The organism is Tepidimonas sp. (assembly GCF_046292505.1).
Classification (GTDB): domain Bacteria; phylum Pseudomonadota; class Gammaproteobacteria; order Burkholderiales; family Burkholderiaceae_C; genus Tepidimonas.
Genome location: NZ_JBKBQX010000004.1, coordinates 103,658 through 148,138 on the forward strand (window position 1 = coordinate 103,658; position 44,481 = coordinate 148,138).

General features: G+C 68.0%; 38 protein-coding genes and 1 pseudogene (1 of these 39 running past the window's edge). 10 read left to right on the forward strand and 29 right to left on the reverse strand.

Annotated features, from left to right (window positions below; genetic code table 11):
* The 3 genes from leuS to ACK4TH_RS03615 all read right to left on the reverse strand — a co-directional run.
* On the reverse strand, positions 1-994 hold the start of the coding sequence (gene leuS, locus ACK4TH_RS03605; RefSeq protein ID WP_409622788.1) for a leucine--tRNA ligase. Its footprint begins 1,709 nt before the window's first position; 994 of the gene's 2,703 nt are visible here — the first part of the coding sequence; it begins with the start codon at positions 992-994; its stop codon lies beyond the left edge, outside the window.
* 98 nt (positions 995-1,092) lie between these two features.
* The gene (dapB, locus tag ACK4TH_RS03610) at positions 1,093-1,908 is read right to left on the reverse strand and encodes a 4-hydroxy-tetrahydrodipicolinate reductase (protein ID WP_409622791.1); all 816 of its coding nucleotides are present in this window, start codon (positions 1,906-1,908) and stop codon (positions 1,093-1,095) included.
* Between the two features lie 23 nt (positions 1,909-1,931).
* Positions 1,932-2,513, reverse strand: a complete 582-nt coding sequence (locus ACK4TH_RS03615; RefSeq protein ID WP_409622912.1) for an outer membrane protein assembly factor BamE — start codon at positions 2,511-2,513, stop codon at positions 1,932-1,934.
* A gap of 131 nt (positions 2,514-2,644) precedes the next feature.
* Here ACK4TH_RS03615 and fur point away from each other — a divergent pair, with 131 nt between their 5' ends.
* Positions 2,645-3,085, forward strand: coding sequence for a ferric iron uptake transcriptional regulator (fur, locus tag ACK4TH_RS03620; RefSeq protein ID WP_068607825.1), 441 nt, complete (start codon positions 2,645-2,647; stop codon positions 3,083-3,085).
* 28 nt (positions 3,086-3,113) lie between these two features.
* Here the strand turns inward: fur and hprK are convergent, their stop codons facing one another.
* The 3 genes from hprK to hpf all read right to left on the reverse strand — a co-directional run bounded on the left by hprK (position 3,114) and on the right by hpf (position 5,037).
* Positions 3,114-4,064 (reverse strand): HPr(Ser) kinase/phosphatase, encoded by a 951-nt coding sequence (gene hprK, locus ACK4TH_RS03625; protein WP_068607827.1) that lies wholly within the window; start codon positions 4,062-4,064, stop codon positions 3,114-3,116.
* Positions 4,065-4,101: 37 nt separating this feature from the next.
* The gene (gene ptsN, locus ACK4TH_RS03630) at positions 4,102-4,572 is read right to left on the reverse strand and encodes a PTS IIA-like nitrogen regulatory protein PtsN (RefSeq protein WP_068607829.1); all 471 of its coding nucleotides are present in this window, start codon (positions 4,570-4,572) and stop codon (positions 4,102-4,104) included.
* A 132-nt stretch (positions 4,573-4,704) separates the two neighbouring features.
* Positions 4,705-5,037, reverse strand: coding sequence for a ribosome hibernation-promoting factor, HPF/YfiA family (gene hpf / locus ACK4TH_RS03635; protein WP_409622797.1), 333 nt, complete (start codon positions 5,035-5,037; stop codon positions 4,705-4,707).
* 366 nt (positions 5,038-5,403) lie between these two features.
* On the opposite strand from hpf, the gene corA reads away from it, so the two are divergent.
* Both corA and ACK4TH_RS03645 read left to right on the forward strand, forming a co-directional pair.
* Positions 5,404-6,390, forward strand: a complete 987-nt coding sequence (corA, locus tag ACK4TH_RS03640) for a magnesium/cobalt transporter CorA (protein ID WP_409622800.1) — start codon at positions 5,404-5,406, stop codon at positions 6,388-6,390.
* A 134-nt stretch (positions 6,391-6,524) separates the two neighbouring features.
* The gene (locus tag ACK4TH_RS03645; protein ID WP_409622803.1) at positions 6,525-8,942 is read left to right on the forward strand and encodes an adenosylcobalamin-dependent ribonucleoside-diphosphate reductase; all 2,418 of its coding nucleotides are present in this window, start codon (positions 6,525-6,527) and stop codon (positions 8,940-8,942) included.
* Between the two features lie 73 nt (positions 8,943-9,015).
* On the opposite strand, the gene ACK4TH_RS03650 is transcribed toward ACK4TH_RS03645, so the two are convergent.
* The 11 genes from ACK4TH_RS03650 to ACK4TH_RS03700 form a co-directional block, all read right to left on the reverse strand.
* Positions 9,016-9,618 (reverse strand): hemerythrin domain-containing protein, encoded by a 603-nt coding sequence (locus tag ACK4TH_RS03650; RefSeq protein ID WP_409622807.1) that lies wholly within the window; start codon positions 9,616-9,618, stop codon positions 9,016-9,018.
* Positions 9,615-10,244, reverse strand: coding sequence for a nitroreductase (locus ACK4TH_RS03655; RefSeq protein ID WP_409622810.1), 630 nt, complete (start codon positions 10,242-10,244; stop codon positions 9,615-9,617). The genes ACK4TH_RS03650 and ACK4TH_RS03655 overlap by 4 nt, the downstream gene beginning before the upstream one ends.
* Positions 10,245-10,280: 36 nt before the next feature.
* Entirely contained in the window at positions 10,281-12,260 is a 1,980-nt protein-coding gene (locus ACK4TH_RS03660; protein ID WP_409622813.1) for a methyl-accepting chemotaxis protein, read from the reverse strand.
* A gap of 30 nt (positions 12,261-12,290) precedes the next feature.
* Positions 12,291-13,541, reverse strand: a complete 1,251-nt coding sequence (locus ACK4TH_RS03665; RefSeq protein WP_409622815.1) for an NnrS family protein — start codon at positions 13,539-13,541, stop codon at positions 12,291-12,293.
* 42 nt (positions 13,542-13,583) lie between these two features.
* Entirely contained in the window at positions 13,584-14,786 is a 1,203-nt protein-coding gene (locus ACK4TH_RS03670) for an NAD(P)H-dependent flavin oxidoreductase (protein ID WP_409622915.1), read from the reverse strand.
* Between the two features lie 76 nt (positions 14,787-14,862).
* On the reverse strand, positions 14,863-15,678 hold the full coding sequence (locus ACK4TH_RS03675; protein ID WP_409622818.1) for a peptidylprolyl isomerase: 816 nt from the start codon (positions 15,676-15,678) through the stop codon (positions 14,863-14,865).
* 1 nt (position 15,679) lies between these two features.
* On the reverse strand, positions 15,680-16,384 hold the full coding sequence (narI, locus tag ACK4TH_RS03680) for a respiratory nitrate reductase subunit gamma (protein WP_409622821.1): 705 nt from the start codon (positions 16,382-16,384) through the stop codon (positions 15,680-15,682).
* Positions 16,385-16,405: 21 nt separating this feature from the next.
* Positions 16,406-17,083 carry a nitrate reductase molybdenum cofactor assembly chaperone gene (narJ, locus tag ACK4TH_RS03685; RefSeq protein ID WP_409622824.1) on the reverse strand — a complete coding sequence of 226 codons (678 nt, stop codon included), beginning with the start codon at positions 17,081-17,083 and terminating at the stop codon, positions 16,406-16,408.
* Positions 17,084-17,109: 26 nt separating this feature from the next.
* Positions 17,110-18,642: a nitrate reductase subunit beta gene (narH, locus tag ACK4TH_RS03690; protein WP_409622827.1), complete on the reverse strand. Its 1,533-nt coding sequence runs from the start codon at positions 18,640-18,642 to the stop codon at positions 17,110-17,112.
* A 39-nt stretch (positions 18,643-18,681) separates the two neighbouring features.
* A complete protein-coding gene (locus tag ACK4TH_RS03695) occupies positions 18,682-22,467 on the reverse strand; it encodes a nitrate reductase subunit alpha (protein WP_409622830.1) in 3,786 nt (1,261 codons plus the stop codon).
* 25 nt (positions 22,468-22,492) lie between these two features.
* Positions 22,493-23,851, reverse strand: a complete 1,359-nt coding sequence (locus tag ACK4TH_RS03700; protein WP_409622832.1) for an MFS transporter — start codon at positions 23,849-23,851, stop codon at positions 22,493-22,495.
* A gap of 256 nt (positions 23,852-24,107) precedes the next feature.
* Between ACK4TH_RS03700 and ACK4TH_RS03705 the strand changes: the two genes are divergently transcribed.
* From ACK4TH_RS03705 to ACK4TH_RS03715, 3 genes are read left to right on the forward strand one after another with little or no spacing between them, the layout of a single operon-like run.
* Positions 24,108-25,373 (forward strand): MFS transporter, encoded by a 1,266-nt coding sequence (locus ACK4TH_RS03705; protein ID WP_409622835.1) that lies wholly within the window; start codon positions 24,108-24,110, stop codon positions 25,371-25,373.
* Between the two features lie 3 nt (positions 25,374-25,376).
* The gene (locus tag ACK4TH_RS03710; protein WP_409622838.1) at positions 25,377-26,324 is read left to right on the forward strand and encodes a sodium-dependent bicarbonate transport family permease; all 948 of its coding nucleotides are present in this window, start codon (positions 25,377-25,379) and stop codon (positions 26,322-26,324) included.
* Positions 26,321-26,680 (forward strand): P-II family nitrogen regulator, encoded by a 360-nt coding sequence (locus ACK4TH_RS03715; protein WP_409622842.1) that lies wholly within the window; start codon positions 26,321-26,323, stop codon positions 26,678-26,680. The genes ACK4TH_RS03710 and ACK4TH_RS03715 overlap by 4 nt, the downstream gene beginning before the upstream one ends.
* On the opposite strand, the gene ACK4TH_RS03720 is transcribed toward ACK4TH_RS03715, so the two are convergent.
* From ACK4TH_RS03720 to ACK4TH_RS03750, 7 genes are all read right to left on the reverse strand, one after another.
* Positions 26,661-27,401: a response regulator gene (locus ACK4TH_RS03720; RefSeq protein ID WP_409622845.1), complete on the reverse strand. Its 741-nt coding sequence runs from the start codon at positions 27,399-27,401 to the stop codon at positions 26,661-26,663. The genes ACK4TH_RS03715 and ACK4TH_RS03720 overlap by 20 nt on opposite strands.
* A complete protein-coding gene (locus tag ACK4TH_RS03725) occupies positions 27,398-29,344 on the reverse strand; it encodes a type IV pili methyl-accepting chemotaxis transducer N-terminal domain-containing protein (protein WP_409622848.1) in 1,947 nt (648 codons plus the stop codon). The genes ACK4TH_RS03720 and ACK4TH_RS03725 overlap by 4 nt, the downstream gene beginning before the upstream one ends.
* A gap of 43 nt (positions 29,345-29,387) precedes the next feature.
* A complete protein-coding gene (locus ACK4TH_RS03730; protein WP_068607883.1) occupies positions 29,388-30,140 on the reverse strand; it encodes a 5'-methylthioadenosine/adenosylhomocysteine nucleosidase in 753 nt (250 codons plus the stop codon).
* A gap of 20 nt (positions 30,141-30,160) precedes the next feature.
* Positions 30,161-31,849, reverse strand: coding sequence for a long-chain-fatty-acid--CoA ligase (locus ACK4TH_RS03735; protein ID WP_409622851.1), 1,689 nt, complete (start codon positions 31,847-31,849; stop codon positions 30,161-30,163).
* A gap of 283 nt (positions 31,850-32,132) precedes the next feature.
* Positions 32,133-33,569 carry an NAD(P)(+) transhydrogenase (Re/Si-specific) subunit beta gene (locus ACK4TH_RS03740; RefSeq protein ID WP_409622854.1) on the reverse strand — a complete coding sequence of 479 codons (1,437 nt, stop codon included), beginning with the start codon at positions 33,567-33,569 and terminating at the stop codon, positions 32,133-32,135.
* Positions 33,566-33,904, reverse strand: coding sequence for an NAD(P) transhydrogenase subunit alpha (locus ACK4TH_RS03745; RefSeq protein WP_409622856.1), 339 nt, complete (start codon positions 33,902-33,904; stop codon positions 33,566-33,568). Before ACK4TH_RS03745 ends, ACK4TH_RS03740 begins: the two co-directional genes overlap by 4 nt.
* 35 nt (positions 33,905-33,939) lie before the next feature.
* Positions 33,940-35,088, reverse strand: coding sequence for a Re/Si-specific NAD(P)(+) transhydrogenase subunit alpha (locus tag ACK4TH_RS03750; protein ID WP_409622859.1), 1,149 nt, complete (start codon positions 35,086-35,088; stop codon positions 33,940-33,942).
* A gap of 254 nt (positions 35,089-35,342) precedes the next feature.
* Here ACK4TH_RS03750 and ACK4TH_RS03755 point away from each other — a divergent pair, with 254 nt between their 5' ends.
* Complete coding sequence (locus tag ACK4TH_RS03755) at positions 35,343-35,828, forward strand: NUDIX hydrolase (RefSeq protein ID WP_409622862.1); 486 nt, start codon at positions 35,343-35,345, stop codon at positions 35,826-35,828.
* Here ACK4TH_RS03755 and ACK4TH_RS03760 read toward each other — a convergent pair.
* Together ACK4TH_RS03760 and ACK4TH_RS03765 are read right to left on the reverse strand one after the other, a co-directional pair.
* Positions 35,792-36,565, reverse strand: coding sequence for a 16S rRNA (uracil(1498)-N(3))-methyltransferase (locus tag ACK4TH_RS03760; RefSeq protein ID WP_409622866.1), 774 nt, complete (start codon positions 36,563-36,565; stop codon positions 35,792-35,794). The two genes, ACK4TH_RS03755 and ACK4TH_RS03760, sit on opposite strands and share 37 nt — an antisense overlap.
* 8 nt (positions 36,566-36,573) lie before the next feature.
* A complete protein-coding gene (locus tag ACK4TH_RS03765) occupies positions 36,574-37,701 on the reverse strand; it encodes an aminoglycoside phosphotransferase family protein (protein ID WP_409622869.1) in 1,128 nt (375 codons plus the stop codon).
* Between the two features lie 51 nt (positions 37,702-37,752).
* Between ACK4TH_RS03765 and ACK4TH_RS03770 the strand changes: the two genes are divergently transcribed.
* From ACK4TH_RS03770 to rsmA, 3 genes are read left to right on the forward strand one after another with little or no spacing between them, the layout of a single operon-like run.
* Positions 37,753-40,206 (forward strand): LPS-assembly protein LptD, encoded by a 2,454-nt coding sequence (locus ACK4TH_RS03770; RefSeq protein ID WP_409622872.1) that lies wholly within the window; start codon positions 37,753-37,755, stop codon positions 40,204-40,206.
* The gene (locus tag ACK4TH_RS03775) at positions 40,199-41,524 is read left to right on the forward strand and encodes a peptidylprolyl isomerase (RefSeq protein WP_409622874.1); all 1,326 of its coding nucleotides are present in this window, start codon (positions 40,199-40,201) and stop codon (positions 41,522-41,524) included. Before ACK4TH_RS03770 ends, ACK4TH_RS03775 begins: the two co-directional genes overlap by 8 nt.
* On the forward strand, positions 41,521-42,342 hold the full coding sequence (gene rsmA / locus ACK4TH_RS03780) for a 16S rRNA (adenine(1518)-N(6)/adenine(1519)-N(6))-dimethyltransferase RsmA (RefSeq protein WP_409622877.1): 822 nt from the start codon (positions 41,521-41,523) through the stop codon (positions 42,340-42,342). The genes ACK4TH_RS03775 and rsmA overlap by 4 nt, the downstream gene beginning before the upstream one ends.
* A gap of 183 nt (positions 42,343-42,525) precedes the next feature.
* Here the strand turns inward: rsmA and ACK4TH_RS03785 are convergent.
* From ACK4TH_RS03785 to ACK4TH_RS03795, 3 genes and pseudogenes are all read right to left on the reverse strand, one after another.
* Positions 42,526-42,927 (reverse strand): annotated as a pseudogene (locus ACK4TH_RS03785) (barstar family protein); the annotation flags it as partial.
* 36 nt (positions 42,928-42,963) lie between these two features.
* Positions 42,964-43,272 carry a ribonuclease domain-containing protein gene (locus ACK4TH_RS03790; protein WP_409622918.1) on the reverse strand — a complete coding sequence of 103 codons (309 nt, stop codon included), beginning with the start codon at positions 43,270-43,272 and terminating at the stop codon, positions 42,964-42,966.
* Positions 43,273-43,488: 216 nt separating this feature from the next.
* A partial coding sequence (locus ACK4TH_RS03795) for a phosphate acyltransferase (protein ID WP_409622879.1) occupies positions 43,489-44,481 on the reverse strand: 993 nt, incomplete at its 5' end.

Sequence of the window (44,481 nt, forward strand, 5' to 3'; positions counted from 1 at the left end):
CCGCCTCGCCGGTGAGCGGATGGGTCACCGACAGGCCCGTCGGCATGCCTTCCTTTTCTTTCAGCGCGAGCTCCGCCTCGGTGGTGCCGCCGAGCTTGCAGCGCTCGATGAAGGCCGCCAGCGCCGGGTTGCCGCGCGCCGCGTGCGCGGCCAGCGGGTGCTCCGGCGCCACCGCGCAGAAGGTTACGCCCATGATGGTGTCGGCGCGGGTGGTGAACACCCACAGCCGCCCGTCCTGGATCGGCTCGCCGCGCTCGTCACGGATGTCGTGCGGGAAGGCAAAGCGCACGCCCTCGCTCCTGCCGATCCAGTTTTCCTGCATCAGCCGCACGCGCTCGGGCCAGCCCGCCAGGAAGTTCGGGTCGTCCGGATCGGCCACCGCCGACAGCAGCTCCTCGGCGTACTTCGTGATCGCCAGGTAGTAGCCGGGGATCTCGCGCTTTTCCACCAGTGCGCCGGTGCGCCAGCCGCGCCCGTCGATCACCTGCTCGTTGGCCAGCACGGTCTGATCGACCGGGTCCCAGTTGACCACCTGCGTCTTGCGGTAGGCGATGCCCTTTTCCAGCATCTTCAGGAACAGCCACTGGTTCCACTTGTAGTACTCAGGGCTGCAGGTGGCGATCTCGCGGCTCCAGTCGATGGCCAGCCCCATCGCCTGCATCTGCCGCTTCATGTAGGCGATGTTGTCGTAGGTCCACTGCGCCGGCGGCACGCCGTTCTTGATGGCGGCGTTCTCGGCCGGCAGGCCGAAGGCGTCCCAGCCCATCGGCATGAGGACGTTGTAGCCCCGCATGCGCAGCTGGCGCGCCATCATGTCGTTGATGGTGTAGTTGCGCACGTGCCCCATGTGCAGCTTGCCGCTGGGGTAGGGCAGCATGGAGCAGGCGTAGAACTTGGGCTTGGACGCGTCTTCGGCAACGCGGTAGGCGTCGCGCGCAGCCCAGTGGGCCTGGGCGGCAGCCTCGACATCGCGGGGGGAGTAGGTGTCTTGCATGGCGCAAAGTCGACAACGAGCGGGCGAGCCGCGCCCGATGCGCGGCCCAACGTTGCGCGACATTGTAGGTGGAGCGCCCCCGTCGGCGCCCGCGCCGCTCAGCGCAAGCCCAGCACGTCCGCCATGTCGAACAGCCCCTGACGCCGCCCGGCCAGGAAGCGCACCGCGCGCAGGCTGCCCTGGGCATAGGTGGCGCGGCTGCTGGACTTGTGGGTGATTTCGATGCGCTCGCCCGTGCCCAGGAACATCACCGTGTGGTCGCCCACGACATCGCCGCCGCGCACCGTGGCAAAGCCGATGGTGGACGGGTCACGCTCACCGGTGTGGCCATGGCGCTCGTAGACGGCGCAGTCCTTCAGATCGCGGCCCAGCGCCGCGGCAATCACTTCGCCCATCTGGAGCGCGGTGCCGCTGGGGGCATCCACCTTGTGGCGGTGGTGGGCCTCGACGATTTCGATGTCGTAGCCGGTGGCCAGAGCGCGCGCCGCCATCTCCAACAGCTTGAGCGTAACGTTGACGCCCACACTCATGTTGGGCGCCAGCACGATGGGAATGCGCTGCGCGGCCTCGGCGATGACGGCCTTTTGTGCCGCGGTAAACCCGGTGGTGCCGATGACCATGGCCGTGCCGTGGTGCACGCATGCGGCCAGGTGGGCCAGGGTGCCCTCGGGACGGGTGAAGTCGATCAACACATCGCTGGCGGCCACGGCGGCGTCCACGTCGGCCCCGATGGCCACGCCCGCGGGCTGCCCCAAAAAAGCGGCGGCGTCTTGCCCCAGGGCCGGGCTGTCGGGACGGTCGAGCGCGGCGGACAGCACGCAGTCGTCGGCGGCTTGCACGGCCTCGATCAGCATGCGGCCCATGCGGCCGCTGGCGCCGGCGATGGCAACGCGGTGGGGGGTGGAAGCGGTCATGGCAACGGGCGGGAGCGAGGCGGTCAGCGCGGCTCGAGCGGCGGATAGCTAGGCGCCGCGGCGGAAGCGGGGCCAGGGGCGGGTTGGGAGGCTGCAGGCCCAGGGCTGGCGGCGCGGGGGGCGGGCGTCTTGGCCTCGAAGGCTTTGAGCTGCTCCTCGGTCGCCTCGAGCACCGGAGGTTGTGCCGCCTTGCGGCGCACGTCCAGGGAAGAGACGAATTCCTCCTCGGTGGGCAGGTCGTCGGCCTGCACCCGTTCCAACCGATCACCCTGGAAGAACACGCTGACCACGCGCCGCTGCGGAGCCTGGCCCTGGCGCTGGAAGGTAAAGACGTAATCCCAGCGGTTGGCGTGGAAGACGCTGGCCACCAGCGGCGTACCGAGGATGGCCTGCACCTGCTCGCGCGTCATGCCGGGCTGCAGGGCTTGCACCTGCTCGCGCACGACCACGTTGCCCTGCAGGATGTCCATGCGATAGGGGGTGACCAAGCCGCCGACGGTGGACAGCCGCGACGCGGCCTCGTCCAGGGCGCTGCAGCCGGTCAGGGCCAGCAGCGGGGCGAGCCAGACGGCCCGGCGAACCAGGCGCCGCGGGGTCGAGCGCATCGGGGGGGCGGCAGGTTTCATGGCGTGGGACGAATGGGCACACGGGCGCGCAGGACTCGGCGCGAGGTTATATCATCGGGCCCATTGTAGTGGCGCGCGCCCCGGGCCGCCCGCAACCACCCCCTGCACGCATGACCGGCATCGAAGAACTCAAAAACACGGGGCTCAAAGCCACGTTGCCGCGACTGAAGATCCTGGAGATCTTCCAGTCGGGGCGCCAGCGCCACATGACGGCCGAGGACGTCTTCAAGGTGCTGCTGGACGAGCAGTCCGACATCGGCTTGGCCACGGTGTACCGGGTGTTGATGCAGTTCGAGCAGGCTGGGATCCTGGTGCGCAGCAACTTCGAGTCCGGCAAGGCCGTCTACGAGCTCAACGAAGGCCAGCACCACGACCACTTGGTGTGCCTGGATTGCGGCCGGGTGGAAGAGTTCTACGACGCCGAGATCGAGCGGCGCCAGCAGGCGATCGCGCAAGAGCGCGGTTTTGCCCTGCAAGAGCACGCGCTGTCGCTGTACGCGCACTGCCAGCGGACCGATTGCCCCCACCGCAGCCGGCCGCGGCGGGGCTGACGGGGCAGCCGGGCAGGCCTGCCGTGGATCAATCGTCGCGCAGCATGGCGGCGCGCTGGCGCTGCACGAATTCCTGATAGGTGTCGATGCCGCGCAACTGCAAAATGGCGTTGCGCACGGCGGCCTCGACCAGCACGGCGATGTTGCGCCCCGCCACCACCGGAATGACGGCCTTGCGAATGGCCACGCCCAGCACGTCTTGGTAGATGGGCTCGCTGGGCAGGCGCTCGTAGTCGCGCTCCAGCGTCGCCTGGCGCACCAGGTGAACGATGAGGCGCAGCCGCATCTTGCGGCGCACCGCGGTTTCGCCAAAGATGGCCTTGATGTCCAGCAGCCCGATGCCGCGCACTTCCAGCAGGTTTTGCAGCAGGTCGGGGCAGCGGCCTTCGACGATGGTCTGGTTGACGCGGTAAACATCGACCGCGTCGTCGGCCACCAGGCCGTGGCCGCGCGAGATCAGCTCCAGGCCCAGCTCGCTCTTGCCCAGACCGGATTCGCCGGTGATCAGCACGCCCAGCCCCAGAATGTCCATGAAGACGCCGTGCATCGTCGCCCGCTCGGCAAAGTGGCGCGACAGGTAGGCGCGCAGCACGTCGATCACGAACGCCGCCGAAGCCGCGGTGGCAAACAACGGGATGTGCGCGCGCTCGCACATCGCCACCAGCTCGGCGGGCGGGGTCTGGTCGTCGGCGACGACGAGCAGCGGCGGCTCCAGCGTGACGATGCGCGCGACACGGCGGCGGCAGTCCTCCGCCGTGGAATTGAGCAGGTAGGCGACCTCGCGCACGCCCAGCACCTGGGCGCGGTAGGGGTGGATGTAGTTGAGGTGGCCGACCAGATCGGCACCCGACCGGGCCTCGGACACCGCCTTGTCGTGAAAGCGCCGCTCGGAAGCCGTTTGCCCCGCGACCCACTGCCATTTGAGGGTTTCGCGGTGGTCCTCGAACAGAACGTCGGCGCTGACGGCGCTGGGTTTCATGATGGGCAAACCGGCGGCACGCGGCCGCCGCGCGCGATCAGGCCGCCGCGTGCGCGGACTGCCAGCCCGCGATCAGGCCGTGCAGGGTGGCGGCATTGTCGGCGCTGCGCAGCTTCTCGCGCAAGGCCGCGTCGCTCAACAGCTCGGCGATTTCCGACAGGATTTCCAGATGCTTCTGGGTGGCTGCCTCGGGCACAAGCAAAAAAATCAACAGGTTGACGGGCTGCTCGTCCGGCGCGTCGAAGCCGATTGGCTGGGCCAGTTGGAACACCGCCGCCATGGGCTGCTTCAACCCCTTGATGCGCCCGTGCGGGATGGCCACGCCATGCCCCAGCCCGGTGGAGCCTAGCCGCTCGCGTGCAAACAGGCTGTCGGTGACGAGCGCACGGTTGAGGCCGTGCAGGGATTCGAACAGCAGACCGGCCTCCTCGAACGCGCGCTTCTTGCTCGTGGCCTCGACGGCCACGAGCACGTGTTCGGGCGGCAGGATCGCAGAGAGTCGGTTCATCGGGGTATGCCTCGAAACGAGGGGGCCATTATGCCCCCATCGCCGCCATGCTGCCGTGGCCGGAAAACGACAAACCGCTTGGCGGTGGCCAAGCGGTTTGCGGCGCGGCAGCCGCGGCTGCCCAGAACACACTCAGACGACTTCGCGCTTCAGCGGCAGATGGTGATGCTCCTGCGCCTTGTCCTTGTAGCGCAGCACCTGGCGATCGAGCTTGTCGGCCAGCTCATCGACCGCCGCGTACAGGTCGGCGTGCGTGCTTTCGGCGTAGATCTCCTTGCCCTTGACGTGAATGTTGCATTCGGCCTTCTGGCGGTGATCCTTGTCCTTGATCTTGTCGACGGTGAGCAGGACGCGGATGTCCACCACCTGGTCGAAATGGCGCGAGATGCGCTCCAGTTTACTCGCCACGTAGCTGCGCAGTGCAGGAGTGACGTCGAGGTGGTGTCCGCTGATGGTCAGGTTCATGAAGAGCCTCCTTTCGCTCCGGGGGATGGTTCGGCTGCCGAGGGCCGAACGGCGGGGCCGGACGGGCCGACCCCTCGCCTCTACTATGCCTGTTTGAAGCGGGCGTGACAAGCGAGGTTCCCGGCCTGCGAGCGCGCCGCCAGCGCCCCCACCGCGCGCGCACGGTGCGATAATGCACGTCGTATCTTTTTCGTTGGAGTCCCCGCCGTGGAAAGCAGCCCTAGTCGCGTGCTTTCGACGCCGGAACGCCAGACCTGAGGCGCCGCCCCGCCCTCTGTGGCCCGGGCGCCCGCACCAGGGCCGGTGACCGGTGATCGAAAGCACTCCCCGATCACCGTCGCCCACCCCCCCAGCCGGAAGCGCCCCATGCTCAACGTCTTCACGCTCGTCAACGGCCGTCTGTTCCAGGAAGAAATCGATTCCCTGGAGGATCTGGCGCGCTTCAAACCCATTTGGGTCGACATGGAGTCACCCACCTCGGAGGAGCGCCGCTGGGTGCGGCAGCACTTCGGCCTGTCCATCCCCGAAGACGCGATCGACGACGACATCGAGGAGTCGGCCCGCTTCTTCGAGGAGGACAACGGCGAGCTGCATGTGCGCTCGGACTTCCTCATCGACGATGAGGACGATCCGCGCCATGTGCGGGTGGCCTTCATTCTGAACGAGCGCAATCCGGACCTCAAAAGCCACGGGGTGCTGTTCTCCATCCACGACGAGGATGTGCCGGTCTTTCGCCTGCTGCGGCTGCGGGCGCGGCGCATGCCGGGCCTGATCGACGACGCCAAGGACGTGCTGCTGAGCCTGTACGACACCGACGCGGAGTACTGCGCGGACACGCTCGAGGACATTTACGACGACCTGGAGCGCATCAGCGCCAAAGTGCTGTCGGGACAGGTGACGGACGACATCGCGACCGAGGTGCTGGCGGCCATCGCCCGCCACGAGGACATGTCGGGCCGCATTCGCCGCAACATGATGGACACGCGGCGCGCGGTCAGCTTCATGATGCGCTCGCGCATGCTGTCGGCCGAGCAGTTCGAGGACGCCCGCCAGATCCTGCGCGACCTGGACTCGCTGGACAGCCACACCGCCTTCCTGTTCGAGAAGATCAACTTCCTGATGGATGCCACGATCGGCTTCATCAACATCAACCAGAACAAGATCATCAAGATCTTTTCGGTGGCGTCGGTCGCGCTGCTGCCACCAACGCTGATCGCCAGCATCTACGGCATGAACTTCCAGTACATGCCCGAGCTGAACCAGCCCTGGGGCTACCCGGCCGCGCTGGTGCTGATGGTGGCCAGCGCCGTGGGGCCGATGCTGTACTTCCGCAAGCGCGGCTGGCTCAAATGAGCGGGTGAGCGGGCCGGGCCCCGCCGGCATCGACCGTTGGGACTAGGCCATCGGAAGGATGCGCCGGCGTGGCCAGAACGCGCCAGTAGGTGTCCAATAAAGCCTGTCGTCAACCGGCGCCCCGCCCGATCGCCATGGACCGCTGCCCGCCCCTCGACCCCACGCCGCCGCTGCCGCCTCAGCCCATCAGCCAGGACGTGTTGCGGGAGAAATACCTCAAACCCGGCGAACAGGGACTGGACGATCTGCTCGACCGCGTCGCGCACGCCCTGGCCACCCCCGAACCTCCCGAACAGCAGGCGCAGTGGGCCGCGCGCTTTCGTCAGCATCTGGCGCAGGGAGCGGTTGGCGCCGGGCGCATCATGAGCGCAGCTGGCACCGGCATCCAGGCCACCCTCATCAACTGCTTTGTGCAGCCCGTGGGTGACTGCATCCAGGGCATGGACGACGACGGCTACCCTGGCATTTACGAGGCGCTGCGCGAGGCCGCCGAGACCATGCGCCGCGGCGGCGGTGTCGGCTATGACTTCTCGCGCATTCGCCCGCGCGGGGCGCGGGTACGCGGCACCGCCTCCACCGCCAGCGGTCCGTGCAGCTACATCAACGTATTCGACCAGTCGTGCGCGACGGTGGAAAGCGCCGGCGCCCGCCGCGGCGCGCAGATGGCGGTGCTGCGCATCGACCATCCCGACGTGCTCGACTTCATCACCGCCAAACGCACGCCGGGGCGGTGGAACAACTTCAATGTCTCGGTCGCGGTGCCGGACGCCTTCATCGAGGCCGTGCAGTCCGACGCCGCGTGGGAGCTGGTGCACCGCGCCGAACCCTCCGACGAACTCAAAGCCGCCGGGGCGGCGCGCAGGGCCGATGGCCTGTGGGTATACCGCCGCCTGCCGGCGCGCGAGCTGTGGGACACCGTCATGCGCTCGGCCTACGACTTTGCCGAGCCGGGCGTGCTGTTCCTCGACACCATCCAGCGCGACAACAACTTGCGTGCGATCGAGCACATCGAGGCGACCAACCCGTGCGGCGAGCAGCCCCTGCCCGCCTATGGCTGCTGCTGTCTGGGGCCGCTGATCCTGCCGCGCTTCGTGCGCCATCCGTTCGGGCATGGCGGGACGGCGCGGTTCGACTTCGAGGCCTTCGCGCAAGCGGTGGCGGTGCAGGTGCGGCTGCTGGACAACGTGCTGGACGTGACGCACTGGCCGCTGCCGCCGCAACAGGCCGAGGCGCGCGCCAAGCGCCGCATCGGCGTCGGCTTCACCGGGCTGGGCGATACGCTGATCATGCTCGGGCTGCGTTATGACCGCGACGAGGGCCGCGCGATGGCCGCCCGCATCGCGCGCACGATGCGCGACGCCGCCTACCGCGCCTCGGTGGCGCTGGCGCGCGAAAAAGGAGCCTACCCCCTGTTCGACGCCGATGCCGTGCTGGCCGACGGCACCTTCGCCAGCCGGCTGCCTGACGATCTCAAGGCCGCCATCCGCGCCCACGGTCTGCGCAACAGCCACCTGCTGTCGATCGCGCCCACCGGCACCGTCAGCCTGGCCTTCGCCGACAACGCCTCCAACGGCATCGAGCCGGCCTTCGCGTGGACCTACACGCGCCGCAAGCGCGAGGCCGACGGCAGTGTGCGCACCTACGAGGTGCAGGACCACGCCTGGCGCCTGTACCGGGCACTGCACGGACCGCAGGCCCCCTTGACCGAGGCTTTCGTCAGCGCCTTGGAGATCGCGCCCACCGACCATGTGGCGATGATGGAGGCGGTGCAGCCCTACATCGACTCGGCCATTTCCAAGACCGTCAACGTCCCGGCCGACTGCCCCTACGAGGCGTTTCGCGACCTCTATCTGCACGCCTGGCGCGCCGGTCTGAAGGGGCTGACGACCTACCGGCCCAATGCCATCGTCGGCGCCGTGCTGAGCACCGCTGCCGAATCCCCCGCCACGGCGCCGGCGGCCCCCGCGCCCGACCCCATGCGCGCAGTGATCGAGAAACGTCCACGCGGCGCGCTGGAGGCCGTGGCCGAAAAGATCGAATACTGGACCGCCGAGGGCCCCAAGACGCTGTATCTGGTGGTGTCGTTCCTGCCGGTGACACAGGCCGACGGCACCCCGCGCAGCCGGGCGATTGAGTTCTTCATGCCGGTGGGCCAAAGCGGCGAGTCGCAACAATGGATCTCGGCCAGCATGCGGCTGCTGTCGCTGGCGGCGCGCGGGGGCTTCCTGGAGCGGGCGCTGGCCGACATGCGCAAGGTGGTGTGGGACCGCGGCCCGGTGCGCCTGGGCGAGCGCGTGCGCGAGGACGGCGCGCGCGTGCCCCTGTGGCACGACTCCGAGGTGGCCGCCATCGCCTACGCGATCCAGCAGATCATCGAGCGCAAAGCGCGCCCGGCCACTCTCCCGCATGCGCCTGGCGCGGCTGCCGCGATCGGCGCAACGCCCGCGCCCTTGCCCGGGCGCAAATGCCCCGAGTGCGGAGCGCGCGCCGTCATCCGACGCGATGGCTGCGACCACTGCACCGCCTGCGGGCATATCGGCGCGTGTGGTTGACGACGCGCCGCACCCGACCAAGGCTTGCGGAGCAGGTTGATCGCGAACCTTCGGCAGACGGCCTCGCCCAAGATCAACGCCGCACCTGCGGCGACTTGAGCGGCACGCCCACCGTGGTGGGGGAGGCGATGGCCCGACGGACCCTCATGTCCTCGGCCATGGCCGCCCGATCGGCGGCAGCCATGGCATGCTCGGCCGCCACGAAGACCTCGCCCTCTTCGGTGGCGATGTGGGATTCGTAGCGCTGCACGAAGCGCGCCAGACATTGCCGGTCGTCGCTCGACCAGCGCCAGCCCGCGTCGCCCACGGCAGCCTGCAAGCGCGACAAGACCGAGCGCAAGTGTGCCCAGTCGTCGGCCATGGCGGCGTGGTCCGCCTGCAAGCGTTTCACCATGGCGTCCAAGCGGGCATCGCCCAACGCGAGCACACGCGAAAAGACGTGCAGCTCCTCATCCTCGTGATGCAACGGAGCAGCCTGATCGAAGTAGCGCTGCACCTGGGCAGCGGCCTGTGCCGCCTGGGTGTCGACCCCATGCACCTCGACATGGGCCACCAAGCGCTGCAGCAGGTCGAGCGTGCGTTCGACGCGATCATGGCAGGCCCGCAACCACTCGAATGGATGCTCGTGGTCCGCTTGAGGCTCCGCCCTGCCACCGACCGGAATCGCCCCTGTCATGCCATCCCTCCGACCGGTGAACCCGGTGCCCAGACCGACAACAACTGCATCGGCGCCGGGCGAACGCGTGCCGGACGCGCCTGGCCCACCGTGCCGATGCTCAGAAAGCACACCGGCATGTCGGCATCGGACAGCGCAAACGCCTGCCGCAATACGGCCGAATCCAGCGCCTTGCCGCTGGTGAGCGCCGACCCGTAGCCCATCGCCGTGGCCATCAGCATGACATTCTGCACCGCGCAGCCCGCGCTGATGAGCCGCTCGCGCACCGGCACGTCCTCGACGTGCGGGCGGGCATCGACGACCAGCAGCCACAACAGCGGAGCGCGGCGAGCCTTCTCGCGGGCCTGAGCCTGCTGCTCGACGGTCGCCGTCGGGTCACGCTCGCGCAACGCCTGGGCGAACACGTCCCCCAGCGCGTCGCGAGCGGCCACTGGCACGTCGATGAAACGCCAAGGCATCAGCTGTCCATGGTCGGGCGCGGCGGCCGCCGCGGTCAGCAGCCGCTCGATCTCGGCGGCACTCGGCCCCGGTTCCACCAACCGTTTGGGCAGCACAGTCTGGCGCCGGGTGATCCACTCCAGCGCCCAATCGGCCCCCTCCCGCCATGGGCCCGAGGTGGGTGCCATGAGTGGTGCGTCGTCCATTGGCCTCCTCGACATCCCTCAAGTCCGGACATGCCGGAGTTTGAAACGGTTGATCTGCCGACGCAACGCCTGCACCTGCTCGTCCAGCGTCTTGACCGCCGCCGCGTTTTCTTCGACCAGCGCGGCATTGCTCTGCGTCACATCGTTGAGCTGCTCGACGGCCTCGTGGACTTGGTCGAGGCTTTCGGATTCCGCTCGGGTCTGCTGCTCCAGGGCATTCATCGCCTCGCTGACGGCCCGGATGCGTTCCACGGCGTCGGCCACGGCCTGGTCCGCCTGCTGGGCGCGTTGCGCCCCGGCCGCGACTCGATGGATGTTGTCATCGACGATGGCGCGGATCTCCCGCGCCGCCTGGGCACTGCGCTGGGCCAGCGCACGCACCTCGCTGGCCACGACGGCAAAACCTCGGCCGGCCTCCCCAGCCCTTGCCGCCTCCACCGCGGCATTGAGGGCCAGGATGTTGGTTTGAAACGCAATGCCATCGATGACGGCGACGATTTCACCGATGCGCTTCGACGAACCATCGAGATCACCGATGGCGCGCGCCAGCTCCGCCACCAGCCCGCCCACGACCTGCGCGCTGCGGGCCGCCTCGGCACTCATACCGCGCACATCTTGGGCCGTCTGCACGTGGGTTTGCACGGTTTGCTGCACCCCGCGGGCGGTGGCAGCGGTCTGTTCGACGGCCGCTGCCTGCTCTTCGGTGCGAGCACTCAAATTCAGATTGGCATCGGCAATCTCCCGGGAGGCATCGGCCACGGCGTTGGCCGCATCCTGAATGCGCGCCAGCACGTGGTGCAGCCGCTCCTGCATGTGGTGGATCTGCATCAGCAAATCGGCCACCTCGTCGCGCCCATGCACCTCGAAGGTGACGGTCAGATCGCCCTGGGCAATGGCGCTGGTGGCCAAGTGCGCTTCGGCCACGCTGCGGCGAGTCATGACCACGAACGCCGCGCCGAGGTACATCACGGCCAACAGCAGCACGGTGGTCACCCCCACCGCGACGATCAGCCCCCACATCGCCCGCTGCGACGCGCGGCGCATCCCCGCCAACAGCGCGTCTTGCGCATCGGCCCTGAACGCCATCAAACCCTCGATGACCTGGGTGCCGGCGGCAAAGAAAGCGGCCGGGGCAACGGCCGCCTCACGCCCGCCAAAGGCCTGCTGCGCCAAGCCCCGAAAATCCTTCAGACGCTGCCGGAAACGGTTCCATGACCCCGGCGGGGAAGCCCCCTGCTGACGCTGCGCCATGGCAAGGCGGTGGTCGATGAGGGCGACGGCCGATTCGGCGCGCGCCAGCCGCCCCAGCACCAGACCGATGCCGGCCGCGTCCGACACGCCGCTGACCAGCAAACCGCTGCCCGCGCCCCGCGCCACCGCAATGTCTTCGCTCAGGGGCAGCACCCGATCGATGACGATATCCTGCAAGGCCCACAAATCGGCCTGCGGCAACTGGTAGAGACCCGACTGTTCGCCCACCAGCCGCAGCTGGGCAAACAACTCTTCGACGATCTGCGAATGCGCCTCGAACACGGCGCCGCGTTCACCCTGGGCGGCCGACTGCACCAAGGTCTGGATCGCCGCGCGGATGGCGGGCCACCGTCCGTTCGGATCCAGTGAGGGCTCGGAGCGCATCACCGCATCGAGTGCGGCCACGCTGCCCTGCCAACGCTGGGCCGCCGCATCGCGCTCGGACGCCACCGCGGCATCGCCCCCCAACAACCGGTGCGTCAACCCCCGGTGGGTCTGCGTGGCGATGATGACGTCACCGATGGCGCGCGCCACATCGGCCCCCCTCTCCGCCATCACGGCAGCGTTCCACTCGTGCCAGCGCTGTTGAACCTGCAAGCCCAGCGCCGCCATCAACGGTGGCACCAGCATCGCGCCCATCAGCATCAGCTTGGCACGCAGGCGCAGCCGGCCCAAGATGCCCTGGACCGGCCGAACCCACAGTGGCAAACCGCGGGCACCCCCGTGTTCGAGTGTCGACGGCATCATGGCTCACCCATTCCTGTTTCCATCGGGGTGTCAGCCAGGACGGCCATCGGGGCGCGGTCGGCCATACCACGACAGCAGCCGCACGCCCCACGGCCCGAGCGCGCCCAACCACGCCAACGCGGCCAACAGCAGACCCCAGGGTTCGTGGGGCCAGGCGGCGCTGCTGATACGCAACACGACGGCCCCCTGCAACGCCCAGAAGCCCCACCAGGTCGCATCGTCGGCCAGCAGCTTGCGCCCCCCGTGCCCGCATGATACGCGCGTGACCATGGCATACAGGATCGACCCCACAAAGCCCATCGTCAGCGCATGCCAGGCCCCCAGGCCGAGCAGCGGTACCCCTTGCCGAAGGCCCAGCAACTGGGCGGCGCCCAACAGGCAATACGCCAACCCCAGCCACAGCACCCCCAGATGCAGCATGGCGAGCAACCGAATGCTCAGCGCCTGAACCAGCCCCCACACCAGGGCCAGCCACAACACGATGCTGCCCACCACCAGTTCGAACAAGCCGCGGCTCAGCATCCACCCCCGCGAGGGCCCCTGCTCCTGCAGCAAGCCGCCCCACTCGAACGCCGCCTCCGCCACCGCGGCTGCCAACAGCACGATCAGCACCCACCACGGCCGCCAGACCTCGACCATCGGCAAAGCGCTGGAGGTAAAAAACGGGACCAATCGATGCAAGGCGGCGACAAACACAGGGATCACATACAGCCAGACCGCCGAGCGCACCACCACCAAGGCCAGAGGAATCGCTTCGCCGATCAGGGCCAGTGCCAACGCGACCAGATGGATCACCCCCATCCATCCGGCCACCGCAATGATGGTGGCGTGCCAGCGGTCGTCCGCCCGGCTGCGTCGCAGCAAAACCGTGAAGCGCATCGCCACCCACGCCTGCCCGGCCGCGGCCAGTGCCAACCCAGGCACCGCCCAGACCAAACCCCAGTGCCCCCCGAACAGCCATGCCGTCCAGCCGGTCAGTTGCAGCGTCACCGGCAGCAGCAGTGCCTGCGCAGGGGGCGCCGCCACCGCCAGCCATTTGGGTCCGGCGGTAAATTGGAAACCCGCCACGAACAGCGGGATGAAACCCAGCGTCATCACCGCCCCATGCACCAGAATGGGAGCGAGCCCCAACGGCGGTACGCCCAAGGGCCAAACGCGCAACAGCAGCATCCACCCCCACCACAGCGACGCGGCGAGCAAGACTGCCATCGCTGCCGCAAACCCCAGTCGGTGCGGCGCCAGCAACAGCGTGCGCCAATGCCAACGATCATGCCGCGGCATGGCCGGTGGAACCGGGGAGAAGCGGGCAGGCACCGTGCCTCCTCAGCCCGCCACCGCACCCGGCACAGGCTGACCGAGCAGCCAGCGCAACAGATCGCTCACGGGGCGAATCGCCTCGCCGAACGGCAACCGCCCGGCCCCACGAAAGAACAACCCGCGCGCCACGTCGCCCTGCAGCGCATGGCCCAGCTGCTGGTCGATGCAGAATTGGCCCATCTCGGGTACCCCGTCGCGCAGCCCACAACGCGCCAGGCAATCGAAACCCATGTTGCAGCGGCGTTTGGGGTGGGCCATGGCCTGCATCCGTGGCTCCAGGCGCAGGTACTTTTCCAGCCAGGAGGTCCGCACGGCACGTGCCGGCAGTCCCGCCACGCTGGTGAACTCGACCAAGTCCTCGGGCCGGGCACGCGCCAGCACCCGCTTGAACGCTTCGGCCGCATCCGATTCGGCCGTGACCGCGAAAGCGGTGCCGAGTTGGACGGCTGCCGCCCCCAGCCCTTGCAGGCGCCGGACATCGTCGTGGGTGGAGATGCCACCCGCCGCGATGATCGGAATGTCGCGCTCGATGCCTTCGCGCGCCAGGAACGCCTGCACCTCCGGCAACACGACGTCGAAATCGAACCGTCGATCGGCCAGATCGGCCACCCGAGCCGCCCCAAGGTGTCCGCCAGCCAGCCGGGGATGCTCCAGGACGATGGCGTCGGGCAGGCGCCCGCGTTTCATCCAGCGCCGCACCACCACCTGCACCCCGCGCGCATCGGACAGAATGGGAATCAGCGCCACCCGCGGGTGATCCTGCGCCAACTCGGGCAGGTCCAATGGCAGCCCCGCCCCCACCACGATCGCATCGGCCCCGCTGGCCAGCGCTTGCCGGACGTAGTCGGCGTAGGCCGACAAGGCACGCATCACGTTGACCGCGATCAAGCCATGCCCACCGGCCAAGCGACGGGCGCGGCGGATCTCGCGATCCAACGCCTCCAAATTGGCGGCATCGATGCGGGCACGCACGTCCGGGGCCTTGAGGTCCAGTTGGTCGGTTTGCGCCATCAGGTCCGGGTGCAGTCGGCGCAGATCGACGGAGGAAATGGTTCCCACGGCACCGGCCGCAGCGACGGTGCCGGCCAAGCCTCCAGCCGACACCCCCACGCCCATGCCCCCCTGCACGATGGGCAGCAAGGTGCGGCCGCCCAAGTTCAGCGGCCGCAGACCACTGTCGGTCAGCCAGCGGCGGCTCTGCGGCGGCATCCCGATCGGGCCGGACGCCGTCGCCACGGCGGGTATCGGGGCAGGGAGGACGTGGGCATCCATGCGGCGCTCCTTTTCACTGCACCAACGGCCCGTCGCCGGCACCCAGATCAACCCCGCAGACACGGGCTTCCGCGGCCAACCGGTGCAGGTAGTGCCGCAGCGCCACCGCGCGGGCGCGCAGCAACAGATCGCGTTCGATGCGCGGGCGCGCTTCCTCGAACGGAATGCGCTTGCCCGGCCGGCGCCCCATGACGCGGACGATGTGCAAGCCAAAGCGGGTGCGCACCAGACGCGGATGCACCCCCAGGGCCAGAGCGGAGTCCTGCTGATAGAACAGCTCGTTGGCCATTTCGGGAGCACAATCGGCAGGTCCGATCCAGCCCAGATCGCCGCCCTGCGCACCGCTGGGGCAGTTGGACAGCTCGGCCGCCATCTGCTCGAAACGCCCGGGCGGCACATCGGGACGCAAGAGCTCGAGCAGGGCCTGCTCGGCACGGCGGGTGAGCGCATGCACGTCGACCCTGGGGGTGACCGCGAACAGAATGTGGCCTACATGCAGCGCCTGGCCCTCGACGAAGCGGCGGCGGTTGGCCTCGTAATGGCGACGGCAGGCCTCCTCGTCGGGTTGGGGCGTCTGCAGCTCGCGGGCAAGCAGGGCGTCGATGGCGGCATGCTCCTGCGCCTGCAGCGGCGGAGCAACGGCGACCGCGCGCGCCGGCAGCAACCCGACGGCGACGGCACGCTGCCGCAGCAACTCGCCCCAAGCACGCTCGCGCAGCTCTTCCGCCGACAGGATTTCGTGCGGCCCGTGCAGCGCGACGCCGTTGATGCTGGCCCCGTCGGACCGGGCCCCGGCCGTGACAGAAGGAGGGATCAGGCCCACCGGCATCTCACCGCCCTCCGGGGGTGCCCAGCCGTCGGCTGCGCACGATCTGATAGGGGCGCCAGAGGTATGCCACCGAGGCAAACCCGCTCCACACATGCACCAACCGCGTGAACGGGAAGATCAGAAAGATCGTCATGCCCAACACCATATGGACCTTGAACACCCATCCGATGTCGGCCATCAGCTCGGCCGTGCCAGGACGGAAGGTCACGATGCGCTGCGCCCACTCGGCCAGCACCAACATCACGCTGCCGTCCAGATGCTGAGCCGAGAAGGGGATGGTTGCCAGACCGAGCGCAAACTGTGCCCACAGCAGCCACAACAACACGATGTCGCTGGTGCGCGAGGTGGCGCGGATACGGGGATCGGTCAACCGGCGGTGCAGCAGCAGCGATACCCCCGCGAAACCCAACACCCCGAAGAGCCCGCCCGACACCATGGCCAGCACCTGTTTCGCGCCCGCGCTCATGAAGGGCTCGTAGACGAAGTGCGGGGTCAGCATGCCCACTGCGTGCCCGAAGAACAAAAACAAGATGCCGGCATGGAAGAGGTTGCTGCCCCAGCGCAATTGCCCGGCGCGCAACAGCTGCGAGGAATCGCTCTTCCAGGTGTACTGGTCACGATCGAAGCGCAGCAGGCTGCCGAGCAAGAAAACGGTCAGACAGATGTAGGGGTAGACGCTGAAGAAAAAGGCATTGAGCGCGTTCATGGTCTGCTCCGCTGAAAGACATCACACGACGGAGGCCGTCGCCTCGGATCGACGGCGAACGAATCGAATCGGCCGCTCGCTGCCCGACGCGGCCGAGCTGGGACAACCGCCAAAGGCCTGGGGTTCGGACCAACTCGCATCCAACGCCGGCTCGTCATCCGGCTCGGCCGGCTCGACCCGCTGACCGCACGCCTCCAGCACCGCGATCAACACGTCCGCATAGGCACTGCGCCGGCGTTGCAGGGCGCCGATCAGGGCATTGACGATGTGCGCCACCTCGCCGACCAGCCCGCGGGCGACATCCGCTGGTTGCGTCGACGCAAACTCCAAAAAGACGGGCAAATGGTCCGGCAACTCGTGGCTGTGCAGCCGCAGACCGGCCGCCTCATAGGTCTGCAACAGATCGATCATGGCCGGCCCTCGCTCACGCGAGTCACCATGCACATGCTCGAAGAGGTGCAGCGACGTGCTGCGCCCACGGTCGAAGGTCTCGACGTACTCCGCCTCGACCTCGTAGCCCTCCCGGTGCAGCCATGCGTCCACCCAGGCCTGCAGGCGTCGCAAACGCTCGGGGGGCACGGCACCCTCGGCGGCGAGGGCCTGCACCGCCTGGGGCGCAAGAGCACGGGTCTCCTGATCGGGGTAGCGCAACAAGAACGCCAGCGCACGCAGGGTATAGGTCAGTCGTGGGGTTTTCATGGTCGTCTCACTCCGTGGGGGCGGGCTCAGGCCTCGACCTTGATGGGGATGGTGCGTTTGCGCGGACCACCGAACAGGCTGGTCTCGGTCTGCCCCTCGGAGCAGCCATTGCCAAACGAAAAACCACAGCCGCCTCGCAGGTCGAAGGCGTCCTCGGCATACTCGCGGTGCGTGGTGGGGATGACGAAGCGGTCCTCGTAGTTGGCGATGGCCATGATGCGGTACATCTCCTCCACCTGAACGGGAGTCAGGTCCGCCTCGGTCAGCACGCGGTGGTTTTCCACGCCCTCGACGTGCTTGGCCCGCTGATAGGCCCGCATGGCCAACATGCGCCGCAGCGCCAGCACCACGGGGCGGGTGTCACCTGCCGTCAGCAAATTGGCCAGGTACTGCACGGGGATGCGCAGCTGCTCGACGTCCGGCAGCTCGCCATGGGTGCCGATATGCCCGGCATTAGCCGCGGCCGAGATCGGTGACAGCGGCGGCACGTACCACACCATCGGCAGTGTGCGGTACTCGGGGTGCAGGGGCAGGGCGACCTTCCAATCGATCGCCATCTTGTAGACCGGGCTGCGGCGCGCCGCCTCCAGCCAGGCCTCGGGTACCCCATCGGCCCGCGCCTGCGCGATCACCTTCGGGTCGTTCGGATCCAGAAAGATGTCGAGCTGGGCCCGGTACAGATCGCGCTCATTCTCGACGCTGGCAGCCTCCGCGATGCGATCGGCGTCGTACAGCATCACCCCCAGGTAGCGGATGCGGCCAACACACGTCTCCGAACACACGGTGGGCTGCCCGGCCTCGATGCGGGGATAGCAAAAGACGCATTTTTCCGCCTTGCCGCTTTGCCAGTTGTAGTAGATCTTTTTGTACGGACAGCCCGAGACGCACATCCGCCAGCCGCGACATTTGTCCTGATCGATCAGAACGATGCCATCCTCCTCGCGCTTGTAGATCGAGCCGGAGGGGCACGACGCCACGCAAGCGGGGTTGAGACAGTGCTCGCACAGCCGCGGCAGGTACATCAGGAACGTGTTCTCGAATTGGCCGAGCATGTCCTTCTGCACCTGATCGAAGCCGCTCAGGTTGGCGTCCTTGCTTCGCTTGGCAAACTCGCCGCCGAGGATTTCCTCCCAGTTCGGCCCCCACTCGATCTTGTCCATGCGCTGGCCAGTGATCAGGCTGCGCGGGCGCGCGGTAGGTGCCGCCTTCGACGAGGGCGCATGATGCAGGTGCTCGTAGTCGAAGGTGAACGGCTCGTAGTAGTCGTCGATCTGCGGCAGGTTGGGGTTGCTGAAGATTTTCATCAAAAGCGACCATTTGCCACCCTGGCGCGGCACGAGCGAGCCATCCGAGCGGCGCTTCCAGCCCCCGTTCCAGCGATCCTGGTTCTCCCATTCCTTGGGATAGCCGATGCCGGGCTTGTTCTCGACGTTGTTGAACCAGGCATATTCCATCCCGGGGCGGTTGGTCCACACGTTCTTGCACGTCACCGAACAGGTGTGGCAGCCGATGCACTTGTCGAGGTTGAGCACCATCGCGATCTGGGCGCGCACTTTCATGGTGATTCTCTCCTGGGTTCGTTGCGCGGGAATGGCGCTTCAAGCCTGCACGGTATCGCGGCGCTCGCCATCGAGCCAGTCGATGCGGCGCATCTTGCGCACGATGACGAACTCGTCGCGGTTGGTGCCGATCGTTCCGTAGTAGTTGAAGCCGTAGCTGAACTGGGCGTAGCCGCCGATCATGTGCGTGGGCTTGAGCACCACGCGCGTGACCGAGTTGTGGATGCCACCGCGGGTGCCGGTGATCTCGGAGCCCGGGGTGTTGATGATCTTTTCCTGCGCGTGGTACATCATCACCATGCCCGGCATGACGCGCTGACTGACGACGGCGCGCGCGGCGATGGCCCCGTTGACGTTGAAGAGCTCCACCCAGTCGTTGTCGGCAATGCCGGCACGGCGGGCATCGTCCTCGGACAGCCAGACGACCGGCCCACCGCGGTTGAGGGTGAGCATCAACAGGTTGTCGCTGTAGGTGCTGTGAATGCCCCACTTTTGGTGCGGCGTGATGAAGTTGAGCAAGATCTCCGGATGGCCGTTGGATTTGCGCGCCATCAGCTCGTTTACCGCCTTCATGTCCACCGGTGGACGGTAGCTGCTGAAGTTTTCGCCAAACGCCGTCATCCATGGGTGGTCGAGGTAGAACTGCTGACGGCCGGAAAGGGTCCGCCATGGGATCAGCTCGTGCACGTTGGTGTAGCCGGCGTTGTACGAGACCTTCTCACTCTCCAGCCCGGACCAGATCGGCGAACTGATGATCTTGCGCGGTTGTGCCTGGATGTCGCGGAAACGAATCTTCTCGTCCTCCCGGTGCAGCGCCAGGTGGGTGTGGTCGCGCCCGGTCACCTTGGACAGCGCCTCCCACGCCTTCACCGCCACGTGGCCGTTGGTTTCCGGCGCCAGTTGCAGCACCACCTCGCAGGCGTCGATGTCGGTGTCGATGCGCGGGCGGCCCTGGGTCGGACCGTCGTCTCGTACGGCGCCGTTGAGTTCGGCAAGCTGGCGCACCTCCTCCTGCGTCGGCCAGGCCAGACCTTTGCCGCCATTGCCCAGTTTGTCCATCAGCGGGCCCAAGGCCGTGAAGCGCGCGTAGGTGTTGGGGTAATCGCGCTCGACGACTTGGATCTGGGGAGCCGTCTTGCCCGGCACCAGCTCACATTCACCGCGCTTCCAGTCGCGCACATCGAAAGGCTGCGCCAGCTCCGCCGGGGTGTCGTGCAGCAGCGGCAGCAAGACGACCTCCTTCTCCACCCCCAGGTGTCCCTGGGCTGCCTCGCTGAACGCCTTGGCAAAGCCCTTGAAGATCTCCCAGTCGCTGCGACTCTCCCAAACCGGATCGACCGCCGCCGACAACGGATGGATGAAGGGGTGCATGTCGCTGGTGTTGAGGTCGTTCTTCTCGTACCAGCTCGCCGTCGGCAGCACGATGTCCGAGTACAGACAGGTCGTGCTCATGCGAAAGTCCAGCGTCACCAACAGATCCAGCTTGCCCTCCGGGGCTTGCTCGCGCCAGACGACCTCCTGCGGGCGTGCAGCGGGATCCGACAGCTCACCCCCTTGCACCCCATGCGTGGTGCCCAGCAGGTGCTTCAGGAAGTACTCATGCCCCTTCCCGCTGGAGCCGAGCAGGTTGGAGCGCCAGATGAACAGGTTGCGCGGCCAGTTGTCCGGGTGATCGGGGTCCTCCCAGGCCATGCGCAGCTTGCCGGTGCGCAGCCCCTCGACCACGTAGTCCTTGGGGTCCATTCCTTGCTCGGCCGCATCGCGGGCCACCCGCAACGGGTTGGTCTGCAATTGCGGATTGGCAGGCAGCCAGCCCATGCGGGCCGAGCGCACGTTGTAGTCGATGAACGAACCCTTCCACTGCTCGCGGTCCGCCAGCGGCGACAGGATCTCGTCCACCCCTAGGCGCTCGTAGCGCCACTGATTGGTGTGCACGTAAAAGAAGCTGGTGCTGTTCTGATGGCGCGGGGGCCGCACCCAGTCCAGCGCAAAGGCCAGCGGTATCCAGCCCGACTGCGGGCGCAGCTTTTCCTGCCCGACGTAATGCGCCCAGCCGCCCCCGCTCTGCCCGATACAGCCGCACAGCATCAGCATGTTGATGATGCCGCGGTAGTTCATGTCACTGTGGTACCAGTGATTCATGGCGGCGCCGATGATCACCATCGATTTGCCGTGCGTCTTGTCCGCGTTGTCGGCAAACTGACGGGCCACGGCGATGGCCTGCTCGCGCGGCACACCCGTGATGCGCTCCTGCCACGCCGGGGTGTAGGGAACGTCGTCGTCGTACGAGGCGGCGCCCGTGTCGCCCGGCAAGCCGCGCGGCACACCGTAATGCGCCGCCGTCAGGTCGAACACGGTGGCGACGAGCGCGTAGCGCTCCTCCCCCGCTTTGCCCAGCTTGATGCGACGCAACGGCACCGTACGCAGCAGCACATCGCCGTCCTGCGGATTGGCGGCAAAGTGAGGGTTGTGCACCCCGCCGAAGTACGGGAATGCCACCTGCCCCACGTCGTACTGCGCCTCCTGGCCCTCCATCACGCTGAGCTTGAGACGCACCTCCCGGCCGTGGAGGGCCTCCTTGTTCTCCAGGTTCCACTTGCCCAGATCGCTTCGCCCCTCGGGCCCCCACCGGAAACCCACCGATCCGTTGGGCAACACGACCTTGTCCTGCTCGTCGAAGGCCACCGTCTTCCATTCGGGGTTGTTGTCCTGCCCCAGCTTGCCGTTGAAGTCGCTGGCGCGCAAATAACGCGCCGGCACCAAGGCCCGGCGTCCGTCGGGCAGGCTGCGCTCTTCCAGCAGCACCAGCAGCGGCAGGTCGGTATAGCGGCGCACATAGTCGTCGAAGTAGGCGCTGCGCCGCTCGACGTGGAATTCGCGCAGGATGACGTGGCCCATCGCCATGGCCAGCGCCGCGTCCGTGCCTTGTTTGGGATGCAACCACAGATCGCAGAGCTTGGAGATCTCGGCGTAGTCGGGCGTGATCGCCACCGTCTTGGCACCCTTGTAGCGCACCTCGGTGAAGAAGTGGGCATCCGGCGTGCGCGTCTGCGGCACGTTGGATCCCCAGGCGATCAGAAATGTCGAGTTGTACCAGTCCGCGCTCTCGGGCACGTCGGTCTGCTCACCCCAGATCATCGGACTGGCCGGCGGCAGGTCGCAGTACCAGTCATAGAAGCTCATGCACACGCCGCCGATGAGCGACAGATAGCGCGTACCGGCGGCATAACTGATCATCGACATGGCCGGAATGGGCGAGAACCCCACCACCCGGTCCGGACCGTAGCGCTTGATGGTGTAGACGTTGGCCGCGGCGATGAGCTGGTTGACCTCCTCCCAGGTGCTGCGCACGAAGCCGCCCAAGCCGCGCTGGCTCTGCCACTCGCGGCGGGCATCGGGGTTCTGTACCACGCTGGCCCAGGCATCCACGGGGCTTTTGGCCACGGCGAGCGCCGCGCGCCAGTGTTTGAGCAGCGCGCCGCGCACCATGGGGTACTTGACGCGGTTGGCGCTGTACAGGTACCAGCTGTAGCTGGCCCCACGCGCACAGCCGCGTGGCTCGTGGTTGGGCAGATCGGGCCGGGTACGGGGGTAGTCGGTCTGCTGCGTCTCCCACGTCACGATGCCCCCCTTGACATAGATCTTCCACGAGCACGACCCGGTGCAGTTCACCCCGTGCGTGCTGCGAACGACCTTGTCGTGCGCCCAGCGGTCGCGATAGGCGGCCTCCCAGGTGCGATTCTCGGCGGTCGTCACGCCATGCCCATTGGCGAAGGACTGGGTCGGCAGCGCAAAATGCGTCAGGCGGTCGAGAAAATGACTCATCGGTGTGCTCCTGGTTGTCCTGGGCTCAGCAGGGGTTGGCGGCGCCACGGCGGGCATACATCCACCAGTTGAGCGCGACGTTGAAGGCAAAGAAGGCCGCCAGCCCCCAAAACACCGGCGTGGCGGTTTTGTAGGTGGCAAAGGCCCAAGCGAACAGCATTCCGAACAGGAAGGGGCCATAGGCCGCCGCGGCGGCGGTGAAGCCGATCACGCCTCCGGCCTGACGAGGCGCAAACAGCATCGGCATCTGCTTGAAAGTCGACGCGTTACCCACCCCGGCAAAGAAGAACAGGGTCAACATGCCGGCGACGAACATCGGGAAGCTCTCCAGCCCCGTCGGCTGCGTCAAGGTGGTCACCCACAGGGCCGCGCCCAGCATGCCCAGACCGGCCCAGTGCGTCACCCGGGCCCCGCCCAGCTTGTCGGACAGCGGTCCGGCCACCACACGCGAGGCCGACCCCACCAGCGGACCCCAAAACGCCCAGGCGAGCGGATCGGGCGCCCCGGGAAACTGGCCATAGATCTGCTTGATGAGCAGGGGAAACGTCGCCGACAACCCTGAAAAACATCCGAACGTCATGATGTAGAGCGACGTCATCGACCAGGTGTGGCGGGAGCGGAAGATGTCGAATTGCTCGGCGAAGTTGGCCTTGACCGGCACCGACTTGAGCAGCAGCCACGCTGTGATGCCCAAAACAGCGACCACGGGGATCATGACGGCCGGCGCGTTTTGCAACCAGACTTGGCTGCTCACCCCACCTTTGACCAGGGTCTGGCTTCCCCCCATCCAGGCCGCGCCTTCCAGCAGCGCGAAGCTGATCACCCACGGTGTGAGAAACTGCACTATCGACACCCCAAAGTTGCCGATGCCCGCCTGGATGGCCAAGGCTGTGCCTTGCAGCCGTTTGGGGAAAAACAGACTGGTCGAGGGCATGAAACTGGAGAAATTGCCCCCGCCCAGCCCGGCCAGAAACGCCAGCGACATCAGCACCCAATATGGCGTACTCGGGTTTTGCACGGCGTAAAACCAGCCCACCAGCGGGATCAGCAGCGAGAGCGTGGACAGGCTCACCACGTGGCGCGTGCCTGCCATCGGCGTCAAAAACATGTGCACCAGGCGCAAGGTGCCCCCCGCCAGCCCCGGCATGGCCGCCAGCCAGAACAACTGTGTGGAGGTGAACTGAAAGCCGATCTGCGGCAGGCGCACGACCAGTGCCGACACCAGAAACCAGGCCATGAAGGCCAGGGTCAAACACAGCGTGGTGACGGTCAGTGTGCGCCAAGCCAAGCTGGAGGCGCCGTTGCGCCAGAATGCCTCGTTCTCGGGCTCCCAGCGCTCCAGCCAAGTGCCATCCCGGGTCGTGGGACCGGTCGTCGTGGTCATGGACATTCCTTTTCGGGTCGTATCAGGACAGCGCCCACTGTGCCTGCGTCGGCCCGCCCTGCCTATCCACCGATCGGCGCCCTCCCCCGCTTCCGATGGGTGATGTCCATCGGGTACGCATCCTCCGTTCGGAGGATGGCGATGGCCAGCCCGTCCTCCGGATGACCGTCCGCGCCTCCCCGTCCGGTGGATAGGCAGCCCGCCCTCGACTGCCTACAGTGCCTGCCATCCCTACACGGTATGGAGGACGCTTGTCATGACCCCCTCACCCGCCACCCGCAGTCGCCAGGCTTGGTCGGTACTCATCGTCAGCACGCTGGCCTTTACGGTGTGCTTCATGGTCTGGATGATGTTTGGCGTCATCGGCATCCCGCTGAAGAAGGAGCTCGGACTCAACGCCACCCAGTTCGGGCTGCTGACCGCAACGCCGGTGCTCACCGGCTCGCTGGTGCGGGTGCCACTGGGCATCTGGACCGACAAATATGGGGGGCGCATCGTTTTCACCCTGTTGATGGCGGTGACGGTGCCAGCCATCTGGCTGATGGCTTATGCGACCGAGTTCTGGCACTTTCTGGTGATTGGCCTATTCGTCGGTCTGGCCGGTGGGTCGTTCTCGGTGGGCACCCCTTATGTCGCGCGCTGGTTCCCCAAGCAGCGCCAGGGTATGGCCATGGGCATCTTCGGTGCCGGCAACTCGGGGGCGGCGGTCAATAAATTCGTCGCCCCGGCTCTGGTGGTGGCCTTCGGTTGGACCATGGTGCCGCAGGTGTACGCCGCCGTCATGCTGGGTACGGTCATCCTGTTCTGGCTGTTCAGCCACCATGACGCATCGCACCTCGTCCCGAGCCACACGCGCTTCGTCGATCAGCTCAAGGCCCTGAAAGACCCGACTGTCCTCAAGTACTGTCAGTACTACAGCATCGTGTTCGGTGGCTACGTGGCGCTGTCGCTGTGGATGGTGCAGTACTACGTCGGTGAATACGGATTGGACATCCGCGTCGCCGCGCTGTTGGCGGCGTGCTTCTCGCTGCCGGGCGGGGTGCTGCGCGCCATCGGGGGTTGGCTGTCCGACAAGTACGGGGCCCACACCGTGACCTGGTGGGTCATGTGGGTGAGCTGGATTTGCCTGTTTCTGCTCAGCTACCCCCAAACCGATTTCACCATCCAGACGGTGGAGGGCCCGAAGACCTTCCACATCGGGCTCAACGTCTACGTCTTCACCGCGCTGATGTTCGTGCTGGGCATCGCCTGGGCCTTTGGCAAAGCCAGCGTGTTCAAGTACATCTCGGATGAGTACCCCAAGAACATCGGCACCATCTCTGGCATCGTCGGGCTGGCCGGTGGCTTGGGTGGCTTCGTTCTGCCGATCATGTTCGGCGCGCTGCTCGATGTGACGGGCATCCGCTCCAGTGCCTTCATGCTGATGTACGGCGTGGTCTGGGTTTCGCTGATCTGGATGTACCTGACCGAGGTGCGTCGGCACGATGTCCTGAAACACAACCCCGCCCCCCGGAGTGCTTGAACCATGGCGGTCGTGGACCCGGTGGTGGGTTTCTTCGTGCTGGGCCTGATCGCAGGCTCGCTGCGCTCGGACCTGAAGCTCTCCGGCGGGTTGTACGACACGCTCACCATCTACCTGCTGATCGCCATCGGCCTCAAGGGCGGCTTCGAGTTGGCCAGCAGCGACGTGGGCGCGTTGATCGTGCCCACGCTGGTCATCGTTGTCGCGAGCGCCGTCACCCCCATGGTGGCCTACCAGGCGTTGCTGCGACTGGGGCGGCTGCCCCATGCCGACGCAGCGTCGATCTCGGCGCACTACGGCTCGGTGTCGGTCGTCACATTTGCAGTCGGCGCCTCGTACTTGGGCCGTCAGGGCTTGGACTATGACGGCTACATGTCGGTGTTCCTGGTGTTTCTGGAATTTCCGGCCCTGATCGTCGGGGTCTTGTTGGCCAAGGGTCTGAAGGCCGATGCCAACTGGCGGCGCCTGGCTCACGAGGTGTTGACCGGCAAAGCGATCGTGCTGTTGCTGGGGGCACTGGTGATCGGCTGGGTCTGGGGTCGTGACGGGGGGGCAGCACTGGTGCCGTTTTTCGAGGGGTTGTTCAAGGGTTTCCTGGCGCTGTTTCTGTTGGGCATGGGCGTGACGACGGCAGCGCGCCTGGCCGACCTTCGGCGGGTGGGCCTCTTTCTGGTCGGCTTTGGTATCCTGATGCCCATCGTATCGGCCGCGGGGGGCGTGCTGGTGGGCTGGCTTCTGGGCCTGCCGGTGGGCAACACCCACTTGCTCGCGGTGCTGTACGCCAGCGCCTCCTACATCGCCGCGCCGGCCGCCATGCGCATCGCCATCCCGGAAGCCAACCCGGCGCTGTCGATGGGCGCGTCGCTGGGGGTGACCTTTCCATTCAACGTGGTGGCAGGCGTGCCGCTGTACTTGGCCATGACACAGACCTTCTACCGGACGATGGCATGAACACCGCGGGCTGCGTTCCCTCGCCACACCACGGCGTCGTCGTGGTGGTGATCGCCGAGGCGGAGCTGGAATCCGTCCTGTGCGACGACATCCTGGCGGCCGGGGCAAAAGGCTATACGGTCAGCGAAGTGCGCGGGCGCGGCAACCGGGGCCTGCGCGACGATCGGCTGCTGTTGTCCAACAATGTGCGCTTCGAGGTGCTGTGCGACGAAGCCACGGCGCGCAGCGTGCTGGACACCGTGCTGGGCCGCTACGGCAGGCATTACGGCATCGTCGCGTACGCGCTGGCCACCTGGACGCCACCGTCACGGGTGGGCAGTGCCCATCTTGCCGCATTCAACCCAACCCGTGGTTGACGGCCACCACCGCGGCCTGCACGCGCGAGGTCACGTGCAGCTTGCGCAGAATGTGCTGCACATGGATTTTGACCGTCGTCTCGGCGATGTCGAGCGTACGCGCGATCATCTTGTTGCTCTGCCCGCGGGCAATCAACGCCAGGATCTCACGCTCGCGCTCAGAGAGCGCCTCCAGCGCGGACGGCGGAGCGGGGGCGGGCGCCGGTGGTGGTGATGGCGCATCCACCGCCACCGGCTCGTCAGTGGCCACCGTTCGCGCCCCGTCGCCGCACGATGGCTCCGCCGACGCGCGCTCAGGTTGGCGCATCAGCGTCACCAGCTTGTTGAGCATCGGCGGGCTGATGACCGAGTCACCCGCCACGACACGCTCGACGGCTTCGCAGAGCTGGTCGAGCTCGGTGGTCTTGAGCAGATAACCGTCCGCCCCGGCACGCAGCGCAGCGGCCAGGTCTTCGGCCTCCTCGCTGACCGTGAGCATGAGAATACAGGCCCTCGGCGCCGCCTCGCGCAGGGCGCCAATCGCCTCCACCCCGCGCACCCCCGGCAAATGGTTGTCGAGCAGGATCACGTCGACATCAACCTCGCGCAAATGGCGCAGGGCCTCACCTGCGTCCCCCGCCTCGCCGCAGACTTGCAGACGCGGTGCCTGGCCGAGCAACGCACGCAACCCCCGGCGAAACAGGGGGTGGTCATCCACCAGCAACAAACGGATCGGTCTCATGACACGGAGGGAACAGTATCGGGCGCGCGGGGGGGTTGCCGGTCAAGCGGGGGCAGGGGCCGCTCCTGCACGGCAGCATCCACCGGCACGCTCAGCTCCACCGCGGTTCCCTGTCCCGGCGCCGAGTGCACCGCGAGCCGGGCGCCGATGGCGGCAGCGCGCTCCTGCATGATACGCAGTCCGATGTGGGTTTCCTGTGTGTGACGCACGGGGTCGAATCCCACGCCGTCATCGCGCACGACGAAGCGCCATGGCGAGCCTTTGTGCACCTGCACGATCACCGCGCGCGCATGGGCGTGCTTGCGCACGTTGGACAACGCTTCTTGGACCACATGCAGAACCTGCAATTGCACATCGGGGGGCAGGTCCACGGCTTGACCGTGCACCTCCACATGCGCGGTCAGGCCGGTCTGGTGCCGAAATTTGGTCACGGTCTCTTGCACGGCGGTCACGATGTCGCCCTCGTGCGTGCGGGTGCGAAAGTGCATCAGCAGCTCGCGCACATCGGCCAGACTTTCGTCCAACCCAGCCTGCAACTCGGCCACGTGGTCCTCAGCCGCCTCGCAATCCCCACGCCGCAACGCGCCCTGCAGCAGTTGAACCTGAATCTTCAGAAACGCCAGCGACTGGGCGATCGAGTCGTGCAGCTCCCGCGCCAAAAAGTTGCGCTCCTGCGCCACGGCCGCTTCACGCTCCAGGGCATGCGCGCGCAACCCCTCGACGGCATTGGCCAGTTGTCCCGCCAGAGCATCGAGCAGTTCGCGCTCGCCCTCGTGCAGAGCGAGCGCATGCCGATAGAACAAATTGATCTCGCCCAGCACGCGGTGCTGCAGGCGCACGGGAACACTGACCACGGTACGAAAACCCTGGTTGGCGCAGTGCGCAGCATCCGAGGCGTCGCCGCGCTCGATCGGGATCACACGGGTGCGCTGCTCCAGGTGGGCGCGGCCACACTCGCACTGTCCGCAAGGCAGCACCTGCTCCGCCGCGACGATCTCGCGCGGCGCTTGATGCTCGGCCAAGAGCATGTACCCGTGCAATGCGGGATCGGCCCAGCGCAAAATCACGGCATCCGCGCCGACGCGTTGGCGCAGTCGCTGTACGAACCCGTTGGTGAGCGTCTGCAGCGAATCCGCGTCGCTCAGAAACAGGCTCATGTCGTAGAGGGCCTGCAAATTGGCCCGCTTGGCCTCCAGATCCCGCGTCTTCTCAGCCACCTTGGCTTCGAGCTGGCCATACAGGTCTTGCAGCGTCGCTGCCATCTGGTTGAAACCGCTGGCCAGCTGGCCAAATTCGTCCCCGCTGGGCGCCGCGACGCGCGTGGCAAAGATGCCGCGCTGCAAATCCGTCATGGCGCGCGCCAGCCGGGTCAGCGGCTGCATCACATAGCGCTGCCCCGTGTACAGCATGAATACGGCGCCGGCCACGGCAAAGGCAATCATGGCGAATTGCAGCAGATTCAGGATGCGGGTCAGCCGGGACAGCTCCGACTCGATGGCCAGCACCAGCTCGTCCACCTGCGCGACGAGCATTTCGGCGGTGGCAAACGCCACGCCGGCCTCGCTGGGGTCGGGCGGCGCTTGCGGATCCCAGAGGTGGCGCTGTCGGTTCCAGGTGGCTTCGACCACATCGAAGCGCTCACGAATGAGCGGCGTCCAGGGAACGAAGAGGGGACGCTGCGGATCCCCGGCACGCAAACGCTCCAGGCTGCCCACCAGCTCCTGCACCAGCGCTTGGCGACGCTCGGCTGGCACGGACAGGGTACGTGCCGCATCCAGACGCCATACCTGCATGCGCAGGCGGCCGGCCTCGTTGACGGCGGCTGCCCCGCCTTCGAGCTGCCACGTCACCCACAGCGTAACCCCGATGGAGGCCGTCACCGCCAGCAGCAACCACAAGCCGGCGTACACCAGCTTGGTGGCGATCGTCGTGCGTGCTCTCATCGGCGCAAGCTTAGCAAGCCCACGCCACACCGTACACCCCGGCTCAGAGCAGATTGAGCGCCTTGCGCACAATGCGCGCGCTGTAGTGGCGCGCCACGTCGCGCATGAAGGCCTGAAAGTCCACGTGCGCCTCGTCGTCGGCGCGGTCGGACAGCGTGCGCACCGCGGCGAACGGCGTGCCGTAGTCCCAGCACACCTGGGCCACGGCAGCGCTTTCCATGTCCACCGCCAGGGCCTCGGGCAGCGCCTCGCGCAGCGCCTGGGACTCGGCCGCGCTGGTGATGAAGCGGTCGCCACTGACGATCAGCCCGCGATGCACCGTGGGCCGGTGCAGGCCCAAGGCGCGCAGCGTCTCCTCGCTGACCAGCTTGGGCAGCCAGGTGACGGCGTCGCGCGCCGCCTCCTCCAGCACCTGGGCCAGCACCAGGTCGGCGTCGAAATGCATCTTGCCGGTGCCGGGCACCTCCCAACGCGGAAAGAGCGGCGCGGCACTCAAGTCGTGCTGCAGATAGCGCGTGCCCACGACGACGTCGCCGACTTCGGCACCGAAGGCCAGCCCACCGGCCACCCCCGTGAACAGGATGTGCTGGGGCGCAAACCGCTCGTGCAGCACGGTGGCGGTGGTGGCCGCCGCCACCTTGCCGATGCCACACAGCACGGCCACGACCTCGTGGCCCTGCAAATGACCCTGCCAGAACTCGCGCCCCGCGACGCTGACCTTGCGCTCGTCGGGCATGAGCTGCAGGATCTCGGCCAATTCCTCGTGAACGGCACTGATGACGGCGACGCGGGCCATGGTGGGCTCTCCGGGAAAGGTTACTTCTTATCCCGCAATTCTCGCCGCAAAATTTTGCCCACGGGCGTTTTGGGCAGCTCGGTGCGAAACTCGATCACCTTCGGCCGCTTGTAGCCGGTCAGCCGCGCTTCGCAGAATTCGCGGATGTGCGCCTCGGTCAGTGCCGGATCCTTCTTGACGACCACCAGCTTGACCGCCTCGCCCGAGTGTTCGTCCGGAATGCCCACCGCCGCGCACTCCAACACGCCGTCGCACTGCGCGACCACGTCCTCCACCTCGTTGGGGTAGACGTTGAAGCCGGACACCAGAATCATGTCCTTCTTGCGGTCCACGATCTTGAAGTAGCCGCGCTCGTCCATGACGCCTATATCGCCGGTGCGGAACCACCCATCGGCCGTCATGACCTTGGCGGTTTCGTCCGGGCGCTGCCAGTAGCCGGCCATGACCTGCGGGCCCCGGATGGCGATCTCGCCGGGCGCGCCCTGCGGCACCTCGTTGCCGGCTTCGTCGATGCACTTCATCTCGGTGCTGGGCAGCGGCAGACCGATGGTGCCCGTGAACTCGGTGGTGGTGACCGGGTTGCAGCTCGCCGACGGGCTGGTTTCGGACAGGCCGTAGCCCTCGCAGATCGGGCAGCCGGTGCGCTCCAGCCACTTCTTGGCCACCGCCGCCTGCACCGCCATGCCCCCGCCGACCGACACCTTCAGGTTGCGCCAGTTGACGGTGTCGAACTGCGGGTGGTGCACCAGCGCATTGAACAGCGTGTTGACCGCCGGGAAGCTGTGGAAGGTGTGGCGCGACAACTCCTTGAGCACCGCGGGCAGGTCACGCGGGTTGGGGATGAGGATCGTCTTGCCCCCGGTGCGCATGCTCAACATCATGTTCACCGTGAAGGCGAAGATGTGATAGAGCGGCAGTGCACAGACCGCCGCGGACTGCTCGCCCGGGGGGATTTTTTTCATGACCGGGTCGTTCCAGGCCTCGGACTGCAACACGTTGGCCAGGATGTTGCGGTGCAGCAGCACCGCGCCTTTGCTGACCCCCGTGGTGCCGCCGGTGTACTGCAGCACGGCCACGTCGTCGGGGCCGATCTCCACCGGCCGAAAACCCGTCCGGCGGCCGCGCGCCAGCGCATCGTTGAAGCGCACTGCCCCCGGCAGTTGGAACGGCGGCACCAGCTTTTTGACGTGGCGCACCACCAGGTTGACGATCAGGCCCTTGGCCCCGAGCAAATCGCCCATGGCGCACAGCACCACATGCTGGACCGGCGTGGCGGCCAGGCACTGCTGCAGGGTGTGGGCAAAGTTCTCGATGATGAAAATCGCCTTCGCCCCGCTGTCCTTGAGCTGGTGCTCCAGCTCGCGCGCGGTGTAGAGCGGATTGACGTTGACCAGCACATAGCCGGCGCGCAGGATGGCCGCAACCGCGATCGGGTACTGCGGCACATTGGGCATCATCACCGCCACGCGGTCGCCGCGCTGCAACCCCAGGCTCTGCAGATAGCCCGCCACGGCGCGCGAGGCCTCGTCCACCGCGCGGTAGGTCCACTCCTTGCCCAGAAAGCTGTACGCCGGGCGGTCGGCGTACTTGCCAAAGCTCTCCTCCATCAGCGCGACCAGCGAGCGGTAACGGCTGGGATCGATCTCGGCGGGCACCCCCGCGGGATAGTGCTTCAGCCATGGCTTGTCGGCGGCGGTGACGGTGCTCATGCAGTCTCCTGTCTGGGTTTTGGGGAATCGCCCGGTCTGCCTGACAACAGGCTGACGACGCTGACATTATTCCCGAAACCCTGTTCGCCAACGCGGGGTTTAGGGGTTTTTCCGAACGGTCGTTCGCTCCATTTGACGGCCTGTCGACAGTCGGCGCACCCGCAGGGACGCGCGGGGCCCGCCGCGCCCCCGCGATGGCCATGACGACCACCGCCGCCGCAAGGTTCGGCACGCTGGCGCGGTGCGTGCCGAGCAAAAGAGGGTCCGGGGGCCGAGGCCCCGGTCACTCGATCGCCTTGACCATGTCCTCTACGACCTTCTTGGCGTCGCCAAACACCATCATCGTCTTGTCCATGTAGAACAGCTCGTTGTCCAGACCGGCGTAACCCGCAGCCATGGAGCGCTTGTTGACGATGACGGTGCGGGCCTTGTAGGCCTCCAGGATGGGCATGCCGTAGATCGGGCTGCCTTTTTGCAGCGCGGCCGGGTTGACCACGTCGTTGGCGCCCAGGATGATGGCCACGTCGGCCTGGCCGAACTCGCCGTTGATGTCCTCCATCTCGAACACCTGGTCGTAGGGCACCTCGGCTTCGGCCAGCAACACGTTCATGTGGCCGGGCATGCGGCCCGCCACCGGGTGGATGGCGTACTTGACCGTCACCCCTTTGTGGGTGAGCTTTTCGGCCAGCTCCTTGACGGCGTGCTGGGCGCGCGCCACCGCCAGGCCGTAGCCCGGCACGATGATGACGGTCTCGGCGTTGCTGAGGATGAAGGCGGCGTCGTCGGCGCTGCCACTCTTGACGCTGCGCTGCTGCTGAGCCGCCTGGGCGCCGCTGCCGGCGTCGCCGCCAAAGCCGCCCAGGATGACGTTGATGAACGACCGGTTCATCGCCTTGCACATGATGTAGCTCAGGATCGCGCCGGACGAGCCGACCAGCGACCCGGCGATGATGAGCATCGGGTTGTTCAGCGAAAAACCGATGCCCGCCGCCGCCCAGCCAGAATAGCTGTTGAGCATGGACACCACCACCGGCATGTCGGCCCCGCCAATCGGGATGATGATGAGCACACCGAGCACGAAGCTCAGCGCCGTCAGCGCGTAAAAGGCCGCCCAGTCGCCCGTGGCGGCGAAGGTCAGCCCCAGCGCGATCACGGCCACGCCCAGCACCAGGTTGAGCCAGTGCTGGCCGGCAAACACGACGGGCGCACCCTGAAACAGGCGGAACTTGTACTTGCCCGACAGTTTGCCGAAGGCGATGACCGAGCCGCTGAAGGTGATGGCGCCAATGGCCGAGCCGAGGAACAGCTCGATCTTGTTGCCAAACGGAATCTGCCCGCCCTTGGGCGCCAAGTCGAAGGCCCAGGGCTCGGTGACCACGGCGATGGCGATACACACCGCGGCCAGACCGATCATGCTGTGCATGAAGGCAACCAGCTCGGGCATCTTGGTCATCTCCACGCGCTTGGCCATGATCGCGCCGATGGTGCCGCCGGCCGCCAGACCGAGCGCCACCCAGCCCAGGCCGCTGACCTCGTCGAGCGCCATGCGGTCGGCCAACGTGGTGATCAGGCCCACGGTGGTGACGATGGCGATGCCCATGCCCACCATGCCAAAGACGTTGCCGCGGATGGAGGTGGTGGGGTGGCTCAGGCCCTTGAGCGCCTGGATGAAGCAGACGCTGGCCACCAGATACAGCAGGACGACGACGTTCATGCTCATTGGGCGGCTCCTTCACGGGAGGAACCCGCAGCCGCCGGGGCCTTGCGCTCCTTTTTCTTGAACATTTCGAGCATGCGGCGCGTCACCAGAAAGCCGCCGAACACATTGACGGCGGCCAACGCGACGGCCAGCACGCCCATGGTCTTGGCCAGGCCGGTTTCGGTCAGCGCGGCGGCGAGCATGGCACCGACGATGACGATGGCGGAAATGGCGTTGGTGACCGCCATGAGCGGGGTGTGCAGCGCGGGCGTGACGTTCCACACGACGTGGTAGCCCACGTAAATGGCGAGCACGAAGATGATGAGATTGACGAGCAGGGGGGAGACGGCTTCCATGGGGGAACCTCGCGGATGGATCGGAGACGGGGCGCTCAGGCGCGGCGTTTGACCTCGCCACCCTGCGCCATGAGGCAGGCGGCAACGATGTCGTCGTCCAGGGGCACCTGCACGGCGGTGGCGTCCTTGGGCAAGACCAGCTTCAGAAAGTCCAGCACGTTGCGCGCGTACAGCGCCGAGGCGTCGGCCGCCACCAGCGCCGGCAGGTTGGTGTGGCCGACGATCGTCACGCCATGCACGGTGACGACCTGGTCCGGCACGGTCAGCGGGCAGTTGCCGCCGGGCTGGCCGTGCGGGCCGACGGGGCCGCGGCCAGCCGCGAGATCGACGATCACCGAGCCGGGCTTCATGCTGCGCACCATGTCCTCGGTGACGAGGGTGGGCGCCGGGCGGCCCGGGATCAGCGCGGTGGAGATGACGACGTCGGCCTGCGCGACGCGCTTGGCGACCTCGATCTTCTGGCGGTCGAGCCAGCTCTGCGGCATCGGGCGCGCGTAGCCGCCGACGCCCTGCGCGCACTCGCGCTCCTCGTCGGTCTCGTACGGCACGTCGATGAACTTGGCGCCGAGCGACTCGACCTGCTCCTTGACCGCCGGACGCACGTCGGAGGCCTCGATCACGGCCCCCAGCCGCTTGGCGGTGGCAATCGCCTGCAGGCCCGCCACGCCCACGCCCAGCACGACGACGCGCGCGGCCTTGATGGTGCCGGCCGCCGTCATCAGCATCGGAAACAGCCGCTGGTAGTGGTTCGCCGCCAGCATCACGGCCTTGTAGCCGGCGATGTTGGCCTGGCTGGACAGCACGTCCATGCTCTGCGCGCGCGTGGTGCGCGGCGCGGCCTCCAGCGCGAACGCCGTCAGGCCGGCGGCCGCCAGCCGCTGCAGGCCGTCGGCGTCGAACGGGTTGAGCATGCCGACCAGCGTGGCGCCGGCCTTCATCTGCGCCAGCTCGTCGGCCGAGGGGCCGCGCACCTTCAGCACCAGGTCGGCGCCCAGCGCCGTGGCGGCGTCGACGATCTCGGCGCCGACGGCGCGGTAGGCCTCGTCCGGGGCGCTGGAGGCCACGCCGGCGCCGGCCTGCACCAGCACCGTGTGGCCCTGGGCCACGAGCTTCTTGGCGGTCTCCGGGGTGACGGCCACCCGGGTCTCCAGTGCTGCCGTCTCGGCAGGCACGCCTATGCGCATGGTGTTCTCCTCACTCGTTGGGGCACCGCCTGCGGTGCCCGGCTCATCATCGTTGTCGTGCCGGCCGGGGCCAGCCCGCCGTCGGCAGGGTACCCGGTTTTGCCATCGGTTGCCATCGCCGCGCCGACACTTGCCGAACAGGGTTTACCCGAATCCCGAATATAAGTGATGACTCATATTTTGCCCGTCGCGCCCTCCGCGCGTGGGGGGGGTTTACCCTGACGGCATCTCTGCTGCTGCACGATAATCGTGTCATGAGCACACGCTGGAAGCCAAGTGTCACCGTGGCCGCCATCATCGAGCGCGACGGCCGCTATCTGCTGGTGGAGGAGCACACGCCCGAGGGGCTGCGCCTGAACAATCCAGCCGGCCACCTGGACCCGGGCGAGGGGCCGGTGGAGGGTTGCGTGCGCGAGGTGCTGGAGGAGACCGCGCACCGCTTCACGCCCACCGCGCTGCTGGGGGTGTACCTGTCGCGCTTGCAGCGGCCGGCCACCGGCGAGGACATCACCTACCTGCGGCTGGCCTTCACGGGCACGCTGGGCGAGGCGGTGCCGGGGCGCGCGCTGGATGCGGGCATCGTGCGCACGCTGTGGCTGACGCTGGAGGAGGTGCGCGCCAGCCGCGCGCGCCACCGCAGCCCGCTGGTGCTGCGCTGCATCGAGGACCACGCGGCTGGCCGGCGCCTGCCGCTGGAGGCGATCTACACCGATGCGTCGGTGTGGGCCACGCCCGGCTGAAGCTGGCCCAGCGTCAAGCAAGCGAGCGCCGCCAGCGCCGCGGTCTCGCTGCGCAGCGTGCGCGCGCCCAGCGACAGCGGCACCAGGTCCGCGCGCGCCAGGGCCGCTTCCTCGGCCTCGGTCAGCCCACCCTCCGGCCCCAACACGACGTGGCACGGACCGCCGTGGGCCGCGCCCCAAGCCGGCAGCGGCGCGCTGCCGGGGGCCAGCGACAGCCAGACGCCCGCACCGAGCGCCGTGCGCGCCGGATCGGCCAGCCAGTCGGCCAGCGGCCGCACCGGATGCACCACCGGCACGCGGTTGCCGCCGCACTGCTCACAGGCGGCCACGGCCACCGCCTGCCAGTGCGCCACCTTGCGCGCGGCGCGCTCGCCGTCCAGCCGCAACACCGTGCGCGCGGTCAGCAGCGGCTGCAGGCTGGCCACGCCGAGTTCGGTGGCCTTCTCGACCAGCCAGTCCATGCGCTCGTTGGCGGGCATGCCCACCGCCAGGTGCACCGCGCGCGCCGGCTCACGCTCCACGGCCGCGTGCGCCTCCACCGTCACCGTGACGTCGCGTCGGCCCATCGAGCGCACGCGCGCGCGCCACTCGCCGCCGCGCGCCGGGTCGCCGAACAGCGTCAGCGCCTCGCCCGGCTGCAGCCGCAGCACCTGCACGTGGCGGGCTGCTTCGGTCGGCAGCGTCAGCGTCTGGCCGGCTTCGAGCGGCTGCGGCAGGTGAATGCGCGGGGCGGCCATGGTGCTCGTCAGCTCATGCCCGGACGGCCGAAGGCGTAGGCCACCGGTGTCTCGATGCCCTCCACCGCGTCGATCAGCTGCAACAGGGCTTTGAGCTCGCGGTAGCGCGCCGCGGTGTGGCGGATGTAGGCGATGAAGCGCGGCGCATCGGCCAGATATTGGGGCTTGCCGTCGCGCAGCGTCAGCCGCGCAAAGATGCCGGCCACCTTGAGATGCCGCTGCAGCCCCATCCACTCCACCGCGCGGTAGAACGCCCCGAAGTCCTGCGCCCAGCCTTCGGCGTCCAGCAGACCCGCCTTGCGCGCCGCCTCCCAATAGCGGATGGTGAGGTCGAGCACCACCTCCTCGTCCCAGCTGAGGAAGGCGTCGCGCATGAGGCTGGCGATGTCGTAGGTCACCGGGCCGTGCACCGCGTCCTGGAAGTCCAGCACACCCAGCCGCCTCTCGGGGCACGCGGGGTCGAAGCCGCCAGCGGGCAGCATCAGGTTGCGCGGCATGTAGTCGCGGTGCACCCACACGGTGGGCTGCGCCAGCACCCGCTGCACGATCAGGTCGAAGGCCGCCTCCAGCGTGCGGCGCTGCGCGTCCGACAAGGTGATGCCCTTGTGACGCGCCAGGTACCAGTCGGGAAACAGCGCCAGCTCGCGCCGCAGCAGCGCCTCGTCGTACGGCGGCAGCACGCCGGGGCGGCTGGCGCGCTGCCACGCCAGCAGCGCGGCGATGGCGTCCTTGAAGTAAGGCAGGGCGGCGTCGGGCTGCTCGGGATCCAGCGCCTGCAGCAGCGTCTGCGTGCCCAGGTCCGTCAGAAGCAGGAAGCCGTCGGCCTCGTCCCAGGCGAGCACCTCGGGCGCGCGCACGCCGGCAGCGTGCATCAGGCCGGCGACGCGCACGAACGGGCGGCAGTCCTCGTGCGCCGGCGGCGCGTCCATGATGATGCGCGTGCCGCCCCCGTGCGCGGTGTCGACGTCGATGCGGAAGTAGCGGCGAAAGCTCGCGTCGGCGCTGGCCAGGCGCAACGTCTCGGGCCGCAGGCCGTGCGCCGGGGCCACGCGCGCCAGCCAGCGCTCGAAGGCGGCGGCGCGCGCCGGGTCGGACCAGACGGGGGCGGGTGTGGGGGTGGGTTCAGGGGTGCTCATGGATAATCGACGGCATTCTACGAACGCCACCGCCGACCGCCCCGTCCGACCGTGCCGAAGCGCCCGCCCACCCCCGCCCCAACCGCGACCGGCACCCCGCCGCGACACCGCCTGCGCCGCGCCGGCTGGGTGGCCGGGCTGTTTGGGCTCGCGACCGCCGCCGGCGCCCAGCCGCTGGTGTTGCAGCCGTCGCTGACGCTGTTGGAGCAATTGCCCCCCAGCCTGCGCGGGCGGACCCCAACGGTGGTGGAGGGCGAACGCATCCAGGGTCAGACCGACGTCCACACCGCAGTCGAAGGTGGTGCCGTGCTGCGGCGGCACGACCTGACGCTGCGCGCGGACCGGCTGGAACACACCGCCGCGAACGACACGGCGATTGCCAGCGGGCGCGTGCGCATCAACCGCCAAGGCAATGTGTACGAGGGCGAGCGGCTGCAGCTCAAGCTGGACACGTTCGAGGGCCGTTTCGACGCAGTGCGCTTCCAGTTCTTGCGCACCGGGGGACAGGGCGAAGCCAGCCGGGTGGAGTTTCTGGACGAAAACCGGGCCGTCGCCCACGACGTGCGCTACAGCACCTGTGAGCGCCCTCCCGGCGGGCGCTGGACGCCGGACTGGGCCGTGACGGCCGAGCAGGTGCAGTTCGATCAGGCGACGGACACCGGTGTGGCCAGCGGTGGACGGTTGGAGTTCCAAGGCGTGCCGCTGCTGGCGGCACCCTGGATCAGCTTTCCCCTGTCGGATGCGCGCAAGAGCGGCGTGCTGCCCCCGACGCTCAACCTGGACAACCGCAGCGGCTTCGAGACCACCGTCCCGTACTATCTGAACCTGGCGCCCAACCGCGACGCCACGCTCTACCCCACGATCATGACCAAGCGCGGGCTGGATCTGGGTGGGGAATACCGGTACCTGGAACCCGCCTACGCCGGCCAGGTGCGCGCGGCCTGGATGGCCAGCGACCGCCTGCGCGACCGCGACCGCTGGGCCTATGCGGTGCAGCACCAGCAGGCGCTGCCCGGGCTGGACGCGCTGCCTGGTGCCGGTCTGCGGCTCAACCTCAACCGCGTCAGCGACGACGATTACTGGCGCGACTTTCCGCGCACCAGCACCATCACCAACCTGGCCCAGCGGCTGCTGGCCAACGAAGCCGTGCTCAGCGGCGGGGTCGGTCCGTGGAGCTACAGCCTCACCGCCCAGCGCTGGCAGACGCTGGGGGCCTCGCGCACGCTGGTGCCCATCAACTCCGAGCAGATCGTCGCCCCCTACGACCGGCTGCCGTCCGTGGCGCTGCGCTACCGCCCGGGCCGCTTTGCGCTGGGGGGCATCGACGGCTGGCGGCTGAGCGCCGATCTGGACGTGACCCGTTTTGCCACCGACCGGGTGCCGACCGTGTGGGACGGGGTTTCGGCCGGCGACCAGCGCACCGATTTGGATGGGACGCGCGCACTGGGCATCGTGCGGCTGAGCCGGCGCTGGGAAACCCCCGGCTGGTACGTCGAGCCCAGCTTGCAGTGGCACGCGCGGCAATACCGGTTCGAGCAGGCGCTGGGCGATGGGCGCCGCAGCGTCGGCATCGCGCTGCCAACGGCCGCGCTGGATGCGGGACTGGTCTTCGAGCGACAGGCCACACTGCTCGACCGAGCCGTGGTGCAGACGCTGGAGCCGCGCGTGCTGCTGGCCGCCACCCCCTACCGCGACCAGCGGCTGCTGCCGGTGTACGACAGTGCCGCCTACGACTTCAACCTTGCGACCATCTTCTCGCCCAACCCCTACGGCGGCAACGACCGCATCGCCGACCTGCACACGCTGACCTACGGGCTGACGACGCGGCTGTATGCCCCGGACAGCGGCGCCGAACTGGCCACGCTGGGGGTGGCGCAACGCCTGCGCCTGCAACGCCAGCGCGTCACCCTGCCCAACGAAGGGGCGGCCGCCGAAGGGCGCAGTGACATCCTGATCGGTGCCACGGTCAACTGGACCCCGCAGTGGTCGTTTGGGGGCACTTGGCAGTACAACGTCGCGCGCCGAACCTCGGTGCGCACCCTGCTGTCCGCGCGCTATCTGCCCGGCCCCTACCGGGTGCTCAGCGCCGCCTACCGCAACAACGAAACCACGACTGCGCGCAGCCGCCAGCTCGACCTCGGCTGGCAATGGCCCCTGGCGGCGCTGGGCGGCGACGGGGTACCGGCCGCCGTGGCGGGCCGGGCGTTGGGGCCGCAGCAGTGGTACGGGGTCGGTCGCGTCAACTACAGCTTCACCGACCGCCGCGTCATCGATCTGGTGGCGGGCTTCGAATACGATGCGGGATGCTGGATCGGTCGCGTGGTGCTGGAGCGGCTGCAGCAAAGCCGCGCCAGCGCCAACCAGCGCATCCTGTTCCAGTTGGAGTTCTCGGGCTTCTCCCGCCTGGGCAGCAACCCGCTGCAGACCTTGCGCGCGCAGGTGCCGCGCTACCAATACCTGCGCGAGGACGTCAACCCGCCGAGCCGCTTCGAACGTTATGAATGAACCGACGCCGACCACCCGCGCCGCGGCCCACCTGCTGTGTGCCGTTCTGTGGATCGCCCCGCTGGTGGCGACCGCCCAGCCGACGGCGCCCGCCGCGCTGGCCGCGGCCGACTACATCGTCGCGCTGGTCAACGGGGAGCCCATCGCCGCCTCCGAAGTGCGGGCACGGCTGGCGCGCATCGACGTGCCCGCCAATGCGCCCGCCGCCGAGCGCGCAGCCCTGCCGCGCCAAGTGCTGGAGCAGCTCATCGACGAAAAGGTGTTGCTGCAATTCGCTGCCGACAACGGCATCCGAATCGACGACGCCGCGGTGGATGCGGCGGAGGCCGAAGTCGCGCGCCGCAACGGTCTGAGCGTGGCGCAGTTGCGCGAGCGCCTGCCGCAAGCGGGGCTGACGCTCGCGGCTTTTCGCGCCAATCTGCGCAACGAGCTGACCCTGCAGCGCTTGCGCGAGCGCGAGGAAGCCCGCGTGCGCGTGACCGAAGGCGACATCGACGCCTACCTGCGCCAGCACCAGGGCAGCACCGACCCGGCGCGCACCGTGCTGGAGCTGGCCCAGGTGTTGATCCCCGTGCCCGAGCAGGCCGACGCCGACCAGGTGGCGCGCGCCCGCCAGACGGCCGAGGACGTCGCGCGGCGGGCCCGTGGCGGCGAGGACTTTGCCACGCTGGCGCGGCGCCTGTCCCAGGCGCCCGAAGCCGCGAACGGCGGGCGCCTGGGGCTGCGGCGCGCGGACCGCTATCCCACCCTGTTCTGGGAGGCGGTACGCGGCGCGCGCGCTGGCGACATCGTTGGCCCGCTGCGCAGCGGTGCCGGCTTTCACGTCCTGCGGGTCGTGACCCAGCGCGACGCCAACCTGCCCGAGCCGACCGTGACCCAGACCCGGGTGCGTCATATCCTGCTGCGCGCCACGGACGAGGCCGCGCAGCGCGCCGCCGCGGCGCGGCTGCAGGCCTTGCGCGAGCGCATCGTCAGCGGGCAGACCACCTTCGAGGCCGCCGCGCGCGAATTCAGCGAGGACGGCTCGGCCCGTGAGGGCGGTGCGCTGGGCTGGGCCGCACCGGGTCTGTTCGTGCCGGAGTTCGAGCAGGCGATGGATGCGCTCGCCCCCGGCCAGGTGTCCGCGCCGGTGCCGACGCGCTTTGGCGTGCACCTGATCGAGGTGCAGGAGCGGCGCGAGGTGGAGCGCAGCCCGCGCGAGATGCGCGAAGCGGTGCGCGCGCTGCTGCGCCAGCAAAAGGCCGAAGAGGCCTTCGAGGAACAGGTGCGCGAGCTGCGCGGACGGGCCTACGTCGAATACCGCGAGCCGCCACAGTGAGTCCTCCTCGCCCCAACCCCAGCGGTGCGCACGGGCACCGCGCGCGCAAGCGCTTCGGCCAGCACTTTCTGAGCGATCCGGCCATCATCGACGCGATCGTGCGCGCCATCGACCCCGAGGCGGGCGACTGCATGGTGGAGATCGGCCCCGGGCTGGCCGCCCTGACCCAACCGCTGGTCGAGCGGCTGGGGCGGCTGACCGTGATCGAGCTGGACCGCGACTTGGCGGCCCGCCTGCGCCGCCATCCCCATCTGGAGGTGGTGGAGGCCGACGTGCTGACCGTGGACTTCGGTGCGCTGGCCGCGCGCTGCGCCACCGATCCGGGCGCGGTGGCGCGTCGATTGCGCGTGGTTGGCAACCTGCCCTACAACATCTCCACCCCCATCCTGTTTCACCTGCTGCGCTGGGCCGACCGAGTACAGGACCAACACGTCATGCTGCAAAAAGAGGTGGTGGACCGCATGGTGGCCGCGCCGGCCAGTGCGGCCTATGGCCGGCTGAGCGTGATGCTGCAGTGGCGCTACGCCATGGAGGAGGTGCTGTTCGTGCCGCCCGAGGCGTTCGACCCGCCCCCGCGGGTGGACAGCGCCGTGGTGCGCATGGAGCCCTGGCCGCAGCCCGCGGCGCTCGACCCCGCGCTGCTGGAGGAGCTGGTACAGGTGGCGTTTTCGCAGCGTCGCAAGCTGCTGCGCCACACCCTGGGCCGTTGGCTGGACGAGCGAGGTTTTGGCGGCGCCTTCGACGTGCAGCGCCGCGCCGAAGAGGTGCCCGTGGCCGAGTACGTGGCCCTGGCCCAGGCGCTGGGGGCGGCCCGCTGATTCCGCCCCCGCCGCTGGGCACCGGGGCGGGGAGGCCGGCCGTCAGGCCGCGCTGAGCCAGTAGCCGGCGTTGAACGGGCTGCTCATGCGCAGCGCCTGCGGGCTGACGTCCACCAGCTTGTCGGTCAGCAGAGGCTCGTCGCTCGACTCCAGATCGGCCGGCTTGGGCGCGCGCGCCACCGAGAACGAGTAGAAGCAGCGGAACGGCACTTTGCGCTCGGCCCAGAAGTCCGCCACGTCGCGAAAGACGTCGAGCAGCTGCTCGCGCGCCTCTTTGTCGAACTTGGGGCTGGTGGGAATGTGCTCCAGCACGACGATGAAGCCCGTTTGCGGCCCCGACTTGTGCACCACGTCGGTCAGGCAGTCGTAGAGCGCATCCAGGTTCTTCCCGTTGTGCGGCGGCAGTTGGTACTGCGCCGAGATCAGATCCAAAATGTCCTGCTTGTTGAGCGCGGTAGCCAGGTTGGCGTAGAGGAAATGGTGACCCAGCGCCTCGGCCGCGGCCTGCAGGTCCTTGACCGTGAAGGCGCGGATCGACTGGACGATATTGGTTCGTACGTTGCGCAGCGGCTGTTCCATGGTCATCGGCGAAAGCAAAGAATCGGTCGGGGGCCTGCCGCCTCACGGGGCGATGCGGCGAAAACTCGCGTAGTGATCGGCCGTGTAGTAGCAGGCGTCGGGGACGGTCGGCTCCCAGCCACCGCAGACGATGCGGCGCGCGCCCCGGTGGTGCAGCCCGGGCGTGGGCACCGTGTACTCACGGTAGTACCCGCGTTTGTGGGCGGGCAGCAATCGCTCGCGGTTGAAGAACACCGTGCCGTCCTTGTCGTACGGGAACGGGCCCCCTTGGCGGATCAGGCGCATGACGGTGTGCGCTTCGCGCGGCAGGTCGGCCAGCGCCACCTGCGCGATGCCCGGGGCATCTTGCAGCGGCGCTTCGGTCCGTGCGGCGGTGCCGGTCGCCCCCAGCAGGGCCAGACCCAGCAGTCCGGCCGACAGCGCCGCGCGCCACCCCCACCTACTTCGACGCACCCGATCCTCTCTTGGGGTTAACCCTGAAAATCAAGCGCGCAAGTGTGCCCGAAGCGCCCCCGGATTGCAAGATCTTGACAACCCAGCGACCTTGTGGTCTGAACCCGTTGGCGTTCAGGCGTCGGCGGCCGCGTCGGCGGCCGCGTCGGTGGGCGTGTGGTGGGGGGCGCTCGGCGTGCCCACCGCGCGTGGGCCGACGTTGGCCTCGGCCACCGTCAGTGCCGTCATGTTGACGATGCGCCGCACGGTCGCGCTGGCGGTCAGGATGTGCACCGGCTTGGCCACGCCCAACAGCATGGGCCCGATCGCGATGCCGCCGCCGGCAGCGGTCTTGAGCAGGTTGTAGGCGATGTTGGCCGCGTCGATGTTGGGGCAGACCAGCAAATTGGCCTCGCCGGTCAGCGTACTGCGCGGCATGATGGTCTGGCGCATCGTGGCGTCCAGCGCCACGTCGCCGTGCATCTCGCCATCCACCTCCAGCCACGGGGCCTGCTCGCGCAACAGCGCCAGCACCTGCCGCATCTTGACGGCGCTGGGCTGGTCGGACGATCCAAAGTTGGAGTGCGACAACAGCGCCGCTTTGGGCGTGATGCCAAAACGCATGATCTTGCGCGCGGCCATCTGCGTGATTTCGGCGAGCTGCTCGGCACTGGGGTCGTAGTTGACGTGGGTGTCCACCAAAAACACCTGCCGGCCGGGCAGCAGAATGGCGTTCATCGCCGCATAGGCATGGGCGCCCGGGCGCTTGCCGATGACCTGGTCGATGTAGTTGAGGTGCATGGGACTGGTGCCCCAGGTGCCGCAGATCAGGCCGTGCACATCCCCGTGGCGCAGCAGCATCGCGCCGATCAGCGTAAGCCGCCGGCGCATCTCGATTTTGGCGATTTGCTCGGTGACGCCGCGCCGCTCCATCAGGCGGTGATACTCTTGCCAGAAGGTGCGGTAACGCGGATCGTTTTCGACGTTGACGACGTCGTAGTCGGTACCCTCCCGCAACCGCAGACCAAACTTTTCGATGCGTTGGGCGATGATGGTCGGCCGGCCAATGAGCGTCGGCCGCGCCAGCCCCTCGTCCACGACCACCTGCGCCGCGCGCAGCACGCGCTC

Coding starts and splice junctions, on each gene's coding strand:
- dapB (WP_409622791.1), bottom strand. CDS start 1,908: ATGACCGCTTCCACCCCCCACCGCGTTGCCATCGCCGGCGCCAGCGGC.
- ACK4TH_RS03615 (WP_409622912.1), bottom strand. CDS start 2,513: ATGCGCTCGACCCCGCGGCGCCTGGTTCGCCGGGCCGTCTGGCTCGCC.
- fur (WP_068607825.1), top strand. CDS start 2,645: ATGACCGGCATCGAAGAACTCAAAAACACGGGGCTCAAAGCCACGTTG.
- hprK (WP_068607827.1), bottom strand. CDS start 4,064: ATGAAACCCAGCGCCGTCAGCGCCGACGTTCTGTTCGAGGACCACCGC.
- ptsN (WP_068607829.1), bottom strand. CDS start 4,572: ATGAACCGACTCTCTGCGATCCTGCCGCCCGAACACGTGCTCGTGGCC.
- hpf (WP_409622797.1), bottom strand. CDS start 5,037: ATGAACCTGACCATCAGCGGACACCACCTCGACGTCACTCCTGCACTG.
- corA (WP_409622800.1), top strand. CDS start 5,404: ATGCTCAACGTCTTCACGCTCGTCAACGGCCGTCTGTTCCAGGAAGAA.
- ACK4TH_RS03645 (WP_409622803.1), top strand. CDS start 6,525: ATGGACCGCTGCCCGCCCCTCGACCCCACGCCGCCGCTGCCGCCTCAG.
- ACK4TH_RS03650 (WP_409622807.1), bottom strand. CDS start 9,618: ATGACAGGGGCGATTCCGGTCGGTGGCAGGGCGGAGCCTCAAGCGGAC.
- ACK4TH_RS03655 (WP_409622810.1), bottom strand. CDS start 10,244: ATGGCACCCACCTCGGGCCCATGGCGGGAGGGGGCCGATTGGGCGCTG.
- ACK4TH_RS03660 (WP_409622813.1), bottom strand. CDS start 12,260: ATGATGCCGTCGACACTCGAACACGGGGGTGCCCGCGGTTTGCCACTG.
- ACK4TH_RS03665 (WP_409622815.1), bottom strand. CDS start 13,541: ATGCCGCGGCATGATCGTTGGCATTGGCGCACGCTGTTGCTGGCGCCG.
- ACK4TH_RS03670 (WP_409622915.1), bottom strand. CDS start 14,786: ATGCCGCCGCAGAGCCGCCGCTGGCTGACCGACAGTGGTCTGCGGCCG.
- ACK4TH_RS03675 (WP_409622818.1), bottom strand. CDS start 15,678: ATGCCGGTGGGCCTGATCCCTCCTTCTGTCACGGCCGGGGCCCGGTCC.
- narI (WP_409622821.1), bottom strand. CDS start 16,384: ATGAACGCGCTCAATGCCTTTTTCTTCAGCGTCTACCCCTACATCTGT.
- narJ (WP_409622824.1), bottom strand. CDS start 17,083: ATGAAAACCCCACGACTGACCTATACCCTGCGTGCGCTGGCGTTCTTG.
- narH (WP_409622827.1), bottom strand. CDS start 18,642: ATGAAAGTGCGCGCCCAGATCGCGATGGTGCTCAACCTCGACAAGTGC.
- ACK4TH_RS03695 (WP_409622830.1), bottom strand. CDS start 22,467: ATGAGTCATTTTCTCGACCGCCTGACGCATTTTGCGCTGCCGACCCAG.
- ACK4TH_RS03700 (WP_409622832.1), bottom strand. CDS start 23,851: ATGACCACGACGACCGGTCCCACGACCCGGGATGGCACTTGGCTGGAG.
- ACK4TH_RS03705 (WP_409622835.1), top strand. CDS start 24,108: ATGACCCCCTCACCCGCCACCCGCAGTCGCCAGGCTTGGTCGGTACTC.
- ACK4TH_RS03710 (WP_409622838.1), top strand. CDS start 25,377: ATGGCGGTCGTGGACCCGGTGGTGGGTTTCTTCGTGCTGGGCCTGATC.
- ACK4TH_RS03715 (WP_409622842.1), top strand. CDS start 26,321: ATGAACACCGCGGGCTGCGTTCCCTCGCCACACCACGGCGTCGTCGTG.
- ACK4TH_RS03720 (WP_409622845.1), bottom strand. CDS start 27,401: ATGAGACCGATCCGTTTGTTGCTGGTGGATGACCACCCCCTGTTTCGC.
- ACK4TH_RS03725 (WP_409622848.1), bottom strand. CDS start 29,344: ATGAGAGCACGCACGACGATCGCCACCAAGCTGGTGTACGCCGGCTTG.
- ACK4TH_RS03730 (WP_068607883.1), bottom strand. CDS start 30,140: ATGGCCCGCGTCGCCGTCATCAGTGCCGTTCACGAGGAATTGGCCGAG.
- ACK4TH_RS03735 (WP_409622851.1), bottom strand. CDS start 31,849: ATGAGCACCGTCACCGCCGCCGACAAGCCATGGCTGAAGCACTATCCC.
- ACK4TH_RS03740 (WP_409622854.1), bottom strand. CDS start 33,569: ATGAGCATGAACGTCGTCGTCCTGCTGTATCTGGTGGCCAGCGTCTGC.
- ACK4TH_RS03745 (WP_409622856.1), bottom strand. CDS start 33,904: ATGGAAGCCGTCTCCCCCCTGCTCGTCAATCTCATCATCTTCGTGCTC.
- ACK4TH_RS03750 (WP_409622859.1), bottom strand. CDS start 35,088: ATGCGCATAGGCGTGCCTGCCGAGACGGCAGCACTGGAGACCCGGGTG.
- ACK4TH_RS03755 (WP_409622862.1), top strand. CDS start 35,343: ATGAGCACACGCTGGAAGCCAAGTGTCACCGTGGCCGCCATCATCGAG.
- ACK4TH_RS03760 (WP_409622866.1), bottom strand. CDS start 36,565: ATGGCCGCCCCGCGCATTCACCTGCCGCAGCCGCTCGAAGCCGGCCAG.
- ACK4TH_RS03765 (WP_409622869.1), bottom strand. CDS start 37,701: ATGAGCACCCCTGAACCCACCCCCACACCCGCCCCCGTCTGGTCCGAC.
- ACK4TH_RS03775 (WP_409622874.1), top strand. CDS start 40,199: ATGAATGAACCGACGCCGACCACCCGCGCCGCGGCCCACCTGCTGTGT.